The 47,989-nt window shown below is 68.1% G+C and carries 31 protein-coding genes (1 of these 31 running past the window's edge); 21 read left to right on the forward strand and 10 right to left on the reverse strand.

What is annotated here, in order from left to right; genetic code table 11:
* The 3 genes from U0177_RS22465 to U0177_RS22475 all read left to right on the forward strand — a co-directional run.
* Positions 1–84, forward strand: the 3' end of a protein-coding gene (locus tag U0177_RS22465; RefSeq protein ID WP_409572910.1) for a glycoside hydrolase family 3 protein. The gene continues 1,581 nt to the left of window position 1, outside the view; 84 of the gene's 1,665 nt are visible here — the last part of the coding sequence; its start codon lies beyond the left edge, outside the window; its stop codon occupies positions 82–84.
* Positions 85–169: 85 nt separating this feature from the next.
* Complete coding sequence (locus tag U0177_RS22470) at positions 170–1,201, forward strand: SIS domain-containing protein (protein ID WP_409572911.1); 1,032 nt, start codon at positions 170–172, stop codon at positions 1,199–1,201.
* Positions 1,202–1,756: 555 nt separating this feature from the next.
* Positions 1,757–2,557 (forward strand): PIG-L deacetylase family protein, encoded by an 801-nt coding sequence (locus U0177_RS22475; RefSeq protein ID WP_409572912.1) that lies wholly within the window; start codon positions 1,757–1,759, stop codon positions 2,555–2,557.
* Positions 2,558–2,800: 243 nt separating this feature from the next.
* Here U0177_RS22475 and U0177_RS22480 read toward each other — a convergent pair whose 3' ends face one another.
* Complete coding sequence (locus U0177_RS22480) at positions 2,801–5,032, reverse strand: lamin tail domain-containing protein (protein WP_409572913.1); 2,232 nt, start codon at positions 5,030–5,032, stop codon at positions 2,801–2,803.
* Between the two features lie 444 nt (positions 5,033–5,476).
* On the opposite strand from U0177_RS22480, the gene U0177_RS22485 reads away from it, so the two are divergent.
* Together U0177_RS22485 and U0177_RS22490 are read left to right on the forward strand one after the other, a co-directional pair.
* Positions 5,477–6,952 (forward strand): DUF4118 domain-containing protein, encoded by a 1,476-nt coding sequence (locus tag U0177_RS22485; RefSeq protein WP_409572939.1) that lies wholly within the window; start codon positions 5,477–5,479, stop codon positions 6,950–6,952.
* 2 nt (positions 6,953–6,954) lie between these two features.
* Complete coding sequence (locus U0177_RS22490; protein ID WP_409572914.1) at positions 6,955–7,656, forward strand: response regulator; 702 nt, start codon at positions 6,955–6,957, stop codon at positions 7,654–7,656.
* Between the two features lie 113 nt (positions 7,657–7,769).
* Here U0177_RS22490 and U0177_RS22495 read toward each other — a convergent pair whose 3' ends face one another.
* Both U0177_RS22495 and U0177_RS22500 read right to left on the reverse strand, forming a co-directional pair.
* The gene (locus U0177_RS22495; protein ID WP_409572915.1) at positions 7,770–8,174 is read right to left on the reverse strand and encodes a RidA family protein; all 405 of its coding nucleotides are present in this window, start codon (positions 8,172–8,174) and stop codon (positions 7,770–7,772) included.
* A 231-nt stretch (positions 8,175–8,405) separates the two neighbouring features.
* Positions 8,406–11,804 (reverse strand): ATP-binding protein, encoded by a 3,399-nt coding sequence (locus tag U0177_RS22500; RefSeq protein WP_409572916.1) that lies wholly within the window; start codon positions 11,802–11,804, stop codon positions 8,406–8,408.
* 679 nt (positions 11,805–12,483) lie between these two features.
* Here U0177_RS22500 and nifJ point away from each other — a divergent pair.
* Positions 12,484–16,107 carry a pyruvate:ferredoxin (flavodoxin) oxidoreductase gene (nifJ, locus tag U0177_RS22505; RefSeq protein WP_409572917.1) on the forward strand — a complete coding sequence of 1,208 codons (3,624 nt, stop codon included), beginning with the start codon at positions 12,484–12,486 and terminating at the stop codon, positions 16,105–16,107.
* A 90-nt stretch (positions 16,108–16,197) separates the two neighbouring features.
* Positions 16,198–17,223, forward strand: a complete 1,026-nt coding sequence (locus U0177_RS22510) for a dihydroorotate dehydrogenase-like protein (protein ID WP_409572918.1) — start codon at positions 16,198–16,200, stop codon at positions 17,221–17,223.
* Between the two features lie 263 nt (positions 17,224–17,486).
* On the opposite strand, the gene U0177_RS22515 is transcribed toward U0177_RS22510, so the two are convergent.
* Positions 17,487–19,760, reverse strand: coding sequence for an ATP-binding protein (locus tag U0177_RS22515; protein WP_409572919.1), 2,274 nt, complete (start codon positions 19,758–19,760; stop codon positions 17,487–17,489).
* Between the two features lie 223 nt (positions 19,761–19,983).
* A complete protein-coding gene (locus U0177_RS22520) occupies positions 19,984–20,586 on the reverse strand; it encodes a DoxX family membrane protein (RefSeq protein WP_409572920.1) in 603 nt (200 codons plus the stop codon).
* Between the two features lie 434 nt (positions 20,587–21,020).
* Between U0177_RS22520 and U0177_RS22525 the strand changes: the two genes are divergently transcribed.
* The 8 genes from U0177_RS22525 (at position 21,021) to U0177_RS22560 (ending at position 32,327) form a co-directional block, all read left to right on the forward strand.
* Positions 21,021–22,691 carry a GMC oxidoreductase gene (locus U0177_RS22525; protein WP_409572921.1) on the forward strand — a complete coding sequence of 557 codons (1,671 nt, stop codon included), beginning with the start codon at positions 21,021–21,023 and terminating at the stop codon, positions 22,689–22,691.
* A 459-nt stretch (positions 22,692–23,150) separates the two neighbouring features.
* A complete protein-coding gene (hoxE, locus tag U0177_RS22530) occupies positions 23,151–23,696 on the forward strand; it encodes a bidirectional hydrogenase complex protein HoxE (RefSeq protein ID WP_409572922.1) in 546 nt (181 codons plus the stop codon).
* A 261-nt stretch (positions 23,697–23,957) separates the two neighbouring features.
* Complete coding sequence (nuoF, locus tag U0177_RS22535) at positions 23,958–25,613, forward strand: NADH-quinone oxidoreductase subunit NuoF (protein WP_409572923.1); 1,656 nt, start codon at positions 23,958–23,960, stop codon at positions 25,611–25,613.
* A 303-nt stretch (positions 25,614–25,916) separates the two neighbouring features.
* Positions 25,917–26,624: a bidirectional hydrogenase complex protein HoxU gene (hoxU, locus tag U0177_RS22540; RefSeq protein ID WP_409572924.1), complete on the forward strand. Its 708-nt coding sequence runs from the start codon at positions 25,917–25,919 to the stop codon at positions 26,622–26,624.
* Positions 26,625–26,762: 138 nt separating this feature from the next.
* Complete coding sequence (locus U0177_RS22545) at positions 26,763–27,308, forward strand: oxidoreductase (RefSeq protein WP_409572940.1); 546 nt, start codon at positions 26,763–26,765, stop codon at positions 27,306–27,308.
* 75 nt (positions 27,309–27,383) lie between these two features.
* Positions 27,384–28,817: a Ni/Fe hydrogenase subunit alpha gene (locus U0177_RS22550; RefSeq protein ID WP_409572925.1), complete on the forward strand. Its 1,434-nt coding sequence runs from the start codon at positions 27,384–27,386 to the stop codon at positions 28,815–28,817.
* 68 nt (positions 28,818–28,885) lie between these two features.
* Positions 28,886–29,332, forward strand: a complete 447-nt coding sequence (locus tag U0177_RS22555; RefSeq protein ID WP_409572926.1) for a hydrogenase maturation protease — start codon at positions 28,886–28,888, stop codon at positions 29,330–29,332.
* A gap of 328 nt (positions 29,333–29,660) precedes the next feature.
* Positions 29,661–32,327 carry a bifunctional acetate--CoA ligase family protein/GNAT family N-acetyltransferase gene (locus U0177_RS22560; protein WP_409572927.1) on the forward strand — a complete coding sequence of 889 codons (2,667 nt, stop codon included), beginning with the start codon at positions 29,661–29,663 and terminating at the stop codon, positions 32,325–32,327.
* Between the two features lie 845 nt (positions 32,328–33,172).
* On the opposite strand, the gene U0177_RS22565 is transcribed toward U0177_RS22560, so the two are convergent.
* Positions 33,173–34,816, reverse strand: a complete 1,644-nt coding sequence (locus U0177_RS22565) for a polymerase (protein WP_409572928.1) — start codon at positions 34,814–34,816, stop codon at positions 33,173–33,175.
* Between the two features lie 152 nt (positions 34,817–34,968).
* Here U0177_RS22565 and U0177_RS22570 point away from each other — a divergent pair, with 152 nt between their 5' ends.
* Positions 34,969–35,679, forward strand: a complete 711-nt coding sequence (locus tag U0177_RS22570) for a TetR/AcrR family transcriptional regulator (protein ID WP_409572929.1) — start codon at positions 34,969–34,971, stop codon at positions 35,677–35,679.
* Positions 35,680–35,697: 18 nt separating this feature from the next.
* On the forward strand, positions 35,698–38,274 hold the full coding sequence (locus tag U0177_RS22575; RefSeq protein ID WP_409572930.1) for a PEP/pyruvate-binding domain-containing protein: 2,577 nt from the start codon (positions 35,698–35,700) through the stop codon (positions 38,272–38,274).
* Here the strand turns inward: U0177_RS22575 and U0177_RS22580 are convergent.
* Positions 38,271–39,317, reverse strand: a complete 1,047-nt coding sequence (locus tag U0177_RS22580) for a nitrilase-related carbon-nitrogen hydrolase (RefSeq protein WP_409572931.1) — start codon at positions 39,315–39,317, stop codon at positions 38,271–38,273. The two genes, U0177_RS22575 and U0177_RS22580, sit on opposite strands and share 4 nt — an antisense overlap.
* Before the next feature lie 64 nt (positions 39,318–39,381).
* Between U0177_RS22580 and U0177_RS22585 the strand changes: the two genes are divergently transcribed.
* On the forward strand, positions 39,382–40,161 hold the full coding sequence (locus U0177_RS22585; protein ID WP_409572932.1) for a mechanosensitive ion channel family protein: 780 nt from the start codon (positions 39,382–39,384) through the stop codon (positions 40,159–40,161).
* Between the two features lie 57 nt (positions 40,162–40,218).
* Here U0177_RS22585 and U0177_RS22590 read toward each other — a convergent pair whose 3' ends face one another.
* Positions 40,219–40,863, reverse strand: a complete 645-nt coding sequence (locus U0177_RS22590) for a redox-sensing transcriptional repressor Rex (protein ID WP_409572933.1) — start codon at positions 40,861–40,863, stop codon at positions 40,219–40,221.
* A 329-nt stretch (positions 40,864–41,192) separates the two neighbouring features.
* Here U0177_RS22590 and U0177_RS22595 point away from each other — a divergent pair, with 329 nt between their 5' ends.
* The 3 genes from U0177_RS22595 (at position 41,193) to U0177_RS22605 (ending at position 44,747) form a co-directional block, all read left to right on the forward strand.
* Entirely contained in the window at positions 41,193–42,077 is an 885-nt protein-coding gene (locus tag U0177_RS22595; RefSeq protein WP_409572934.1) for a metallophosphoesterase, read from the forward strand.
* A gap of 75 nt (positions 42,078–42,152) precedes the next feature.
* Positions 42,153–43,100, forward strand: a complete 948-nt coding sequence (locus tag U0177_RS22600; RefSeq protein WP_409572935.1) for an AAA family ATPase — start codon at positions 42,153–42,155, stop codon at positions 43,098–43,100.
* Between the two features lie 246 nt (positions 43,101–43,346).
* Entirely contained in the window at positions 43,347–44,747 is a 1,401-nt protein-coding gene (locus tag U0177_RS22605) for a vWA domain-containing protein (RefSeq protein WP_409572936.1), read from the forward strand.
* Between the two features lie 775 nt (positions 44,748–45,522).
* On the opposite strand, the gene U0177_RS22610 is transcribed toward U0177_RS22605, so the two are convergent.
* Both U0177_RS22610 and U0177_RS22615 read right to left on the reverse strand, forming a co-directional pair.
* Positions 45,523–46,722: an MFS transporter gene (locus U0177_RS22610; protein WP_409572937.1), complete on the reverse strand. Its 1,200-nt coding sequence runs from the start codon at positions 46,720–46,722 to the stop codon at positions 45,523–45,525.
* Between the two features lie 58 nt (positions 46,723–46,780).
* A complete protein-coding gene (locus tag U0177_RS22615; protein WP_409572938.1) occupies positions 46,781–47,962 on the reverse strand; it encodes a glycosyltransferase family 4 protein in 1,182 nt (393 codons plus the stop codon).
* Between the last annotated feature and the right edge of the window lie 27 nt (positions 47,963–47,989).

The following is a 47,989-nucleotide window of genomic DNA, read 5'->3' on the forward strand; positions in this document are numbered from 1 at the left end:
CTGCCGGTCAGCATCCCTGGCCTGTACCCGCTGGGCCATTCAGCCGAGCCGCGCGCTCCGCAGGCACCAGCACCCGCGCGGTAGCCGGCGCGGCCGCTGCTTCCGCTAGGCGAACAAAACGCCCACGGCGCCGTTGGCGCCGTTTTGAAAGAACACGAGGCACCCTGCCATGACCACATTTCTCGAACAGGAGATCCGCAGCCAGCCCGAAGTGATCGCGCGGCTGCTCGAGCGCGAGGGCCAGAACGTACGCCAGATCGCCGCGCAGCTGCCGCCATTCGACCACGTGCTGATCGCCGCGCGCGGCACTTCCGACCACGCCGCGATCTACGCCAAGTACGCCTGGGCGTCGCTGGCGGGCTACCCGGTGGGCCTGGCCACCCCGGCGCTGTATACGCTCTACCATACGCCGCCGCACCTGGCGAACACGCTTGTCGTTGGCATCTCGCAGTCGGGCCAGTCGCCCGACATCGTGGCGGTGCTGGAGGAAGGCAAGCGCCAGGGCCGGCCGACGCTGGCGATCACTAACGATGGCGCCTCGCCGCTGGCCGCCACCGCCGACCACGTGATCGAGCTGCACGCCGGTGTCGAGCGCAGCGTGGCCGCGACAAAAACCTACACCGCCCAGCTCACCGCGATGGCTATGCTGGCGGCGGCGCTGGGCGGCCAGCCCGAGCGCAATGCCGAGCTCGCCGGGCTGCCAGCCGCGCTCGACGCGACGCTGGCCGCCACCACTAGCGTGCCAGCGCTGGCGGCGCGCTTCCAGCCCAACGAGCAGTATGTGCTGATCGGCCGCGGCTTCAACTTCGCCACCGCGCTCGAGCTCTCGCTGAAGCTGAAGGAGCTGACCTACGTGATGACCGTGGCCTACTCGTCGGCCGACTTCCGCCACGGCCCGATCGCCACCGTGAGCGAGGGCACTCCCGTGCTGGTGGTGATGCCGCGCGGCGCCGCCTTCGCCGACCTGAGCGAGCTGGCCCACGATCTGCACGAGCGCGGCGCCGACCTGGTGGCGATCTCCGACGCCGACGCGATCGATGGCGCTGGTACGCTGCTGCCGGTGGCCGCCAACCTGCCCGAGTGGCTCAGCCCGATCGCCGCGATCGTGCCAGGGCAGATGCTGGCGCTCCACCTCGCGCTGGCGCGCGGCGGCGACCCCGACCGGCCACGCGGGCTGCGCAAGATCACGCTGACGCGCTGACGCGGCGGCTGCACGCGATATAGACACGTGCTGCCTGCGGGGCGCGGTACCGAATGAGTTCGGTGTGCGTCCGCGCTTTGCGCGGAAGAGCGCACCTTGAACGAAAAGCACCACTCTGCCGAAGGCAAAACGCCGGTTGCGTACGTGGTGTAATTGGCACGAGTTACGCGGTATCCTCCCGCGTGGAGGCTTGGAGGGCTTGCGCCCTCCAAAATCACTCTTGTTGGCTGGTCGCGGCACGGCGGTAGCCGCGACCAGCCAAAGCGGTACTTTTTCATGTTTGGTGCTCAGATGTTGGCGCTTTGCGCCAAAATCTGAGAAGTTGTTTGAAAAGGGTGGTTTGGAGGGACGAAGTCCCTCCAAGTATTCACTTGTCGGCGGGTGGCGGCCACGAATGTGGCCGCCACCCGCCAGAAAGTGCGAGGGGCATAGCCCCTCGCGCACCCCCTTTTCAAACAGGCTCTGAGCACAAAAGAAAGCGAAGTACCATGCTGCCGCAGGCAGAACAAGCCCATATCGCAGGCGACCGCGTAAGTCTTGTAATTGAGAAAGCCCATGCAAATCGAAACCCTCGCCCAGCTGGGCGACACCTACGACCATGTGTACATCTCGCCGCATCTCGACGACACCCCGCTCTCGTGCGGCGGCGCCATCGCCGGCCAGCTCGCGGCTGGCCAGAAGGTGCTGTCGATCACGCTCTGCACCGCCGCGCCTAACCCGGCCGGGCCGTTCAGCGCCCTCGCCGACGAGTTCCACGGCCAGTGGGGCCTGACAGCCGACCAGGCGGTGGGCGCGCGCCTGGCCGAGGAGCGCGAGGCTATGGCTCGCCTAGGCCTCGACTACTGGTGGGCCGGCCGGCTCGACGCGATCTACCGCTTCCCGCAGGCCTACAACACCCGCGAGTCGCTGTTTGCCGCGCCCGACCCGAGCGACCCGCAGTTTGCCGACCTGACCGAGCTGTTCGGCGAGCTGCGCGCGCGCATGCCGCGGGCGCGCTTCTACGCGCCGCTCGGCATCGGGCTCCATGTCGATCACCTGATCGTCTTCGCGACAATCCGCGCGGTATTTGGCGAGCAGGTAGCGCACTACGAAGACCTGCCGTATGTCGCATGGCCGGGCCGCTTCGAAGAGCGCATGGCCCAGCTGGCTGGCTACACGCTCGAGCCGGCGGCTGCAGCAATCGACGCGGCGCTAGCGCGCAAGGTGCACGCCATCCACGCCTACGCCAGCCAGCTGCTCGAGCTATTCGGCGGCCCCGAGGCGATGGAGCGCCAGATCGCCGAGTACGCGGCTAGCGTGGCTCCGCCCGGCGCACGCTATGGCGAGCGGCTGTGGATGATCAGCGACCCGGCGTAAACCGCAGGGCGTGAGAGGCGGCCTGATATCACATCAGGCAGATCGCTTGCTTCATGTGGGGCTCGGGGCGGCTTCGCCACCCCCGAAATTTCTTAGAAGCTGTTTGAAAAGGGTGGTTTGGAGGGACGAAGTCCCTCCAAGCTTTCACTTTCTTGGCGGGTGGCGGCCACGAATGTGGCCGCCACCCGCCAGAAGGAAATGCGAGGGGCATGCCCCTCGCGCACCTCCTTTTCAAACAGGCTCTTAGCGCAGCGTTACCGGCAGGTACACGACGTGCTTGCCGACGGTCAGCGATTTCGTCTCGGTGTTATTATCCAGCGGCGAGTCGGCAGGGTTGCTGCTGATCGCAATCTGGTTCGTGAGCGTACTGCCCGTTACGGCCGTCGGCAGCACCTTGACCACCAGGGTGATCGTGCCACTTTCTTGCAGGCCAAGCGACGGAAGCTGCCAGACGAGGTTGCCGCTCGTCGCGTGGTTGAAGCTGGCATCAGGCGCGCTGGCGCTCACGAGCACCATGGAGCTTGGCAGCTGGTCGGCGATCGCGACATCGCTGGCATCGTCGGCGCCATTGTTCGCGTAGGTGATGGTGTAGCTGAGCTGGCTGCCGGGCGCCGGCTGCGAACCTTCTGGCCAGGTCGAGCTGACCGTCAGATCCGCCGGCCCTTCGGTGATCATCGAGAAGAGCGAGACGTTGTTCGCCAGCGTGCTCGGATCTTCCACCGGGTTGCTGGTGATCCCGGCGCTGCTGGCCAGCACTGTGTTGGGGCTCAGGGCACCGCTCACCTGCAGCGATAGGATAATGCTACCATTCGCACCCGGCGCCAGGCTGGGGATGCTCCAGCTCAGCGTGCCGCCCTGGCCGCAGCTGCCGGTGAAGCTAATCGAGCCCGCCGAGACGCTTGAGCTCTGGCTCGCACAGGTCAGGCCGAGCGGCAGGGTGTCGGTAATTTGCACATTCAGCGCCGGCTGCGGCCCAGTTCCGGCGTTGCTGAACGATAAGACTACCTGAACGGTGCTGCCACCCTTCACAACTTCCGGCCCTGAGCTCGCGATGCGCAGATCCACCCCAGGTACACCCAGGCACGGCTGGCCGGGCGTCTGCTCGGAAACCGCGGTGTGGGTCACAAAATCGACCACGCCGTCGTTCGTGTCGAGGCTGGAGGGGCAGCGCTCGTAGCTGGCGTTTGGCGTCACGCTCGTGCCGGCCAGCACCACCGGCCGGTTGTCCGGGTCGAGGCCGCTGGCGCGCACCGGCGTGGTGTACTGCACCAGGTCGACCAGCGTGTCGCGTGGGTCGAGCAGAGCGATGCTCTCTTTGAACGGCTGGCCATTGTTCGTGTTCTGCAGCGAGACACTGCCGCTGGCCCAGGCGCTATACGGCACCAGCGTGGTCATATCGACGATCTGGCCGGCCGGAACGCTCGGGTAGCGCGACTGAAATACCGCCTTGTTGTTCGCCACAACCAGCGCCTGGCCAGCCGCAAGCGTCTGGTTCGGCAGCTGCAGCATCCCCTGCGATCCGCCTCGATACGCCTGGTCGCCTAGCTTGTAGCCCTGCAGGCTCACATCAAAGGTGTTGGGGTTAAATAGCTCGATCCACTCGCCCTCGGGGTCGCGGCTGGTGGGCGGATCGGGCAGAAATTCCGAGATCAGCAGCGGCGCGAATACGTCGCCGTTCGCATCAAAGTGCAGGTCGACATACGCGTTGGCAGTGTTGTCGCTCAGCTCATCTGCGGTGCTAAGCGGGCTGACGACGTCGATGGCCTTGGAGGCGATTCCGTCGGCGGGGGTGCGCTTGTCGCTGTAGAAGGTCAGCACGGTGAAACGCAGGCTAGTGGCGGCCGCAGGCGTAGTGCCGATCTGCGCCCAGGGCACGCTCACCTCGAGAAAGCTGCCCTGCAGCGTCGCGGCGCTGAGCATCTGGGCCGCGCAGGCCGAGCACACGCCGCTGCTGCCGTTGGTATACAGCACCGGCTTGGCCGTCGAGGCCGAGCTCGTAAACTGCGTCTCCACCACGTACTCCCACTTCGCCGCAGGGTCGACATTGGTGGCCATGCCGTCAGGCAGCGCGGCGAGCCCAGCGGTGTGCGCCGCATCGCTGTCGATCGCCACCATTAGCTCGGGCGACGGGTTGTTGGTGATGCCGCTGATACGATCCATTTTGGCGAGGAAGTACAGGTTATTGGCATCAGCGGTGATGCTGAAACGCGCCAGGTCGGCCTCGCGGGTGATATAGCCGGTGGCGCCGATCGGGCTGGCGAGGCGCTGGTCGCCGCGCGCATCGGTCCAGACGAATTCGCCGTGGCCGGCTGAGTCGCGCGCGATCGCGCCGATGTTCGGCGCCGCCGGGCCGCGCCCAAACCAATCGATACGGCTCCCGTCGGCGACGCTCACGGGGTGTGCGCTGGCTGTTGCACTCAGCAACAATGCCAACAGCACGAACAGGCTGAGAAACAAGACAAACCGCTTACCCATGATTGAAACTCCTCTGTCCATATAACAAACGTTTCCACAACCCCAGTGTCCGAGCGCAGGCAAACGCATACCCGCCAACGAGCCAGTGGCCCGCCGGGCAGCTGGGGAATGAGCCGAGGCGCAAGGTGGATTGCCGAATGCTTCGGGCTGCGAAGTGCCATTGCCGGCGGCCCGTGATCCGGCCATCGATTACCCACCTCTACGATAGAAACCTCAGGAACTCACGAGGAGATACTACCTACGCCCGATCTTTAGAACATCCGAAGGTGCGGCAGGCTTCTTTAGAATTTCATTAGGCGCGGCGGCGGCACTCACGATTAGAGCAGCACAATCCGCTACGTACAATCTTGGGCCAGCGCCGCGCGGGCTTGACGGCTATGATATCGTGAGCGCATGGGCTGCTGCGCCTACCGATTATGACAACACAAAGCTGCTCACATGCTGATGACAAGCGATGCGCCACGGACCGTTCAGCGCCTCCTGATACGCTACGCGTACGTTTGGAGCGTCGCAATTGTCGTGGTGGTAACAGCGGCGCTCTGGGTAATACAGCACGTGCTGCGGTTCTCGCTGCTTTCGATCTCGCCAATCTACCTGGTGGCCGTGCTGCTATGCGCGGCCACGCTGGGGCGCTGGCCGGCGATGCTGTGCGCCGGCCTGAGCTTTGTAGCCTTTAAGTTCTTTTTCGTCGACCCGATCTACAGCTTCACGGTCGACGATGCCGAAGACGTCTCACGCCTGCTCGTGTTTCTCACAACCGCGTTTCTGGCCGGCGGCATTGCGCTGCGCGTGCGCGCCCAGGCCACCGAAGCGCAGCAGCGCGCCGACGAGGCTGCCGCGCTCTACGCGCTCAGCCAGGCAATCAGCGCCGAGCTGGATTTCAACACCATCGCGCCGCTCTTCGTCGCCACCGCGCAGCGCCTGCTCGTGAGCCCTGGGTGCCGGATGCTGCTCGTATCGGACGACGGCGAGCTGAAAGTCTGCGCCGAAAGCGGCGCGTGGCCAGCCAATGCACCGATCGCGAGCGCGCCACTGCGTAGCGGCAATCAGACCTTCGGCAGCATACAGATCGTCAGCCGCCCGGCACAAGACACACCTGTGGCCAGCCAGCAGCGCCTGCTCGACACGCTGGCCAACCAGGCGGCGCTGGCGCTCGAGCGCAGCCGCTTAAGCCAGGCGGCCGCGCGTGCCGAGGCGCTCGCAGCCTCCGATCGGCTGAAATCCACGCTGCTATCGGCGATCTCTCACGACTTTCGTACGCCGCTAGCGTCGATCATTGGCGCGGCCGAGGAGCTTCTTTCGGAAGATGTGCGCTGGTCGCCTACGGCCATCCGTGATTTTGCCCAGGTGATCGACTCGCAGGCGCACCAGCTGCACCACCTCGTGGCCAATCTGCTCGACCTGACGCGGATCGAGGCAGGCGTGATGCACTCGCAGCGCGGCTGGTACAATATGGCCGAGATCATCTACAGCGTGCTCGACCGGCTGGCGAGCGAGCTTGCCGGCCGCCCGATCGAGCTGGTCGTCGCCGACGACTTGCCGCTGCTGCCAGTGGACTACGTGCAGATCGAACAGGTGCTGTGGAATATTCTGCAGAACGCGCGCGCCTACTCACCGCCAGGCACGCCGATCACAATCACTGCGGGGCTGGAAGCGCGCGAGCTGCGCATTCAGATCGGCGACCGTGGGCCGGGCGTCGCGCCCGAAGAGCGCGCGCGGGTGTTCGAGAAATTCTACCGCGCATCGCAGCCGGCCGGCACGCGCATTCCCGGGACCGGCATCGGGCTGGCTATCTGCAAAGGGCTGATTGACGCGCACGGCGGGCGAATTACGCTGCTTGGGCGCGAGGGTGGCGGCGCGCTCGTCGAAATCTACCTGCCGATCGAGGCCAGCCAACGCGCGGTGCCAGTTGGAGTGTAGCTATGGGAGCGGAGCACATCCTGGTGATCGATGACGAGCTGTCGATCCGGCGGCTGCTGCGCTCGAGCCTGGGCGAGCGCGGCTACCGCGTGACGGCGGTCGCGACCGGCGAGGAGGGCCTGGAGGTCGCCGGAAGCGACCCGCCAGCGGCGGTGATCCTCGACCTCGGGCTGCCCAACCAGGATGGCTTCGCGATCTGCGGCAAGCTGCGCGCCGAGAGCGAGGTACCGATCTTGATTCTGTCGGCGCGCTACGACGAGATGGAGAAAGTGCGCGCGCTCGACTTGGGCGCGGACGACTATATCACCAAGCCATTCGGTACCCACGAGCTGCTGGCGCGCATCCGCGTGGCGCTGCGCCGGGCCAACCGGCCGGCCGCGCGGCCATCGCTGATTGTAGCCGACGACCTGCGGATCGACCTGGAACGCCGGCAGGTGGCCAACGCCAACGGCGATGTGCGCCTGACCCCCACCGAGTATTCGCTGCTCACAACACTTGCGGCACACCCGGGCCGGGTGCTCACGCACCAGTGGCTGCTTGCCCAAGTGTGGGGGCCGGGATACGAGCAGGATGTTCAGAACCTGCACGTGTTCATCAGCCAGCTGCGCCGCAAGATCGAGGCGCAGCCCGCCAAGCCACGCTACATCCTCACCGAGCCAGGGATTGGCTACCGCTTCTGCGCGCTCGACGACCCAGCCTCATAGCAGCGCGCCGCTAGCTGTATGCCCTTGCTCCCAGCCCTTTCGCGCTCGAAGGGTGGCGCGTTGCGCCACCCTTCGAGCAACACACACAAAACGCGCCCCAACCGAGCCTGCGCTCACGGAATCACGGCGATCGCCTCGACCTCGATGAGCAGGCGCGGGTCGACCAGGCCAGCCACGGCCACGAGCGTGCTGGCGGGCGGGCGCTCGGCGCTGAGGTAGCCGGCGCGCACCTCGCGTAGCATCAACGTCACATCGTGCGTCAGCCCGACCACGAAGTAGGTGACCTTGACCAGGTGCTCGAAGCCGGCGCCAGCGGCGGCCAGCGCCTGCTGAAGGTTCGCGAACACTTGCTCGGCCTGGCCCCGGTGGTCGCCCTCGCCCACGACATTCCCGGCAGCGTCGAAGGCCACCTGCCCAGAGATATACACCGTCGTGCCGCCGCTGGCAGCAACCACGTGGCTGTAGCCGGTGGGCTTGGAGAGGCCAGCCGGGCTGAGAAACCTGACGTCGGCGCTCATGCGCGCTCCTTCGCTTGGGCGGATCCTTGGCGGATTATACCAAATTCGGCTGGCCACTTGGTTCATGGTGGGGGTTCGGGGGCGGCTTCGCCAGCCCCGAATTTCTTTTTGGTATGCCCTGCCCGGCTTCGCCGGGCAGGGCATACCAAAAAGAAAGTGAGCAAACGGGGTTGGCACGGGCCTTGTGCGCCACCTACGTAGCCATACGCAGGCAACGATCCCGTTCCGGCGTTATAGCGGCGCGAGGCGCGCCAGCAGGGCATGGGCCGCAGCCGCCAGCGGTTTGAAGCCGGCCGAGTCGGCCAGGGCGGCGGCAGCCTGAAGCTGCGGCACTGCCAGCGCCGGCTCGCCGAAGTCGCGCTCGATGCGGGCGATCTCGATCGCGGTGCGGATGTACTCGGGCAGCAGCCCGCGCCGCGCGCTGTAGTCGAGTGTGTGCGCCAGCCGCATGCGCGCGCCGGGCAGATCGCCGCGCGATGCCGCGATGCGCGCCAGCCCGTGCTGCGCCGCCGCGTACACAAAGCCATAGAGCGCCTGCGGGTTGGCCATTGCGGCCTGCAGGCGCGTGGCGGCGCGGCCCTGGTTGCCGGCGGCGAGATCGAGCAACCCCAGCCCCACCTCAACCCCCGCGCGGTGCGAGGCAAACGCCGGCAGGTCGCCAAGCTGCGCGGCGAGCGCCTCGAACAGCGCCCGCGCGTCGGCAAACTTGTCGTCGAGCAGCAGCAAAAACGCCTGGTGGATGCGCGGCCAGATCGATGCCCATGCCGCCTCGGGCGCGCGCTCGGCGGTAGCCAGGCTGGTGGCCAGCCAGCGCTCGGTGGCGGCGGTGTCGCCGCGCAGCGCGCTGAGGTGCGCGAGCTGGAGCGCGCTGATCACCGCCACCGCGGCCTGGCTGGTGTCGATCGCGAGCGCGTGGGCACGCAGCAGGCACGGCTCGGCAGCGCCTGCCAGCCCCTGCATCAGCGTGGCCCAGCCGACTTGGAACAGCGCCAGGGCTGCCGGCTCGGCGCCCATGGCCTCGGGCAGATCGGCGGCGGGGTTGCCGGGCGGATCTGGCGCCGGCTGAAACGGCACAAAGCTTTCGCCGGCCACCGGCCTCGCTTGATCCAACCGCTCGGCCGCTACCGGCTGCAGCAGCATGGCCGTGCGCTGCTGCAGATCGGCCAGCGCCGGCGCGACGTTCGCGGGCTGGGTGTCGTGCGCGCGGCTGAGCACGGCGGCCTCGGCAAGGTCGCCCATGAGCGCGCGCAGCACCGCCAGCCTGCGCGGTGGCAGCAGCGCCGGCTGGCCGGGCAGCAGCGCGCGCCAGCGCTCGTAGCGCGCGGCGGTTTCGAGCACGCCGTCCCAGTCGAGCAGCGTTTCGACGATCAGCAGCCGGCCTACAAACGCGCGCCGCACCAGGTCGGCCGGGGCCTGTGCGCCCATGCGCTCGGCGGCGCGCAGGGCAGAATCGTAGTGCGCCAGCGCGGCGCGGTAGCCAAACGCCCGGCGTGCGTGATCGCCGGCGCCAATCGCGTAGCGCAGCGATTCGGCCTCGGCGCCGCGGCCGGCCTGCTCGAAGTGAAACGCCAGCTCGGCGGCGCGCGCCGGCTTCGCGCCATGCAGCGCGGCGATCGCTTCGGCGGCGCGGCGGTGCAGCAGCCTGCGGCGCGGCGACGACAGCGCGCCGCCGACGATCGATCGCACCAGGTCGTGGCCGAAGCCCAGCCGGCCATCGGCGCCCTCGGCCAGAAACTGGCGCTCGAGCAGCATCTGCGCGGCAGACAGCGCCTCGGCGCCTGCCAGCTGCTCGATCAGGTCGAGCGAGGCCGGCCGGCCGATAACCGCAAGCTGCTCGAGCAGCTCGCGGGCGGGGCCGGGCAGGCGCTCGACGCGCGCCAGCACCAGGTCGCGCAGCGGCGGCGCGCTGGCCAGGTCGGGCAGCGGCGCCTCGGTGCCGAGGCTTGGCAGCAGCGCCGCCAGCGAGCGCGCGCCATGGGCCTCGACCAGCGACTGCAGCGCCACGCCAAGCACCAGCGGGTTGCCGCTGCTGGCGGCGCTCAGGCGCAGCGCCAGGTGCGACACGCGCATCGGATCGGTGCCGGCCAGCCCGGCCAGCAGCGCCGCGACATCGCGCTCGGCCAGGCGGCCGAGCAGCAGCGGCTGCGGCGACATCTCGCGGCCCAGCGCGCGCAGCAGCTGGTGCAGCGCGGTGTTGTCGACCAGCTCTTCCGAGCGGTAGGCCAGCACGATCAGCAGGGCGTGGCGCGGCGCGTGGCGCGCCAGGCGGCCGAGCGCCGCGATCGTCGCCTCGTCGGCCCAGTGCGCGTCGTCGCACCAGACGATCAGCGGGCCCTCGCGCGCCAGCGCCAGCGCCAGGTCGACGATGCCATCCAGCAGGTAGTTGTGCCCCTCGGCCGCGCCGCCCGGCAGCGTCGGCAGATCGGGCAGGCGCTCGCGGAGCACCGGTAGCAGGTCGGCCACCTGCGCCAGCGCCACCGGCGGCAGCCGGCGCAGCAGCTCGAGCGGCGCGGTGCGGAGCAGTGGCCGCAGTGCCTCGCTCAGCGGCGCGAACGGCAGCCCGCGCTCGAGCGGCGTGCAGCGCAGCGCGATCGTGAAGCGCTGGCCGCCTGCGGCGCGCAGCGCCTCGTCGATCAGCCGCGTTTTGCCGATGCCGGCCTCGCCGACCACCGCCACCACCCCGCCGCGCCGCCCATCGAGCGCGGCGATCCAGTCGCGCAGCGCCGCTAGCTCGCCGGCACGCCCGACAAACGGCGAGCTAGCGGCAGGCGCTGCGGAGGTACGCGCGGCCGGGAGGCGCGCTGTCACCGAGGCGGCGCGCTGGTCGCCCGCTTCGTGCCTGCGCGCCTCGGCCTCGCCGTATCGCGCGGGGGCCTGGCCGCGCTCGTCGCGCAGAAGCGCCGAGTGCAGCTCGCGCGTCTGGGCCGAGGGCGCGACGCCCAGGTCGTCGTCGAGCGCGCGGCGGCAGCGCTCGTAGGTCTGCAGCGCGCCCGCCAGGTCGCCGGCGCGGGCCTGCGCGCTCATCAGCGTGCGGTACAGCGGCTCGCGCAGGCGATCGTGGGCCAGGCCGCGCCGCGCCAGATCGCCGGCGGCATCGTAGGCGCCCTGGGCCAGCCGCAGCTCGGCCAGATCGTGCAGCGCCGCCAGAAAGCGCTCGCGCAGCAGCTCGCGCAGCGTCGCGGCCCACGGCGCATCGGGCTCGTCGGCCAGGTAATCGCCGCCATACAGCGCCAGCGCCTGCTCGAGAGTGGTATCGGCGGGCGTGTCGCGGCGGTCGAGCAGCGCGAGGAACTCTTCGGCGTCGATCCAGGCGCCGCCGGCGGGGTTCCAAGCGTAGCCGCCCGGCCGGGTGAGGATGTAGCGCGACGAGGCGCGGCCGCTCGCGGGCTCGAGCAGGTGCCGCAGCGCGCTCACCGTGCTGCGCAGGTTCGTGGCGGCTGCGCCGTGGGCGGCGTCGGGCCATAGCCACTCGATCAGCTGCTCGGCTGGCACGCGTCGGCCGCGCGCCGCCAGCAGGATCCCTAGCAGCCGGCGCTCTTGCCGCGAGCGCCAGGCGCTCTCGGGCAGCGCGCGCGCGCCGCGCCAGATCGCCAGCGGCCCGAGAAGCTGTATGCGTAGATCGTCGGCCATGCCTGCCACCACCTGAACTCCAGCGCCCGGCAAGCACGGCGTGCGCCCATGCCGCAGCGCAGCATGAGTATACCATTTCTTGCGGCCGCGTGGGGCACGGTGGCGCATGCCTCAGAGCCTGTTTGAAAAGGGGGTGCGCGAGGGGTTATGCCCCTCGCACTTCCCTTCTGGCGGGTGGCGGCCACGATCGTGGCCTGCCACCCGCCAGAAAAGTGGATACTTGGAGGGACGAAGTCCCTCCAAACCACCCTTTTCAAACAGCTTCTCAGAGATTGTCTGAGAAGTAACCACCAAGACACGAAGACACCTCGATCGAGTATAGCGTATGAGCGCTTGGTGCTTTGGTGCCTTGGTGGTACACCGGCTTTTCAAACAGCCTCCCAGGGCGCCAAATCGCCCGCCGGCGCGCCCAAGGCATGCGCGCAGGGCATCGCTCGCCGGCACGGCGCTTTTTCAGCCTGCGGCGCGCCAGCGCCAGCGGCCGGTTTCCCGCATCCGGGCCGGGTGCGGCACGCGAAATCACCACCCGAGGTTGTTTTTCCTTCACTCCTACGCTGCGGGCGAACCCTATACTGAACGTATTGTTTCACGCGCCACAACGCTGCCGCAGTGTGTTCCACGCGCCCTGGATGCAATCGCGCCGCCGCTGCGGCGCTTTACAAGCCCTTGGAGGAAGCCAATGCACGGGACATGGGTGACAATAGAAGGAAACGAAGCCGCCGCGCGGATCGCGCACAAGCTCAGCGAGGTGATCGCGATCTACCCGATCACGCCATCGACGCCGATGGGCGAGCTGGCCGACGCATGGTCGGCGGTGGGGCAGCCGAACCTGTGGGGCACCGTGCCGCAGGTGATCGAGATGCAGTCGGAAGGCGGCGCGGCCGGCGCGGTGCACGGCGCCCTGCAGACGGGCGCGCTTACCACGACATTCACCGCATCGCAGGGCTTGCTGCTGATGATCCCGAACATGTATAAGATCGCCGGCGAGCTGACATCGGCGGTGTTTCACGTGGCCGCGCGCGCCCTCGCCGCGCAGGGCCTCTCGATCTTCGGCGATCACTCCGACGTGATGGCGGTGCGCCAGACCGGCTGGGCGCTGCTGTCGTCGCACTCGGTGCAAGAGGCCCAGGATATGGCGCTGATCGCCCACGCCGCTACGCTCGAGGCGCGCCTGCCCTTCATGCACTTCTTCGACGGCTACCGCATCTCGCACGAGATCAATAAGATCGAGCAGATCGACGACGCGGGCATCCGCGCGATGATCGACGACGCGCTGGTGCAGGCCCACCGCGCGCGCGGGCTATCGCCCGAGCACCCGAGCATCCGCGGCACCGCCCAGAACCCCGACGTGTACTTCCAGGCCCGCGAGACGGTCAACCCGTTCTACGCCGCCTGCCCGGCGATTGTGCAGAAATACATGGATCGGCTGGCCGCGATCACCGGCCGCCAGTATCACCTGTTCGACTACTCGGGCGCGCCCGATGCCGAGCGCGTGATCGTGGCCATGGGCTCGGGCGCCGAGGCCGCCGCCGCCACCGCCGACTACCTGAACGCGCACGGCGAGAAGGTCGGCGTGGTGAAGGTGCACCTGTTCCGGCCGTTCTCGGTGGCGCACTTCGTGGCCGCGCTGCCGCCAACCGTCAAGGCGATCGCGGTGCTCGACCGCACCAAAGAGCCCGGCAGCGCCGGCGAGCCGCTGTACCTCGACGTGGTGGCGGCGCTGAGTGAGGCCGCCAGGAGTCGGGGTGCGGCAGCCGAAGGCGATCCGTCGCAGGCCTCGGCCCCCAGCCTTCTGCCCCTGGTGATCGGCGGGCGCTACGGCCTCTCCTCCAAAGAATTCACGCCGGCTATGGTCAAGGCCGTGTTCGACGAGCTGGCCCAGCCGCAGCCCAAGCCGCACTTCACCGTCGGCATCAACGACGACGTGAGCCACACCAGCCTGGCCTACGACCCCGGCTTCACAATCGAGCAGAGCGACACCGTGCGCTGCGTGTTCTGGGGCCTCGGCGCCGACGGCACGGTGGGCGCCAACAAGAACTCGATCAAGATTATCGGCGAGGAGACGCCCAACCACGCCCAGGGCTACTTCGTCTACGACTCGAAGAAATCCGGCTCGGTCACCACCTCGTTCCTGCGCTTCGGGCCGCACGCCATCCGCGCGCCCTACCTGATCGACCAGGCCCAGTTCGTGGCCTGCAGCCAGTTCGTGTTCCTCGAGCGCTTCGACGTGCTGAAGTACGCCGCGCCCGGCGCCGTGTTCCTGCTGAATAGCACCTTCGGCCCCGACACCGTGTGGGAGCAGCTGCCGGCCGAGGTGCAGGCCACCATCCTCGAGCGCCAGCTGCACCTGTACGTGATCGACGCCACCAAGGTCGCCCGCGCCACCGGCATGGGCGGCCGCGTCAACACGATCATGCAGACGGCGTTCTTCGCGATCAGCGGCGTGCTGCCGCGCGAGCAGGCGATCGAGGAGATCAAGCGCAGCATCAAGAAGACCTACGGCAAACGCGGCGCCGCCGTCGTCGAGCAAAACTACCGCGCCGTCGACGAGACGCTGGCGCACCTGTACGAGGTGCCGGTGCTGGCCGGCGCCGATAGCGGCGGCACGGACGCTGGCCAGACGCACCGCCGCCCGCCCGTGCCTGCGACGGCGCCCACGTTCGTGCGCGACGTGCTCGGGCGCATGATCGCCGGCGACGGCGACCAGCTGCCGGTGAGCGCGCTGCCGTGCGACGGCGTCTACCCCACCGCCACCTCGCAGTGGGAGAAGCGCAACATCGCGCTCGAGATCCCGGTGTGGGAGCCGGACCTGTGCATCCAGTGCGGCAAGTGCGCGCTGGTGTGCCCGCACGCCGTCATCCGCATGAAGGTGTACGAGCCGGCCGAGCTGGCCGGCGCGCCGGCCGAGTTCCTCAGCGTCGACGCGCGCTTCAAAGAGCTGCCCGGCCAGAAGTTCAGCCTGCAGGTTGCCCCCGAAGATTGCACCGGCTGCGGCCTGTGCGTCGAAGCCTGCCCGGTGAAAGACAAGCGCCAGGTCGGCCGCAAGGCGATCAATATGGCCGACCAGCCGCCGATCCGCGAGCGCGAGGCCCGCAACTGGGAGTTCTTCCGCCAGCTGCCCGATATCGAGCGCTCCAGGCTCAATGTCGGCACGATCAAGAACTCGCAGCTGATGATCCCGCTGTTCGAGTTCTCGGGCGCCTGCGCCGGCTGCGGCGAGACGCCCTACATCAAGCTGGTGACGCAGCTGTTCGGCGACCGCTCGCTCATCGCCAACGCCACCGGCTGCTCGTCGATCTACGGCGGCAACCTGCCCACCACGCCCTACGCCGTCGACCAATCCGGCCGCGGGCCGGCCTGGGCCAACTCGCTGTTTGAAGACAACGCCGAGTTCGGCCTAGGCATGCGCCTCGCGCTCGATAAGCAGAACGAGCAAGCGCGCGAGCTGCTCGCCAGGCTGGCCGATGCCGTCGGCGCCGACCTGGCGAACGAGCTGCTCGCCGCCGACCAGCACAACGACGCCGGCATCAGCGCCCAGCGCGCGCGCGTGGCCCGGCTGAAGGAAGTGCTGAGCGCCGCGCAGCCGGCAGGCAACCCCGAGATCGCGCTGCTGCTGAGCCTGGCCGACACGCTGGTGCGCAAAGACGTGTGGATCATCGGCGGCGACGGCTGGGCCTACGACATCGGCTTCGGCGGCCTCGACCACGTGCTGGCCTCGGGGCGCAATGTCAACATCCTGGTGCTCGACACCGAGGTCTACTCGAACACCGGCGGCCAGTCTTCCAAATCCACGCCGCTCGGCGCGGTGGCCAAGTTCGCCGCCAAGGGCAAGGCTACCCCCAAGAAGGACCTGGGCCTGCTGGCGATGGCCTACGGCAATGTGTACGTGGCGCGCATCGCCATGGGCGCCGACGACCAGCAGACCCTCAAGGCGCTGATCGACGCCGAGTCGTACGATGGGCCTTCGCTGGTGATTGCCTACAGCCATTGCATCGCCCACGGCATCGACATGCGCAAGGGCCTCGAGCAGCAGAAGCTCGGCGTGCAGAGCGGCCACTGGCTGCTGTACCGCTTCGACCCGCGCCTGGCCGAGGCCGGCAAGCACCCGCTGGTGATCGACTCGAAGGCGCCCAGCGTGCCGCTCGAGCAGTATGTCTACAACGAGACGCGCTACCGCATGCTGCTGCAGAGCGACGAGCACCGCTCCGAAGAGCTGATCCGCCAGGCCAAGCAGGGCGTCAAAGAGCGCTGGGAGCACTACCAGGAGCTTGCCGCCGAGCCACACCACAACGGCAAGCCGTAGCCGAAACGTCGCGGGCCGCAGGTTGCAGCGTGCGCAGGCGCCTGCAGCCTGCGGCATACCAGCCGGCATACTCGCAGAGGAGCAAGACCAATGTCCGAGCAATTCTCCAATCAGGTCGACCTGAGCACGACATACATGGGCATACCGCTGAGAAACCCGCTGGTCGCCTCGGCCTCGCCGCTCTCGAAAAAGCTCGATCCGGTGCGGCGGCTCGACGAAGCCGGGATCGGCGCGATCGTGATGTACTCGCTGTTCGAAGAGCAGATCACCCACGAGAGCCGCGAGCTCGATCACTACCTTACACGCGGCACCGAGCACTACGGCGAAGCGCTCAGCTACTTCCCCGACTTGGGGCACTACAACATCGGCCCCGAGCCATACCTCGAGCATCTGCACCGCGTGAAGCAGGCCGTGAGCGTGCCAGTGATCGCCAGCCTCAACGGCGTCTCCGATGGCGGCTGGGTCGATTACGCGCTGCGCATGCAGGAGGCTGGCGCCGACGCGATTGAGCTGAACATCTACTATCTGCCGACCGACCCGGCGATCAGCAGCGCCGCGCTCGAAGATAGCTATGTCGAGCTGGTGCACAGCGTGCGCGCGCGGGTGCACGTGCCGATCGCGCTGAAGCTTAGCCCGTTCTTTACGGCGCTGCCGTACGTAGCCCGGCGCTTCGCCAACGCCGGCGCCGACGCACTGGTGCTATTCAACCGCTTCTACCAGCCCGACTTCGACCTCGATCGCCTTGAGGTGGCGCCGAACCTCACACTCAGCACCTCGGCCGACCTGCGGCTGCCGCTGAGCTGGATCGCGATGCTCTACGGCACTGTGCCCGTCGACTTTGCGCTCACCGGCGGGGTGCATACGGCGATCGATGTGCTCAAGGCCATGATGGCCGGCGCGAATGTCGCAATGATGACATCCGAGCTGCTCTCGCACGGCATTCATCGCGTGAGCGACATCTTGGCCGACCTGCGCGCCTGGATGGTCGAGCGCGAGTACGAGTCGATCGAGCAGATGCGCGGCAGCATGAGCCAGCGCGCCGTCGCCGAGCCGGCTGCGTTCGAGCGTGCCAACTACATGAAGGTGCTCAACTCGTTCGACCAGCACCTGCGCTAAAGCGGTCTGAAAAAGGTGGCGGCCCCGAATGTGGCCGCCACCTGCCAAAATGGGTACGCGAGGGGCTATGCCCCTCGCGTACCCATTTTCAGAGAGATGCTTAGGACTTATACCATCCACTTGATTACTTACATTTTGGTGGGGTTTGGGCGGCTTCGCCGCCCCCATTCTCTTATTGTGTTGCACGACGTGGCTTCGCCACGTCGTGCAACACTAATCGATACGTGATCAAGCGAACAGCGTATTACGCAGCTGCCGCGCGGCTATGGCTCGTAGGGCAGCACCACCCGAAAGGTGCTGCCCGCGCCCGCGCTGCTCTCAACCTCGATCTGGCCGTTGTGCTGCGTCACAATATGCGCGCTGATCGACAGCCCCAAGCCGGTGCCGTTCGGCTTGTTGGTGTAGAACGGCTCAAACAGGTGCACGCGAATATCGTCGGGGATGCCCACGCCGGTATCCTGGATCTCGATCAGCGCGACATTCTGCCCGGCCACCGTACGCACCGTGAGCGTGCCGCCATCGGGCATGGCCTCGATTGCGTTCAGCACCAGGTTCAAAAACACCTGGCGCAGCTGGTCGGCGTTGCAGCGCACGTCGGGCAACGTGTGATCGGGCGTGAAGATCATCTCAATCGCGGTGTCGCGCGCGTTCAGCCCGGCCAGCGCCAGCGTATCTTCGAGCAGCTGGTTGATATTCGCCGGCGCCAGATCGCCGCGCGCCGGGCGGTAGAAATCGCGCATGCGCTGGATGATCCCGGCGATGCGCGTGAGCTGCTCGCGGGCGATCGCCAGGTAATCCGAGCCGGCCTGCCGGTCGCTCAGCTCATTTTCGAGCAGGTACAGGCAGTTGCGCGCGGCATACAGCGGGTTGTTGATCTCGTGGGCGATCGCCGCTGCCAGCTGGCCCACCGCCGCCAGGCGCGCCGCCTGCAAAATCGCCGCCTCGGCCGAGCTGAGGCGCTCGGTGAGCGCGCGCTGCTGCTCTTCCAGCGTGGCCAGCTGGTTCGAGAGCGTGGCGGCCCGGCGGGTGCTGCGCTCTTCGAGGATCGCCGCCGCAGCCAGGCTCGCCAGCCCCTCGAGCGTCGCGCGCGCCTCGGCCGCGAACGTCCCGGTGCCGTTTTTGCGCAGCAGCAGCAGCACGCCTACCGCCTGCTCGTGGGCCACCAGCGGGATGGCCAGCACGCCGGTAGGCTGCGCGCGCAGATCCAGCGCGCGCAGCAGCTGCAGCCGCTGCTCGTCGTCCAGGCCAGGGGTCAGCGCGTTGAACTCGTCGACCGAGCTGGCGGCCTGGGCCTGGCGCGTACTAAATGCGCTGCCGAGCACCCCCAGCGCGATTGGCACATTGGTGGCCGGCAGCTGGCCAAAGCCCGTGCTCGCGCGCAGCGCCAGGCGATTGCTCGACGACTGGTACAGGTAGATCGCGCCGCAGCTCGCCTCGGGCACCAGCGCCATGGCATTGCTCATCGCGCGCTGCAACAGCGTGTCGAGCTCGCGGGCCGGCAGCAGCTCCTTGCTCAGCTCGAGCAGCGCGTTCAGGTGCGCGGTGCGGCGCCGCACCCGGCGCTCGAGCTCGGAGGCCGAGCGGGTGCGCTCGACCACGCGCCCCAGCTGCGTGCCAACGTGCGCCATCACCTCGAGCAGCGCTTCGTCGGGCTCGGCGGCCTCGGTCGAGAAAAATTCAAGCACCGCCACTACTTCGTCGCTCACCAGCACCGGAAACGCGAACCCGGCGTGGAGGCCGCTCTCGAGCGCCGCGCGCGCGCGCAGAAACTGCTGATCGTGGCCGAGTATGCTCCAGGCCGGCTTTTTCTTCGCCAGCACCTGGCCCACCAGGCCGCCGCCCGGCCCGATCCGCAGCGCCTCGGTCTGCTTCTGAAACGCCTCGAACAAGCCCGGCTGATCAAAGTGCCAGATCGCCGTCGGCACCAGGCCGTCGTCGCGGCCGTCGGAGAGATACACATGGCCAATCGGCCAGCCGGTGTGCGCGCAAATCTGGTCGATCGCCTGCTGGAGCGCCGCCTCGACGGTGGTGGCCTGGTTCGCGGTGACGGCGACCTCTTGGAGCAGATGGACAAAGTTCGTCTGGCGGCGCAATGCCGCCTCGGCGCGCTGGCGCTCGGAGATATCGCGGATCACGCTGATCACCAGCAGGCCCTGCTCGGTTTCGAGCGGGCTGAGGCTCACCTCGGTGGGAAACTCGCGCCCGTCTTTGTGCATCGCGATCAGCTGATAGTTCGAGCCCATCGGGCGCGTGCGCGGCGCGTCGGCGTAGAGGCTGCGGTAGTGAACATGCCGCTGCCGCAGGCGCTCGGGCAGCAGCATCTCGATCGGCTGGCCAATCAGCTCGTCGCGGCTATAGCCGAACATTGCTTCGGCTTGCTGGTTGACGATCGCCATTGCGCCCAGGCCGTCGACGATCACAATCGCGTCGGGCGCGGCTTCAAGCAAGCTTTGAAACTGAGTATCGGGGTAGCTGACGTGCTCAGCCAGCATGTTATTCGGCTGGCGGATATGCAACGCCCCTGGTTGTTTCGGCATGGGCGCCCCATTCTTGTCTGCACCAAACCACCGGCCAACGCCCGCAGACATAGCCGAGTACATCCTAATTGACGAGCAACCGCGCTTCGGTTGAGAAATCGCAACGCGCGGTAAAGAGCTATTTACTCAACCCTTTTCAGACAGCTTCCAAAGATAACAATATGGCGCCGGCTGCCTGTAACAGCCGGCGCCATATTCGAGCGAGCCGAGCTCGAGGTGCAGGTTATCCCAGAGGCTTGGGCTGCGGCCGGTTCGGCGGCAGCGTATTCTGCTGGTTCCACGTCCACGGCGTGCCGACGATCGGCAGCAGGAAGCGGTCGAGGCCATACCAGCCAGCGACCTTCCAGGCCATAATCAGCAGGATCGCCAGGGTGAACAGCACTGCGTTGGTGCTGGCCGCGCCGGCCATAATGAAATTCCAGTTCAGCAGCGCGCCGAAGAACGCGGCGATGCCGACAAACGCTCCGACGATCAACGCCACGCCGATCAGCGTCTCGCCAAAGGCCACCAGCGGCGCAAACCAGCTATACCAGCCGTTGTCGAGCATGAACTGGATAAAGCTGCGATACCAGTCGAACGCGATCGCCGGCTTGCCGGTGTCGGGGATCTTTACGGCGTTGGTCCAGAAGCCCTTCAGCGCCGCGCCGCCGTCGAGCCAGCCCTGCCCGGTGATCTTGTGGTAGCCGGCGTTGATCCACTGGTAGCCCAGGTAAAGCCGAACGATCGCCCATAGCCAGGCGAGCTTGGTGTTGCTGAACAGCAGCTGCGCGATCGGCGGGTCGGCGATGATCACGTCGCCCTTGGTGTTGGTGAGCTTGGCGTTCATGGTGTTCCTCCAATTACATTCGGCTTCAGCGCCGATGTGCGATTAAATGGGGCTTCGTCGCCACCAGATTTCTTGTGCTAGAGCGTACCATTTTTGGTGAAAAGCGTTCGGAAATAGGTGACAACAAGAAGTTGTGTTTTGTTCACTTTCGTTTCTGGCGGGTTGTGGCTGGCGCCAGCCGCGACCCGCCAAAGCACAGCGGTACTTTCTTTGTACGTATGTGCGCTTGTTCCGCGCTATGCGCGGAACAAGCGCACACAAAGCTGCCGCAGGCAAAAAAAGCTGCGTGCCAGCCAACTTGCATGTCCTTCGGTTTATGGTACACTGCGTCATGAAGAGACACCTCGAACCGCAGCGCAGCTACCTCGCGCATGGCAACAGTCGGCAACTCATCATCTCTACCGTGGATCGTGATGGCAGAAGGGGAGAGCGACATGACCTCGACCAGCGAGACCTTCGACTATGTGGTCATTGGCTCCGGCTTCGGCGGTAGCGTGTCGGCAATGCGGCTGACGGAGAAGGGCTACCGGGTGCTGGTGCTCGAGCGCGGCAAGCGCTTCCGCGACGAGGACTTTGCCAAAACTACCTGGAATATCCGCAGGTACCTGTGGATGCCAGTGGCGCGCTGCTTCGGTATTTTGCAGATCAGCCCGTTTCGCGATGTGTTCGTGCTGCACGGCTCCGGGGTGGGCGGCGGCAGCCTGGGCTATGCCAACGTGCTGATGGAGCCAAGCGACGAGCTGTTCGCGGCGCCGGCGTGGCACAAGTTCGCCGATTGGAAGAGCATTCTGCGGCCGCACTACGACACTGCCAAGCGCATGCTCGGCGTGGCGCCAAACCCGCGGCTGTGGCCGGCCGACAACACGCTCAGGCTGATCGCCAAGGATCTCGGCCAGGAGCAGACGTTTCAGCCAACACCGGTCGGCACGTTCTTCGGCGAGCCAGGCGTGGAGGTGCCCGACCCATATTTTGGCGGCGAGGGGCCGGCGCGCAGCGGCTGCATTCACTGCGGCGGCTGCATGGTCGGCTGCCGCCACAATGCCAAAAACACGCTGATGAAGAACTACCTGCACTTCGCCGAGAAGTGGGGCGCGCAGGTACGCGCCGAGTGCGAGGTGCGCGACATCCAGCCGCTGCCGGCCGGCCAGGCCGACGGCGCGCGCTACGCCGTGGTGCACCGCAGCTCGACGGCCTGGCGCAAGGGCAAGCCCACGGTGGTGCGCGCGCGCAACGTGGTGGTGTCGGCCGGCACGCTTGGCACGCTGCGGCTGCTGTTTCGCTGCCGCGATATCACGCGCTCGCTGCCGGGGATCTCGCGGCGCCTCGGCGACATTGTTCGCACCAACAGCGAGGCGCTGCTTGGCGTGGTGAACCGCAGCCTGAAGACCGATTACTCGCAGGGGATCGCGATCACCTCGATATTCAATGCCGACGCGGTGACAACGATCGAGCCGGTGCGCTACTCGGCCGGCTCGGATCTGATGCGCTTCCTGGCCGGCCCGCTGCTCGATTCGGGTACGTTCGGCCAGCGGCTGCTGAAATCGGCGCGCGATATCGTCCGGCGCCCGGCCGACTTTATGCGCACCCACGTGCTGCCGGGCTGGGCCAAGCGCACCACGATCATGCTGGTGATGCAGACCGAAGACAACCGCATCAGCGTGCGCCTCGGCCGCAGCCTCACCACGCTGTGGCGGCGCGGCCTGGTGTCGCAGCCCGATGCCGAGCACAGCATCCCGACCTCGATCCCGATCGGCCACGAGGTAACCAAGCGCTTCGCCGAGATGACCAACGGCATTGCCTCGGGCACGATCAACGAGGCGCTGCTGAACATCCCGATGACTGCGCACATCCTGGGTGGCTGCCCCTTCGGCCACGACGCGCGCGAGGGCGTGGTCGACCTCGACTGCCAGGTGCACAACTACCCCGGCCTGTATGTGGTGGACGGCTCGATCGTGCCGGCCAACCCAGGCGTGAACCCGAGCCTCACGATCACCGCGCTGGCCGAGTATGCCATGAGCCGGGTGCCGCACGCGGCCGAGCGCGCCCAGGCCGGCGAGCTTGTGCGCCCGCTGCGCCCGCGCGTGGCGCTGGCCCGCGAGCCATAGCACGCGCCAAACCGGGCGAGGCACAACACTTCCCGCAACGGGCGGCGCCGCGGCGCCGCCCGTTGTGCTGCGGCGCACGCGCAGTTGCCGAACGATAACCCGCGCTTTCCGAACCTTCCCGCCAGGCGGCCGCCCACAGGCGTATACTGATTCATACGCTCGAGCTACGTCGTGGGCGTTTTAGCCTTCGGCCGAGCGCTCCTTATACGCTTTTCGCTTGATCACGTAGAGATTGTGTTGCACGACGTGGCTTCGCCACGTCGTGCAACACAATAAGCAATGGCGGCGGCGAAGCCGCCCCAAACCCCCAGCAAAGGGTAGGTAATCAAGCGAATTTGGTATTATAGCTGGGATCATGAGCAGGTAGTATGTCTACGGCAGCTGTGGGGCTGCGCACTGCCCTCGCCTGCAAGCGAGACAGCGCGACGCCGCTCGCGCCCTGAGTAGAAAAGTACCGCCATGAGCCGTGTCGACGCCGACACTTCCACCGCCGCGCCAGCCAGCGCGCCGCACCCGAGCGGCGACAACCGCTTCAAGCTGCTCGAAGCCACCATGAAGCGCCTGCAGTACCAGCCCGACGCGCTGATCGAGGTGCTGCACAAAGCTCAGGAGCTGTTCGGCTACCTTTCCGACGACCTGCTGCTGTATGTCGCGCACAGCCTCAAGCTGCCGCCAAGTCGCGTCTATGGCGTAGCCACCTTTTACCACTTCTTCTCGCTCGCGCCGCAGGGCCAGCATACCTGCGTGGTGTGCCTCGGCACCGCCTGCTACGTCAAGGGCGCTGCCTCGCTGCTCGCAGCCGTCGAGCACGCGGCCGGCATCAAAGCCGGCGCCACCACAGCCGACAACCAGCTCTCGCTGATCACCGCGCGCTGCCTGGGGGCGTGCGGCATCGCGCCGGCGGCGGTGTTCGACGGCGCCGTGGCCGGCCACCAGACGGTCGAGGCGCTGGTGGCGCGCGTGCGCGCGGCGCTTGCAACGCCCGGCCCGCCGCGCAACACCTGATCTGCACCACAGAGGCACTGAGCGCTGAGAAATTGTTTGAGACATAACCACCAAGACACCAAGATCGTGTAAACCAAGATCGTGTATGCCGTGTTGGTGCTTTCTCAGCGTTATCTACCGCTTGGTGCCTTGGTGCCTTGGTGGTACACAGGCTTTTCAAACAGACTCTGAGATTTTGGAATATGAATACATCCTCGCCTCTGTGTCCTCTGTGTCTCTGTGGTTAACCTACCCTGCCTGGAAGCAGGATGCGAGGCAGCTATGGATCTCGCCGAGCTACATGAGATCGCCGAGCACGAGCGCAAGGCGCGCCGGCCCATGCAGATCAGCTGCTGCGTGGCGGCCGGCTGCCTCTCGGCCGATGCCCAGGCCGTGAAAGATCGCCTGGCGGCCGAGGTTGCCGCCGCCGGACTTGCCGACCAAGTCGAGGTGTGCGGCGTGGGCTGCATGCGCCTGTGCAGCCAGGGGCCACTGGTACGCGCCGACCCGGCGGCGGCGCTGTATGGGCCGGTGGCGCCGGCCCATGCGCCGGCGATTGTCGCCAGCCTTGGCGAGCGCGCACCCACCGCCGCGCTGCCGGCTGCCTGCGACCTGGGGCAGCCGTTTTTCACGCGCCAGCGGCCGGTCGTGCTCGAGAACAGCGGCCAGATCGACCCCGAGCGGGTCGAGGCGTATATCGCGGCCGGCGGCTACGCGGCGCTGCACCACGTGCTGCACGACATGCGCCCCAGCGACGTGATCGATCTGATCACGCGCAGCGGGCTGCGCGGGCGCGGCGGCGCCGGCTACCCCACCGGCCTGAAGTGGGCCACCGTGGCAAAAGCGCGCGGCGAGCGCAAGTTCGTGGTGTGCAATGGCGACGAAGGCGACCCCGGCGCGTTTATGGACCGCAGCGTGCTCGAAAGCGACCCGCACCGCGTGCTCGAGGGCATGGCGATCGCCGCCTACGCCGTAGGCGCCAGCCAGGGCTATGCGTATGTGCGCGGCGAGTACCCGCTGGCCATCCGCCGGCTGGAGATCGCCATCCGCCAGGCGCGCAAGCATGGCCTGCTGGGCAGCCAGATCTTCGAGTCGGGCTTCGACTTCCGCGTCGACATCCGCATTGGCGCGGGCGCGTTTGTGTGCGGCGAAGAGACGGCGCTGATCGCCTCGATCGAGGGCCGCCGCGGCACGCCGCGCCCGCGCCCGCCCTACCCGGCCGAGCGCGGGCTGTGGGGCTGCCCGACACTGATTAATAATGTCGAGACGTTCGCGAATATCACGCCGATCGTGCGCAATGGCGCCGAGTGGTTCGCCAACATCGGCACCGCGAAGAGCAAGGGCACAAAAGTGTTCGCGCTGGCCGGCAAGATCCGCAACACCGGCCTGATCGAAGTGCCCATGGGCATCGCGCTGCGCACGATTGTGGAAGAGCTAGGCGGCGGCGCGCCCGACGGCGGCCAGATCAAAGCGGTGCAGACCGGCGGGCCCTCGGGCGGGTGCATCCCGGCGGCGCTGTTCGACACGCCGGTCGACTACGAGTCGCTGGCGCAGGTAGGCTCGATCATGGGCTCGGGCGGCATGATTGTGATGGACCAGGCCACCAGCATGGTCGAGGTGGCGCAGTTCTTCATGGAATTCTGCCGCGACGAGTCGTGCGGCAAGTGCGTGCCCTGCCGCGTCGGCACGGCGCAGCTGCACCGCCTGCTCACGCGCATTCGCGCGGGCGAGGCCAGCGCGGCCGACGTCGAGCGCCTACGCGAGCTGTGCGAGATGGTACGCGCCACCAGCCTGTGCGGGCTCGGCCAGGCCGCACCGAACCCGGTGCTCAGCACGCTGCGCTACTTCCCCGAGGAGTACGAGGCGCTGCTGAAACACGCGCCAGAGGTGACGGATCAGCAGGCGGAGGGGCAGGCTGGGCCTGCCGCCGACGCCTAATACGCTCTTCGCTTGATCACTTTAGGGATTACAACACTTGCGTGATTCGGCTTCCTAAAGGCAGGAGATTGAGCCTGCGGCAGCATAGTACTCGTTGATCTTCTGTGTCCAGGTTCCGCGCTGCGCGCGGAACCTGGACACGTCCAAAACGAAAGTACCGCTCTGCCGAAGGCTAAGGGCGCCAACTGGGTAAGTGCTAAGAAATTTGGGGGCGGCTTCGCCGCCCCCAAACCCCCACTAAAGTGTACGTAATCAAGCGAATAAGGAAAGTACCGTGCTGCACAGGACTGCGAGGCAAGCACTATGGCTGTCAAAACACTCACAATCGACGACCGCCTGGTGAGCGCCGACGAGGCGCAGAGCGTGCTTGAGGCCGCGCGCGACGCTGGCATCGGCATCCCGACCCTCTGCCACCTCGAGGGCGTATCGGAGCTGGGCGCCTGCCGGCTGTGCCTGGTGGAAGTCGCCGGATCGCCCAAACTCCAGCCGGCGTGTGTCACCAACGTGGCCGAGGGCATGGTCGTCAGCACCAGCAGCGCGCGCCTACGCGAATACCGGCGCATGATTGTCGAGCTTTTGTTCGCCGAGCGCAACCACGTGTGCGCGGTGTGCGTTGCCAACGGTCACTGCGAGCTGCAGAACCTGGCGATCGAGGTGGGCATGGACCACGTGCGCTACGAGTATGCCTTCCCGGTATGCGCCGTCGACATCACGCACCCACGCTTCGGGCTCGACCACAACCGCTGCGTGCTGTGCGCGCGCTGCGTGCGCGTGTGCGACGAAGTGGAGGGCGTGCACACCTGGGATGTCGCAGGGCGCGGCGCGAGCGCGCGTGTGATCACCGACCTGAACCAGCCCTGGGGCAGCGCGAGCAGCTGCACCGCCTGCGGCAAGTGCATGATGGCCTGCCCGACCGGCGCGATCTTCCGGCGCGGCGCGACCGTGGCCGAGATGGAGCACGAGGCAGCGCGGATCGCGGCGATTGTGGCGGCGCGCGGCGAGCGCTGGTAGGCAGCACGAGAGGCTATTGCAGCGCGCATGAGCACACTTGGCCGTGCTCATGCGCCCGGGGCCACGCCGCACGTCACACGCTCTGCGCTTGGCTACCAAGGCAGGCGAAACCTCTGGTTTCCGAGGGAGAAAGCGATGATCACCAAGCTCAAGCTCGCGACGATCTGGCTCAGCGGGTGCTCGGGCTGCCATATGTCGTTTCTGGACACCGACGAGTGGCTGATCGACCTTGCCGCGCGCGTCGAAGTCGTCTATAGCCCGCTTGTCGACGCCAAAGTGTACCCGCGCGATGTCGATGTCGCGCTGGTGGAGGGCGCGGTGGCGAACGACGACCACCTGCGCATGATCGGCCTGGTGCGCGCTCGGACAAAGCTGTTGATCAGCTTCGGCGACTGCGCGATCAGCGGCAATGCGACGGCGCTGCGCAACCCGCTGGGCGCGCCCGAGGCGCTCGTGCGGCTGATCTACGCCGAGCGCGCCGACGCGCACGGCCAGCCGCCCGACGCTGCAGGTATTGTGCCGGCGCTGCTCGGCCAGGTGCGGCCCGTGCACGCGGTGGTGCCGGTCGACGTATACCTGCCGGGCTGCCCGCCGCCGGCCGCGCGCATCCGCGCCGCGCTCGAGCAGCTGCTGGCGGGCGAGCCGGTGCGCCTGGCCGGGCGCGATCAGCTCAAGTTCGGGTAGACGCAGGAAAAGCACCGCGCCGCCGAGGGCAAAAAACGCCGGCCGCGCAGGCCGTACAGCTGAAAGACAAACACCATGGCGCAGCATATTATCATCGACCCGGTAACGCGCATCGAAGGCCACGCGAAAGTCAGCATTCTGCTCGACGACGACGGCCAGGTGAGCGAGGCGCGCTTCCACGTGGCCGAGTTCCGTGGCTTCGAGAAGTTCTGCGAGGGCCGCCCGCTATGGGAGATGGCCGGCATCACCGCGCGGATCTGCGGGATCTGCCCGGTGAGCCACCTGCTGGCGTCGGCAAAGGCCGGCGACCGCATCCTGGCAGTGATCGTGCCGCCGGCGGCCGAGAAGCTGCGCCGGCTGATGAACCTGGGCCAGATCGTGCAGTCGCACGCGCTGAGCTTCTTCCACCTGAGCGCGCCCGACTTGCTGCTGGGGATCGAGAGCGACCCGGCGCGGCGGAATGTGTTTGGCCTGATAGCCGCCGAGCCCGAGCTGGCGCGCGGCGGCATCCGGCTGCGCCAGTTTGGCCAGGAGATCATCGAGGCGCTGGGCGGCCAGAAGATCCACCCGGCATGGGCGGTGCCCGGCGGCGTGCGCGCGCCGCTCGGCCGCGAGGGCTACGCGCGCATTCGCGCCTGGCTGCCCGAGGTGCGCAGCATCGCGATCGGCGCGCTGGGGCGCTTCAAGCGGCTGCTCGATCAGTTCCGCGAAGAGGCGCAGATCTTCGGCAACTTCCCAAGCCTGTTCATGGGCATGGTCGCGCCCGACGGCAGCTGGGAGCACTACGACGGCGCCATCCGCTTCGCCGACAGCGCCGGCAATGTCATCGCCGACCGGCTCGACCCGGCGCGCTACCACGACTATATCGGCGAGGCGGTGGAGCCGTGGTCGTACCTCAAGTTTCCGTTCTACCGGCCGATGGGCTACCCCGACGGCAGCTACCGCGTAGGCCCGCTGGCGCGCCTGAATATCTGCGCGCGGATCGGCACGCCGCTGGCCGACGCCGAGCTGCGCGAGTTTCGCCAGCACGGCCACGGCATGGTCACATCGTCGTTCTTCTACCACTACGCGCGGCTGATCGAGATCATCGCGGCAATCGAGCGGATCGAGCTGCTGCTCGACGACCCCGACATCGCGCCCGGCGCCGAGGCCGGGCGGCTGCGCGCCGACGCGGGCATCAACCAGCTTGAGGGCGTTGGCGCCAGCGAGGCGCCGCGCGGCACGCTGTTCCACCACTACCAGGTCGATCGCGATGGGCTGATCCGGCGCGTGAACCTGCTGATCGCCACTGGCCAGAACAACCTGGCGCTGAACCGCACGGTCGCGCAGATCGCGCGCTACTATTTGAGCGGCCCGCGCGTGAGCGAAGGGCTGCTGAACCGCGTCGAGGCCGGCATTCGCGCGTTCGACCCGTGCCTGAGCTGCTCGACGCACGCGCTGGGCACGATGCCGCTGACGGTGACGCTGCTCGGGCAGGATGGCGCGGTGCTCGACGAGGCGGCGCGATGAGCAGATCCAGACGGGCGGCCAAACGGACGACCAACGACCGACGAGCAAAGGCGCCGGGGCGCACTCCTTTGGCGGTTGGTCGTTCGTCTTCGATCGTCGTGATCGGCTACGGCAACGCGCTGCGCGGCGACGACGCGGCTGGGCCGCGCGTGGCTGCGGCGGTGGCCCGCTGGCGCGCGCCGGGCGTGCATGCGATCGCCGCGCAGCAGCTGGCGCCCGAGCTTGCCGCGCCGCTGGCGCATGCCCGGCTGGCGCTGTTCATCGACGCCAGCGCGGGCGATGCCACGCTGCGCCTGACGCAGCTGGCGCCGGCGCCGCCATCGGCGCTGGGCCACACCGGCGGCCCCGGCGCGCTGCTGGCGCTGGCCGCTGCGGCCTATGGCGCCTGCCCGCCAGCCTGGCAGATCGCAGTGCCGGCCAGCCAATTCGCGATCGGCGCACGGCTCTCGCCGCGCACCCGGCGCGGTGTCGCGCAGGCGTTGCGCATGATTCGCACGCTTATCGCACCAGATTGATCAGCTCCAGCGCTACCCCACTGTAACCCCATCTCGTATAATAAGGCTAGGACTTACGCAGTTGCCATCGTTGTGTGTGCGGTTTTCCGCGCTCCGCATGGAAAAACCGCACACCTTTACAGAGCCGGGTACCGCTCTGACGAAGGCAGAGCCTGCCAGCTGCGTACGTCGTACAGGCTACGCGGGCATCCCGCCGCAGCCAACATTCGTACCACCAACCAAGTGCATAAGCCCTGTTATTGAGGAGCATGCCGTGGACACTTCGATTATCGATGCCCCGCATCCTGGTTCCATCGAGCGTCACACTCGGCGCCCGCGGCCGGTAAATATGTTTTTCTCGCCCAAGGCGATTGCGGTGATCGGCGCCTCGGAGACGCCCGGCAGCGTCGGGCGCACTGTGCTCTGGAACCTGGTAAGCAGCCCATTTGGCGGCACTGTCTACCCCGTCAACGCCAAGCGCTCGAGCGTGCTGGGGATCAAATCATACCCCAGCCTGGCCGCGCTGCCCGAGCCAATCGACCTGGCGGTGGTGATCACGCCAGCGCCAACCGTTCCCGACATCATCGCCGAGTGCGTCGACACCGGCGTGAGCGCCGCGCTGATTATCTCGGCCGGCTTCCGCGAGACCGGGCCAGACGGCCTGGAGCTCGAGCAGCGCGTGATAGAGCAGGCCCGGCGCGGCAACCTGCGGCTGATCGGGCCCAACTGCCTCGGCGTGATGCGCCCCACCAGCGGGCTCAACGCCACGCTGGCGAATGGCGTGGCGCTGCCCGGCAGCGTGGCGTTTATCAGCCAGAGCGGCGCGCTCGGCGCGTCGATCCTCGACTGGAGCATTCGCGAGCATTTTGGCTTCAGCGCATTCGTCTCGGTCGGCTCGATGATCGACGTCGGCTGGGGCGACCTGATCGATTTCCTGGGCAACGACCCGTACACCAAGAGCATCCTGCTGTACATCGAGTCGATCGGCGACGCGCGCGCGTTTATCTCGGCGGCGCGCGAGGTGGCGCTGAGCAAGCCGATCATCGTGCTGAAGGGCGGGCGCACCGCAGCCGCGGCCCACGCCGCCGCCGCGCATACCGGCTCGCTGATCGGCAGCGACGAGGTGCTGCACGCCGCGCTGCGGCGCTGCGGCGCGGTGCGTGTGAACTCGATCGCCGACCTGTTTAATATGGCCGAGGTGCTGGCGAAGCAGCCGCGCCCGGCCGGCCCGCGCCTGGCGATCGTCACGAATGCCGGCGGGCCGGGCGTGCTGGCCGCCGACGAGCTGCTGGCCAATGGCGGCGAGCTTGCGCCGCTGGCGCCCGACACAGTCGCCGCGCTCGACAAGCTCTTGCCCTACCACTGGAGCCACGGCAACCCGATTGATATCGTCGGCAATGCCAGCCCGGATCGCTACACCCGCGCCGTCGAGTTGGCGATCAACGACCCGACCAGCGATGGCCTGCTGGTGATCCTTGCGCCCCAGGCGGTGACCGACCCATCGGCTACGGCCAAGCAGATCGCGGCGCTGCCGCGCGGCAGCAAGCCGGTGCTGGCAAGCTGGATGGGCGGCGCCTCGACGAGCGAGGGCGAGTCGCTGCTGAATCGCGGCAACATCCCAACCTTCCCCTACGCCGACACTGCCGCGCGCATGTTTCACTACATGTGGCGCTATAGCTACAACCTGCGCAGCTTGTACGAGACGCCGATACTCCCCGAGGCCTCCGAGATCGTCTCGGCCCAGCGCGCCGAGGTCGAGCAGCGCATTCTGGCGGCGCGCGCCTCGGGCCGCACCCTGCTCACCGAGGTCGAGTCGAAGCAGCTGCTGGCGGCCTACGGCATCCTCACCGCCGAGTCGCGCGTGGCCACCAGCGAGGCGCAGGCGGTGGCGATCGCGCGCGAGCTGGGCTTCCCGGTGGTGCTGAAGCTGCTTTCGAGCACGATCGCGCACAAGAGCGATGTCGGCGGCGTGAAGCTGCACCTCGACAACAGCGCCTCGGTGCGGCGGGCCTACCGCGCGATCCGCGAGTCGGTGATCGCCTACGCCGGCCCCGAGCACTTTGAGGGCGTGTCGGTGCAGCCAATGATCGCCGACGACGGCTACGAGCTGATCGTCGGCAGCAGCCTCGACGAGCAGTTCGGCCCGGTGCTGCTGTTCGGCGCGGGCGGCCAGATGGTCGAGGTGATCCGCGACCACGCGCTGGCGCTGCCGCCGCTTACCACCACGCTGGCGCGCCGCATGATCGAGCAGACGCGCGTGTTCCGCGCGCTGCTGGGCGTGCGCGGCCGCCCGCCGATCGATATGGCCGGGCTCGAGCAGCTGCTGGTGCTGTTCAGCCAGCTGGTGATCGAGCAGCGCTGGATCAAAGAGATCGAGATCAACCCGCTGCTGGTGTCGGCCGAGCGCATGATCGCGCTCGACGCGCGCGTGGTGCTGCACGACGCCGATATGACCGAGGCGCGCCTGCCGCGCACCGCCATCCGGCCCTACCCCTCGCAGTATGTCAAGCCCTGGGCGCTGCACGACGGCACGCCGGTGCTGATCCGCCCGATCCGCCCCGAGGACGAGCCGCTGATCGTCGAGTTCCACGGCACGCTCTCGGAGCAAAGCGTGTACCTGCGCTACTTTTACCCAATGTCGCTCGACCAGCGCATCGCCCACGAGCGGCTGTCGCGGATCTGCTTCATCGACTACGACCGCGCGATGGTGCTGGTGGCCGTGCATACCGACGCCGAGACCGGGCGGCGCTCGATCATTGGCATCGGCAACCTGCTGAAGGCGCCCACCAGCAACGACGGCGAGTTCGCCGCGGTGGTGAGCGATACGTTCCAGAGCCAGGGGCTCGGCACCGAACTGCTGCGCCGCCTGATCGAGATCGGCCGCGACGAAAATCTCGACCGGATCATCGCCGATGTGCTGCCCGAGAACCGCGATATGCAGCGGGTGTTCCAGAAGCTCGGCTTTCGCTTCCGCCGCTCGCTCGGCGACCCTACCAAGGTCGAGTTCGATCTGTAGCGCGCCTCCTATTGCGTCAATTTGCTCGCGTTCTTTTTGCGCTGCTCTGCCCGGCTTCGCCGGACAGAGCAGCGCAAACTAATTATGACTTACGCAGTTGGCGAGCTCAGCCTTCGGCAGAGCGGTACCTCATTCCGTAGAGGTGTGCGGCTTTTCCGCGCTCCGCGCGGAAAAACCGCACACACGATGATCAAAAAGTACCGGCTGCCGCAGGCAATATGCGCGGCTTCGGGAAGCCGAACAGCGCAACTGCATAAGATATCGTATTGGTTATCGTACACGGATTTGAGCAGGTTTACGCACACTTCGTTGATGACTTGCGTGCTTACAATGATTGAGCAGCTCGTGAATGATCGACTGCTTTGCAGGAGGGGCGTCCGTCAGAATTATGACACGAACCGTGCCATGCATCTGTGGACGGTAGGCTGCAGGAATATCAATGCTCCCATCATCCTTAATCCTGGCCTGAAATTCTACCGCGTATATAGTCATAGCCTCTACGACAGGGCTGGTGCAAATCGGCCCTCACCCCTTCTCTCCCGCATGCGGGAGAGGGGGATTATTGTTGGTTGTGCGGTGCGGTCGCGGCAGCGACCGCACCACACAGCCAGATGTGTCACCCCTCCACTGACAGGGGAGGGGGTAGGGGGAGTGGTCGAAAGACGTTGCTCCAGCCCTGCCCTCTACGAGTAGTGCTGATCACGCTGTCATTATACGAGATTCTCATCGTGCTACTTTTCACAAGGTTTGGCGTTGATAGGCCAGGGACGCCATACTATATGGCGGCCGGGCATTATTGAGGCGGAATAGGCGTAGGAGCGGCATGTTGCCGTCCCTACCGATATTTATAGCCTCCGCGCGATGCGTGCGCCCGCCGCAGCCAGCGCGGCCAGCAGCAGCGCCGGCACCAGCGCCCACAGCCAGCCCAGCGGCTGGTCGCGCGCCACCACAAACGCGCGCGGCGGGCCGTTCTCGACGCGGATCGCCAGGGTGTGCTCGCCGTCGCTCAGGCCACTGGCCAGCACCGCCGGGCCGCCCTCGACATCGGGGTTGCGCCGGGCCTGCGCGCCGCCGTCGATCGTGAACTCGGCCGGGCCGGGCAGGCCCACCAGTGCCAGCGACGTGCCCTCGAAGCGCAGCGCCCACGCATTCGCGCCTTGCCCGGCCTGCACCGCCGGATGCCCCCAGGCGTGCGCGCCCGGCCCGGCCACCGCGCCGCGCGCCGCGTACGCCTTCAACGCCTCGTAGGTCGGCGTGGTGGCGAAATCGCGCGTCACGATCGCGAAATTCTGCGTCGGGTCGCGCGGGTCGGGCGGCTCGCCACCCCAGCGCAGAAACCACACGTTCATCACCCCGACCCACGGCCACTCGCGGCGCGCGCGCTCAAGCTGGCCGACGGTGTACTCGGCCTTTTGCTGCTCGGTCACCGGTGGCCCCCAGGTGAAGCGCTTCTCGGCCGGCACGTTCGGCGAGTCGGTCACGTAGCCGAACTCGCTGATCCAGATCGCCTTTGCGGCGTCGCCGTGCTGCTCCATCACCTCGCGCAGCAGCACCACCCGCGACACGTCGATGCGCGAGTCGATCGGCCGCAGCCAGTTCCAGTCGGTGCGCGGCCGGATGTAGCGGTGCTCGCCGGGCGGCTGGCCCAGCCCATACGCCTGCGCCGACATGATGTCGAAGAACGCCGCGCCGCCGAGCTGGTACACCTCGTCGAGAAAGTCGAGGTCGGTGTAGGGCGCGGTGCGGTCGAGGCCGTCGGTGGGCGACAGGCTTGGGAACAGCACTGCCACCTGCGGGTCGGCGGCCTTGGCGCTGGCGTAGGCGGCCTTGAGCAGCGCCACAAACGCGGCCGGCGAGGGGCGCTGGCCGTTCCACTCGTCGGCCAGGTTCGGCTCGTTCCAGACCTGGATGAAGCGCACCTGGCCGCGGTAGCGCTGCACCACCGCCCCGACGAAATTGGCGTAGTCGGCGTAGCTGTCGGGCGGGCCGCTGGCCGCGCCATTGACGGCCTTGCGCGCCTGGAACTCGGGCGTGGCCAGCGCGCGCTGGCGCGCCCACTCGGGCGGGCGGTCGATCCGCACGATCGGCGCGATGCCCAGGCGCGCGGCTTCGGCGAAGATGAAGTCGTACTTCAGCCAGGCGCTTTTGACGTCGCGCGGGTTGCGACGATCCTCGAAGTCGCCGCGCGCGTGGATCTCGACATCCTCCCACGGCATCTGCATGCGCGCGAAGCGCGCCCCCAGGCCGCGCGCCAGCTCGAGCGTGCGCGTCACATTCGCCGGGTCGGCCTCGTTCTGGATGCCGTACAGGTTTACGCCCAGCTGCGGCACGTCGGCCCAGGCGATCGGCCGCGCGTCCGGCTGAAATGTCACCCCGCGATTGTAGCCGTTGTCGGCCAGCACCAGGCCGGCCAGCGCGGCATACAGCAGCGCGGCGAGCGCCAGCGGCGCGGCCAGGCGTTGTGGCTTGGAGTGTGGCGGTCGGTTCACGGCGCAGAGTATAGCGGCGCGGCTGCGGCGCGTCAAACGCGCACACGCCGGGCTTGACAGCCGGCCCGCCTGGGGGTATAGTTCCAGCATGCAGGAAATGACTAAATAGTCTTATTTGGTCATTTTTACGAGCCTGCACACAGGAGCCGCCTATGCCACAGCCAGCCGCGGCCCGGCGCCACGAGCGGGCGCAGCGCATCCTCGACGCAGCCGCCGCGCTGATCTTGCGCTGGGGCTACAACAAAACCACGATCGACGACATTGCGCGCCAGGCCGGCGTGGCCAAGGGCACGATCTACCTGCACTGGAACACGCGCGAGGAGCTGTTTGGCGCGCTCATGCTGCGCGAGAAGGCCGCGCTCGCCGCCGATCTGCGCGCGCGCACCGCCGCCGACCCGGCCGGCGCCACGCTGCCGGGGCTGCTCAAGCACTCGGTGCTGGCGCTCATGGCCCGGCCGCTGCTCAAGGCCGTGCTGCTGCGCGATATCGACATCGTCGGCAAGCTGGCGCAGGGCCAGCACAGCACCGCAGCCTACGCCGAGCGGCTGCTGGCGTTTCAAACCTACCTCGAATTTCTGCGCCAGCACGGCCTGGTGCGCGCCGACCAGAGCCTGGCCGAGCAGGTGTACGTGGTAAGCGCAATCTTTATGGGCTACTTCACGGTCGCCACGCTTATGCCGCCCGAGTTCCGTCTGCCCGACGATCGGCTGGCCGAGCTGCTGGCCGAAACCACCCGCCGCGCGCTCGAGCCGGGCAGCGACGCCGACCCAGCCGCGCGCGAGGCCGCCGCCCAGGCGTTCGCGCAGTACCTCGATCGCAGCATTGCCGCCAACCACGAGCAGCTGCGCCAGGCTATTGCATAAGGAAAAGGAGCCAGTGCCATGGCCGATCAGGAGCATACAACCTTTGTCGTCGCATTTGACGACCCCGCCGCCACGCTTGGGCGTGTTGGCGGCAAAGGCGCCTCGCTGGCGCGCATGGCCTCGGCCGGCCTGCCGGTGCCGCCCGGCTTCTATGTCGCCACCGCTGCCTACGAGCGCTTTGTCGGCGCGCACGGCCTGCGCGAGCGCGTGCTGGCAGCGGCGGGCGGCGCCAGCCCCGACGACCCGGCCGCGCTCGAGGCGGCGGCGCAGTCGATCGCCGCGCTGTTCGCGCAGCACACCATCCCCGCCGACGTGGCCGATCCGATCCGCGCGGCCTACGCCGCCCTGGGCGGCCAGCCAGTGGCGGTGCGCTCGTCGGCCACCGCCGAAGACCTGCCGACCATGTCGTTCGCCGGCCAGCAGGACACGTTTCTGAACATCAGCGGCGCCGAGCCGGTGCTCGACGCGATCAAGCGCTGCTGGGCCTCGCTCTGGACGGCGCGGGCGATCGGCTACCGCGCCCGCCAGGGTGTGGCGCACGCCGACGTGAGCCTGGCGGTGGTGGTGCAGGCGCTGGTTCCCGCCGAGGCGGCCGGCATCCTGTTCACCGCCAACCCGATCGACGGCGCCGCCGGCCAGGCGCTGATCAACGCGGCCTGGGGCCTGGGCGAGGCGGTGGTGGGCGGCCAGGTGACGCCCGACACCTTTGTGGTGGACAAGGCCAGCGGCGCGCTGCTGAGCCAGCAGGTGAGCGCGAAAGACGTAATGACTGTGCTCGCCGGCGAGGGCACGCGCGAGCAGCCGGTGCCGCCCGAGCAGCGCGCGCGGCCGGCGCTCGGCGCTGGGCAGGCCGCCGAGCTGGCCAGCCTGGGCGCGCGCATCGAGCAGCTGTACGGCCAGCCCATGGACATCGAGTGGGCGCTCAGCCAGGGGCGCTTCTTCATCCTTCAGGCCCGCCCGATCACCGGCGTACGCGCGCCCACGCAGCCGGCCGAGGAGTGGAACGACAGCCTGCGCGGCGACTACCTGTGGACTAGCACGAACCTGGGCGAGGCCGTGCCCGACGTCATGACGCCGTGCGCCTGGTCGCTCATCCGCATCTTCATCGCCGACACCATGCCGGTGCCCGACATCGGCGAGCACCAGCTTGTCGGCAATATCGGCGGCCGCTTCTACATGAACCTGAGCGTGCTGGCAGCGGTGGGCGCGGCCTTTGGCATCAGCGGCAAGCGCTTCGCCGAGGCCAACGAGCAGGCGCTTGGCCGGCTGCCCGAGGGTGTCGGCATCCCGCCGCTGGCGGTGTCGCGCTGGCGGGTGCTGCGCGTGATGCTGCCGGTGGCGCTGCGCTTCCGCCGGCGGATTGGGGCCAACCAGCGGCGCCTGCCCGAGTTTCTGGCAGCCGCGCCGGCGCGCTGCGAGGCGCTACGCGCCCGCATTGGCGCCGCCGCCAGCCCTGGCGAGCTGGTGGCGCTGTGGCACGCCGAGGTGCTGCCGTTCTTTCGCGAGTGCTCCGATATGCTGGCGGCCGGCGCGCGCTCCGACGGCTCGGTGATCGTGTGGGCGCGGCGCGAGCTGAACAAGCTGGTGGGCGAGGCCGACGCCAACGCGCTGCTTTCGGGCTTGCACAGCTCCAACAGCCGCCTCGAAAGCCTTGGCCCGCTGGTGGGGCTGGCGCAGCTTGCGCGCGGCGAGATCGACCGCGCGAGCTACGCGCGGCAGTACGGCCACCGCGGCCCGCACGAATTCGAGGTGTCGCTGCCTCGCCCGGCCGAGGACCCCGGCTGGATCGACGCGCAGCTTGCGGGCCTGCGCGCGGCGCCGCTTAGCGCCAACGAGCTACTGGCGCGCCAGCAGGGCGCTCAGTCGGGCGCGTGGGCGCGCTTCGAGCAGCGCTACCCCGGCAAGGCTCGCGCAATGCGCCGCCGCATCGGCAGCGCTGCCGAAGCCTTTCGGCTGCGCGAGGCCGCCCGCTCCGAGGTGGTACGCTCGTTCTGGGCGCTGCGTGCGTTTGCCCAGCGCGCCGGCGCGCTCAGCGGCCTGGGCGACGATATCTTCTTCCTGCGGATCGACGAGATCCTGGCGGTGCTCGGCGGCGAGCGCGCGGCGGTGGCGCATATTCCGGCCCGGCAGGCGGCCTACCGGCGCTACGCCGCGCTGCCCCCCTACCCGGTGCTGATCCACGGCCATTTCGACCCGTTCGCGTGGGCCGCCAGCCCGCAGCGTCGCGGCGATGTGTTCGACGCGCGCGGCGCCGCCGCGCCGCCGCGCCAGGCCATCAGCGGCTTCCCCGGCGCTGCCGGCGTGGTCGAGGGCCGCGCGCGCGTGCTCGCCGCCGCCGAAGAAGGCGCCCAGCTTCAGCCCGGCGAGATCCTCGTCACCACCGTCACCAACGTCGGCTGGACGCCGCTGTTCCCGCGTGCTGCCGCCGTCGTCACCGATGTGGGCGCGCCGCTGTCGCACGCGGCGATCGTCGCGCGCGAGCTGGGCATCCCGGCGGTGGTGGGCTGCGGCAACGCCACCATGCGCCTGCACACCGGCGACCGTGTGCGCGTCGACGGCGGCCGCGGCGTCGTCGAGCTGCTTGAGGCGGCCTAGCCGGATGGTGCGCTGTCGAGCCACACATTCGCCAGCGCCGGGCCGTCGGCCGGCGCCTCGGCCAGCTCGCCGCGCCGGTACAGCAGTGTCGCGCCGTCCGAGCCGAGGTCGAGGATCGTGCCGCGCAGGAACACGTTGACGCCGTAGGGGATGCTGGCCGGGCCGATGCGCCCGGCCATGCCGTACTTCAGCCAGGCTTGCCGCTCGCTGATCGCGCCCACGTCGCGCGGCGCGACATCGGCGGGCGCGGCGGCGCCGTTGTAGCCCGGCCAGGGAGCGCGCCATACCCCGGCGGCCTCGAGAAACGACGGCACCGCCAGCAGCCGCACCTGCCGCCCGGCCAGCGCGGCATAGCTGGCCGGGTAGAACGCGTCGGCGCACACCAGCACCGCCATGCGCCCGGCCGGCGTCTCGTACACCGGCGCGGCCTCGGCCGGCGCGAGAAATGGCTGCTCGGCGGCGGTAAGGAAGCGCTTGCGCGCCAGCTGGTCGTCGGCCAGGCCGTTGGGGTGGAACACCGCCGCCACATTCTGCAGCGGCCCGGCGCAGCCGGCCACGCGCCCGGCCACCACGCGCGGCGCGGGCAGCAGGATCGAGCCGGCGACGATCGTGGCGCCGTAGCGCTGCGCCAGCGCCGCGAACACCTGGCTGTAGATCGCGGCCATGCGCCCGGCCTTGGCGCGGAACAGCGCGTAGCGCGCGCGATCGGCGGCGGGCGCGCGCGCAAACCCGGCCGCGACCATGAGCGGGTGGCGCAGCGCCAGCCGCAGCATCGCCTGCTCGAGCCGCCTGGCGCGAAACAGCGCGGCTGGCTCGCCGGCGGCCACCAGCCAGGCTCCCAGATACTCGGGCAGCACCGCAACCGTGCGCGGCCCCAGCCAGCCGCGCCGCAGCGCAGCCTCGAAGTAGCCCGCCAGCCAGTCGTAGAAGCGATCGGCGCTGGCATAATTGCCCAGCGCCATCCACGGCTGAATGCCCAGCAGGTTGCCCTGGCCGGCGTCGGCGCCCAACGCCAGCCCGGCTATCGCGCTTGTGTCGTCCATCTGCTCCTGCCAATGCTTATGGTATTATTTCAGGCCAGGCCAGTGCGCAAGTAGGAGGCTGCTGTTGTTGACTGAATGGTACGACCGGGCGCGCGAGCTGCTGCCCAACCTGATTGTGATCGCCGTGATCCTGTTCCTGACGATCATGGCCGCGCGGCGCGCCCAGGGCTTTGTGTATCGCCTGGCCGAGCGCACGCAATCGCCGCCCGAGATCACCGACCTGCTCGGCCGCTTCGCGCGCTTCGGCATTGTGGCGTTCGGCGCGCTGATTGTGCTCGATCGGCTGAACCTGAGCGGCGCGGTGCTGAGCTTCGTGGCCGGGCTGGGCATCGCCGGGATCATTATCGGCTTCGCGCTGCAAGATATCGTCAAGCAGTTCGCCGCCGGCATGCTGCTGCTGATGCTGCGGCCGTTTCGCGTCGGCGACGACGTGAAGATCGGCGAGTTCGAGGGCCGCGTCGTACAGGTGCAGCTGCGCGCGACCGTGCTGAAGACTGCCGGCGGCGACGAGGTGCAGATCCCCAATGCCGACGTGTACAGCACGGCGATCGTCAACACCAGCCGCTACGACCTGCGCCGCCACGCGCTTGGGCTGGCGCTGCCGCCCGGCGCCGAGCTGGGCCGCGCCCGTGCGGCGCTGCTCGGCGCGCTCGGCGGCGTGCCGGGCGTGGCCGGCAACCCGGCGCCCGAGATCGTGGCCACCGGCATTGCCGACAAAGCCGCGCAGCTCGAGGTGCGCTTCTGGGTCGACGAGCGCGCCGGCAGCGCCGATACCGTGATCACCGGCGTGGTGGCCGCGCTGCACGCGGTGCTGGTGCAGATCGACACAGAGGCCAAAAAATAAAGAGACAAGAAGACATGCCGCGTCTCCTTGTCTTTCCGCCTGTATGTTCAGCCTGCCTCAGGTGGATTTATCTTCCTCGCGCGCCAGGTAGTACGTCATGCTATGCAGCACCGCGACTGGGTCGATATGCCGCACCCACACGTTCTCGGGCACCTGGATGACCATGGGCGCGTAGTTGAGGATCGCGCGCACCCCGGCCGATACAAGCATGTCGGCCACCTCCTGCGCGCGGCTGGCCGGCACCGCGATGATCGCCAGCTTGATGCCCTGGTCGCGCATCACGCGCTGGATCTGCTCGTCGTTGACGATCGTCAGGCCGTTGATGTCCGTGCCGATCTTGGTCGGGTCGCTGTCGAATAGCGCGGCGATGCGGATGCCCTGGCGCCGGAACCCCTCGTAGCGCGCGATTGCCTCGCCCAGGTGCCCGATCCCAACCAGCCCAACCGGCCATTCCTGGTTGAGCCCAAGGATGCGCTCGATCTGGTTCAGCAGCTTCTCGACATCGTAGCCGATGCCTTGCTTGCCGAACTCGCCGAAGTACGAGAGATCCTTGCGAATCTGGGCCGCAGTCACATTGATACGCTCGCCCAGCTCTTGCGATGATACTGAGCGCACATCTTCTTGCAGCAGGTAGCGCAAACTACGCGCGTATAATGGCAGCCTGCGAATAACCACATCGGGCGGGGTTTCGATGCGATCCACTCACGCCTCCGAGCACTGTGGACGCCGGGCAAATACCGGCGGGGAAAATACCGTATTGTGAAGTGTAGCACCAAGTGCCAGGCATTGTCAAGATTATCACAAATGGTTCAGCTCCATCTACCAAAAGCAAAACGACCGTGTCCTTTCGGCCAATTACAGGGCCTGCGCGGTGCGCGTTTTTGCCTTCGGCAGAGGGGTTCGGAGGCTTGCGCCCTCCAAGACTCCCACGCGGGAGGACACCGCGTTTCTCGTGTCAATTACATGTAATCACACCAAAGCCCACGCGCGCGTGCTATAATGATCGGCATCCGCCCCGTGCCGAGGTTCGTATGCGCCTGGTATATACCGCCGATCTGCACGGCGACATCGCCGCCTACCGCGCGCTATGCGACTACGCGCGGGCCAGCGCGGCGCGGGCGCTGATCGTCGGCGGCGACCTGCTGCCGCATGCCATCCGCCTCGACACGGCGATCGAGCGCCAGCGCGCATTTGTCGCCGGGCAGCTCCGGCCGCTGCTGGCCGAGTTTCACGAGCGCGCGCCTGGCTGCGCGGTGTACCTGCTGGCCGGCAACGACGATTGGGCTGCCGCGATTGCCGCGCTCGGCGAGCTTGAGCGCGAGCGGCTGGCGTTTCCGCTGCACGGGCGCGTATACCAGCTGCCTGCCGGCGATGCTTCCGATACTCTATGGCTGGCCGGCTACGCCTGCGTGCCGGTGACGCCATTCAGCATCAAAGACTACGAGTGCCGCGACGATGGGGCGGCCGATCTGGCGGCGTTCGATTTCGGCATGGCCTACACCAGCTGGCGCGGCCAGGCCGAGCCGATCGAGCGCGCGGCGCTGGCGGCGCGGCCCAGCATCGCCGAGGATCTGGCCAGCCTGGCGCAGCAGAGCGACCCACAGCGCACGATCTATGTGTGCCACACGCCGCCCTTCGATACGCCGCTCGACCAGATGCCGCGCGGGCGGCACGTCGGCAGCCGCGCGCTGCGCGCTTTCGTCGAGCAGCACCAGCCGCCGCTGACGCTGCACGGCCACATTCACGAGTCGCCCGACGAGAGCGGGCACTACGCCGCGCGCATCGGCGCGACCTGGTGCGTCAACCCTGGGCATAGCCCGCGCCGCTTCCAGGCTGTGTTGCTCGACACCGGCGACATCGCTGGTACGCTGACACATACTGTCTTTGGAAAGCCGGATCCCGGCAAGATGCCATGATGCAAGATCGCAAGGCGGCGCTTTTGCGGAAGCCTTTTAGCTTGTGCTACTCATCTTGTCGTCGTGTGAATGCTTATGAGATTCTTCAACAGAAAGGCTCACAACGTGTTTAACGCTATTGGCGAGGTGCGCGAGGCGCTTGGCACTCAGCAGTATATCGCCTCCGACGAGATCGCCACGGTGATGTTCCTGGCCGAGAAGCTCGGCAAGCCGGTGCTGGCCGAAGGCCCGGCCGGCGTGGGCAAGACCGAGCTGTCGAAGGCGTGGGCCGGCGCCACCGGCCGCGAGCTGATCCGCCTGCAGTGCTACGAAGGCCTCGACGAAACCAAGGCGCTGTACGAGTGGGAGTACGCCAAGCAGCTGCTCTACACCCAGCTGCTGCGCGACAAGCTGAACGACCTGCTGGTCGGCTCGAAGACGCTGGGCGAGGCCGCCGACCGGCTCGCCGCCGAAGAGGACGTATTCTTCTCCGATCGCTTTCTGCTGCCGCGCCCGCTGCTGCGCGCCATCACCAGCGACAAGCCGGTGACGCTGCTGATCGACGAGATCGACCGCGCCGACGCCGAGTTCGAGGCGTTCCTGCTGGAGATCCTCAGCGACTTCCAGGTGAGCGTGCCCGAGATCGGCACGATCAAGGCCAAGCACCAGCCGATCGTGCTGCTCACCTCCAACAATACCCGCGAGCTTTCCGAGGCGCTCAAGCGCCGCTGCCTGTACATCCACATCGACTACCCGACCTTCGACTCGGAGCTGCAGATTGTGAACCTCAAGGTGCCGGGCCTGTCGCCTAAGCTCGCCAGCCAGGCCGTCGAGCTGGTGCAGCGCCTGCGCGGCATGGAGCTGAAAAAGCACCCCAGCGTCTCCGAGACGATCGACTGGGCGCGCGCGCTGGTCGAGCTGAACGCCAAGCACCTCGACCGCGCCACGCTCGACACCACGCTCAGCGTGCTGCTGAAGTACGAGAGCGACCTGGCCAAGGCGCGCCGGGCGATCGGGCGCGAGGACCGCGGGCGCAGCAATTAGTGTTGAGTTATGAGCTCTGGGCTACAGAACGTGCACAGTCAGCGTGTTTGCCTGCGGCAGCGTGGTACCTCATACTTTTCTGTAAGCATTTGTTCGCGCTCCGCGCGAACAAATGCTTACACATAGAATGAGGAAAAACGCTGCTGGCGCGCTCAGCTTTCGGCAGAGCGGAGCTATCCGATGTAGTGTGTGCGGTTGTTCTGCGCTCCGCGCGGAACAACCGCACACAGAAGATCGAGAAGTACCATGGACGACCGAATCATCCAGTTTATCGACGCGCTGCGGGCATCCGGCGTGCGCGTTTCGGTTGCCGAGAGCGCCGACGCGCTGCGCGCGATCGAGGCCACCGGCATCGCCGATAAAGAGCTGTTCCGGCTGGCCATGCGTGCCACGCTGGTGAAAGAGGCCCACGACATCCCCGAGTTCGAGAAGCTGTTCCCGAGCTTCTTCGGCACCGGCGCGCCGCCCATGCCCAACCAGCCCGGCGGCGGTATGTCGCAGGAAGATCGCGACAAGCTGGCGCAGATGCTCGAGCAGATGCTGGCGAACATGACGCCCGAGCAGCTGCGCCAGCTGTTCGAGGCCATGATGAGCGGCGAGAACATGAGCCGCGAGCAGCTCCAGCAGCTGCTGAGCCAGTACACCAGCCAGGGCCAGATGACCAACCCGTACTACCAGCCGTGGATGACCCGCCGGGCCATGCGCGAGCTGCAGTTCGACCGGCTCGACGAGCTGCTGCAGGAGCTGCTCGAGAAGCTGCGCGAGGCCGGCGTGAGCGAAGAGGCGCTGCAGCAGCTGGCCCAGGAGGCCCGCGAAAACCAGTCGGCGCTGGCCGAGCAGATCGGCCAGGAGGTGGGCGCCAATATGCTGCGCCGCGCCGCCGAAGAGCGCCGCCAGCCGCCGCCGATCGACGAGCTTCTCGACCGGCCGTTCGACCGGCTGCGCTACGAGGAGATCGACGACATGCGCGCGGTGATCACGCGGCTGGCCGCGCAGCTGCGCTCGCGCGCCGCGTTGCGCCAGCGCCGCGGCAACCGCGGCCAGCTGGATGCCAAGGCCACCATCCGCGCCAACCAGCGCTTCGCCGGCGTGCCGCTCGACGTGCGCCACAAGAAGAAGCACCTCAAGCCCAAGCTCACGGTGATCTGCGATCTTTCGACCTCGATGCGGCCGATCGTCGCGTTCATGCTGATGCTGGTGTACGCCCTGCAGGACCAGGTGAGCCGCACGCGCTCGTACGCGTTTGTGTCGGATCTGTTCGATATCTCGAACGACTTCAACGAGTCGCGGCCCGACGTGGCGATCGAGGCGGTGCAGCAGCGCATCCGCCCCGGCTACTACAACACCGACCTGGGCAACAGCCTGGCGACGTTCGCGCGCGACCACCTGGGCACCGTCGACCGGCGCACCACGGTGATTGTTCTGGGCGACGGGCGCAACAACCACAACGACCCGAACCTGCGCGATTTCGAGGCCATCCGCCGGCGCGCGCGCAAGCTGGTGTGGTTCAACCCCGAGCACCCGCGCCAGTGGGGCACCGGCGACAGCGATATGCTGGCGTATGTGCCGCTGTGCGACGCGGTGCACCGCGTCAGCAACCTGCGCGAGCTGGTCGACGCGGTGGATTCGCTGTTTGTGCGGCGGTAGGGTGGGCTGACCATGCGCTGTGCCAGCCGCAGCGCCCTGCGATCATGCCTCAGGGCCGCACAGCAGCTGCGCGCGCACCCTGAGGCATGCGCCACCGGCGCTGCGCACGGCACGGCGCTCATATTGGCATGGGCAAGATCTGCTTTGGCGCGAGGAGCGCGGGTTGGGGTGGCTAGCGACCGTACCCCCGATTCTGTTCTTAGGCCGCCATCTCTCTCCGCGCCGAGGGCGCGGGCCGCTCCTGGCTCGGCGGGCATTACCCGCTCTGCCGTCGCGGCGGCGATGCGAGTGAGCGCGGTGGTGCGAACGCCGGGGCACGCCCCGGCTCCCACACGATGAGCCCACCCCACGCACCTTGCTCCCCATCGGCCAGCGCAGTCGCCTAGCCGCCGGCATTGCTGCCGGCGCTGGTGCGCTCTTACCGCACCCTTTCACCCCTTACCTGTGCCATTGGCCATCGGCGGGACTGCTCTCTGTTGCCGGCTTGCGTCGCGGCGGCATTGCTGCCGCCGCGCCCCCGCTTGCTGTTTCGCGGGGTGGCCTTCCGCCTGCGCGCACGGTTCGCCGAGCGAAGGGGAAGCCCCTCTGCCGGCTGGCCGTGTGCCCGCGGGCGGGCGAGGAGTCGGGAAGTTCCTCTGGAGGATCGCTCCAGCGGCGGCTGTCGCTAGCCACACATGGAAGACGGCTGCGCGGCCGGCGCTGTTCCGGCGCGCGCATCGGCTTCCACCACGGCGCATTATACACCGGGCCTGGGCGCGCGCCAAGCCGGGGCGGCCTACGCCGCGCGCATGCGCCGCGCCAGCAGCTCGAACAGGCCGGTCATCAGCAGCGCGGCGACCAGCAGAAACGGCCCGAGCACCTCGAGGCCGTAGTTCGCCGCCAGCACGCCGATCGCGCTGGGCAGCACCGCGCCGCCCAGGCTGGCCGCCGCAACCTCGAAGCCCACGCCATTGGCGGCGTGGCGCTGCCCCATGAAGCCGGGCGTGGCCGAGATCAGCAGCGGGAACTGCGGCGCCAGCGCCATGCCCATCAGCGCGATACCGCCAAACGCCAGCCAGGGCGAGGCATTCAGCCAGATCAGCAGCGCCGCCAGCACCGCGCCGATCATGCTGCCGCGCAGCAGCGCCGTCGGCGATATGCGGCTCACCACCAGGCCAAACAGGATCCGCCCGACCGTCAGGCTGGCCCAGTACAGGCTGACCCACGCGCCCGCGAGGGTTGGCTCGATGTGGCGCGCCTCGGTGAGCAGGCTGTAGACCCAGTTGCCAACGCCGACCTCGGTGCCGGTGTAGACGAAGAACAGCACGATGCCAAGCCAGGCCACCGGCAGGCGCAACGTGGCCATCAGCGGCGCGCCGCGCTCGGGCGCGGGCGCACCGGCGGTGGGCGCCGGGTCGGCCCACATCTGGCGGGTAAGCGCGAACGCCAGTGCCAGCGCCAGCTGGGCCGCGCCGACGATCGCGAAGCCGACGCGCCAGCTCAGCTGGGCCGCCAGCACCGCCGTCATGATCGCCGGGCCAAGTGTCGCGCCGATGCCGAAGCACGCGTGCAGCCAGTTCATAGAGCGCGGGCTGAAGTGCGCGGCGGCGTAGGCGTTCAGGCCACCGTCGATGGTGCCACCACTCAGGCCAGTGGCCGCGCCGAGCGCCACCAGCACCAGCCAGGTGGGCGCCGCGCCCGAGGCCAGCAGCGACAGCGCGGCCAGGCCGCAGCCCAGCGCCAGCATCACGCCGCCGCCGAGCTGCGCCAGCAGCCGGCCGCTCACGGCGCTGGCCAGCATATAGCCGATTGTGTTGCCGATCAGCAGCACGCCCAGCGCGTCGAGCGGCAGGCCAAACGTGCCGCGGATCGACGGCCAGGCTACGCCCATGAGGCTATTCGCCAGGCCCAGCGCCACAAAGCCGGCGTACGCCAGCACGACGATCAGCAGGGCGGGCCGGCGCGCGGCGGGCACAGGGATGGTTGACTCTGTCATTTCTCACCGTTGGAGCTAGCAGGTTACAGGTTTGCTGATTACACAGCCGCCGGCAATTTCATGCCAGCACGGCCGCCAGGGTGCGCCGGGCCACGTCTTCCCAGCGGCAGTGCTCGATCACGAAGGCCCGGCCACGCCGGCCCAGCTCGGCGCGCAGATCCGCGCTGGCGAGCAGCATGTCCAGCGCGGCGGCGAACTCGCCAAAATCGCGGAAGTGCAGGCCGCCGCCGCTGGCCTCGGCGAACTGGCGCGTCACCGCGCAGCCGGCGTGCACCAGCGCGGGCGTGCCTTGGAGCCAGGCCTCCATCAGCACGATCGAGAAGCTCTCGTGCAGCGAGGGCTGCACAAACACATCGGCAGCGGCGTAGGCGTCGTGGCGCTCTTGCGCGCTCACGTCGCCCAGGTCGATCACCAGCTCGCGCAGCGCCGGCGGCAGCTCCAGCGGGTCGCGGCCGGTGCGAATGAGCCGCAGCGGCGTGCCGCGCCGGGCGTGGTACTCGCGCAGGTAGGCCAGCAGCAGCGGGATGTTTTTGGCAAGCCCGCCGCGCCCGGCGTACATCAGCAGCGGGCCGTGCAGGCCGCGCCGCGCCCGAAACGCCGCGCCATCGCCGGCCGCCGCAAGATCGATTCCCTCGCCGGCCACCACCACGCGCTCGGGCGGCAGGCCATACAGCCGCAGCGCCAGCTCGCGCTCGGCGGGGCTGTTGGCGAGCGCGCGGCGAACCTGGCCGAACAGCCAGCGCGTGGTGCCGTAGCGCGCGTATGGCTCGTCGTGCAGGCAGGGCAGCAGGTGCGCGCGCTCGCCCGCCAGCAGCGCACCCCAGAAGCTGGTGGGGAATGGGTACAGCACGAACAGAAAGCGCCGGCCGGCGCCTTCGGCGGCCACCGCCTCGAGCAGCGCGTCGCTCGAGGCCAGCGATGCCAGCAGCCGCAGCTCGTGCTCGGCGAAGCGCGGCAGCGACCGCCCCAGGCCGCGCCGCGCAACCGCCAGCGGCAGGCGTGGCTCGGCCTGCGGCGGCGTGATCGGGAAGCGGCGGATGGCCACGCCGCCGAGCGCGTCGGCGCCGGCCGGGTAGTAGGGCTCCGGCGGCGCAAACGAGTCGCGGCCGTCGCTGGCCCACACCTCGACGCGCGCGCCAAGCGCGTGAATCGCCTCGGCCAGCTGGCGCGCCTGCGTCTCGGCGCCGCCGGCGGTGTCGCGGCCGTACCAGGGTACGACGATGGTGAGCGTGTCTGTCATCTAAATACCGCCACAGAGACACAGAGA

This window comes from Kouleothrix sp. (genome assembly GCF_046328425.1).
Classification (GTDB): domain Bacteria; phylum Chloroflexota; class Chloroflexia; order Chloroflexales; family Roseiflexaceae; genus Kouleothrix.

Bases quoted from the DNA above. Each gene is read 5' to 3' on its own strand.
- U0177_RS22470 (WP_409572911.1), top strand. From the start codon at position 170: ATGACCACATTTCTCGAACAGGAGATCCGCAGCCAGCCCGAAGTGATC.
- U0177_RS22475 (WP_409572912.1), top strand. From the start codon at position 1,757: ATGCAAATCGAAACCCTCGCCCAGCTGGGCGACACCTACGACCATGTG.
- U0177_RS22480 (WP_409572913.1), bottom strand. From the start codon at position 5,032: ATGGGTAAGCGGTTTGTCTTGTTTCTCAGCCTGTTCGTGCTGTTGGCA.
- U0177_RS22485 (WP_409572939.1), top strand. From the start codon at position 5,477: ATGACAAGCGATGCGCCACGGACCGTTCAGCGCCTCCTGATACGCTAC.
- U0177_RS22490 (WP_409572914.1), top strand. From the start codon at position 6,955: ATGGGAGCGGAGCACATCCTGGTGATCGATGACGAGCTGTCGATCCGG.
- U0177_RS22495 (WP_409572915.1), bottom strand. From the start codon at position 8,174: ATGAGCGCCGACGTCAGGTTTCTCAGCCCGGCTGGCCTCTCCAAGCCC.
- U0177_RS22500 (WP_409572916.1), bottom strand. From the start codon at position 11,804: ATGGCCGACGATCTACGCATACAGCTTCTCGGGCCGCTGGCGATCTGG.
- nifJ (WP_409572917.1), top strand. From the start codon at position 12,484: ATGCACGGGACATGGGTGACAATAGAAGGAAACGAAGCCGCCGCGCGG.
- U0177_RS22510 (WP_409572918.1), top strand. From the start codon at position 16,198: ATGTCCGAGCAATTCTCCAATCAGGTCGACCTGAGCACGACATACATG.
- U0177_RS22515 (WP_409572919.1), bottom strand. From the start codon at position 19,760: ATGCCGAAACAACCAGGGGCGTTGCATATCCGCCAGCCGAATAACATG.
- U0177_RS22520 (WP_409572920.1), bottom strand. From the start codon at position 20,586: ATGAACGCCAAGCTCACCAACACCAAGGGCGACGTGATCATCGCCGAC.
- U0177_RS22525 (WP_409572921.1), top strand. From the start codon at position 21,021: ATGACCTCGACCAGCGAGACCTTCGACTATGTGGTCATTGGCTCCGGC.
- hoxE (WP_409572922.1), top strand. From the start codon at position 23,151: ATGAGCCGTGTCGACGCCGACACTTCCACCGCCGCGCCAGCCAGCGCG.
- nuoF (WP_409572923.1), top strand. From the start codon at position 23,958: ATGGATCTCGCCGAGCTACATGAGATCGCCGAGCACGAGCGCAAGGCG.
- hoxU (WP_409572924.1), top strand. From the start codon at position 25,917: ATGGCTGTCAAAACACTCACAATCGACGACCGCCTGGTGAGCGCCGAC.
- U0177_RS22550 (WP_409572925.1), top strand. From the start codon at position 27,384: ATGGCGCAGCATATTATCATCGACCCGGTAACGCGCATCGAAGGCCAC.
- U0177_RS22560 (WP_409572927.1), top strand. From the start codon at position 29,661: ATGTTTTTCTCGCCCAAGGCGATTGCGGTGATCGGCGCCTCGGAGACG.
- U0177_RS22570 (WP_409572929.1), top strand. From the start codon at position 34,969: ATGCCACAGCCAGCCGCGGCCCGGCGCCACGAGCGGGCGCAGCGCATC.
- U0177_RS22575 (WP_409572930.1), top strand. From the start codon at position 35,698: ATGGCCGATCAGGAGCATACAACCTTTGTCGTCGCATTTGACGACCCC.
- U0177_RS22580 (WP_409572931.1), bottom strand. From the start codon at position 39,317: ATGGACGACACAAGCGCGATAGCCGGGCTGGCGTTGGGCGCCGACGCC.
- U0177_RS22595 (WP_409572934.1), top strand. From the start codon at position 41,193: ATGCGCCTGGTATATACCGCCGATCTGCACGGCGACATCGCCGCCTAC.
- U0177_RS22600 (WP_409572935.1), top strand. From the start codon at position 42,153: ATGAGATTCTTCAACAGAAAGGCTCACAACGTGTTTAACGCTATTGGC.
- U0177_RS22605 (WP_409572936.1), top strand. From the start codon at position 43,347: ATGGACGACCGAATCATCCAGTTTATCGACGCGCTGCGGGCATCCGGC.
- U0177_RS22610 (WP_409572937.1), bottom strand. From the start codon at position 46,722: ATGACAGAGTCAACCATCCCTGTGCCCGCCGCGCGCCGGCCCGCCCTG.
- U0177_RS22615 (WP_409572938.1), bottom strand. From the start codon at position 47,962: ATGACAGACACGCTCACCATCGTCGTACCCTGGTACGGCCGCGACACC.